This window comes from Spirosoma gilvum, assembly GCF_054776815.1.
Genome location: NZ_BAAHBH010000026.1, coordinates 1 through 40,581, shown reverse-complemented (window position 1 = coordinate 40,581; position 40,581 = coordinate 1). Strand labels below are relative to the sequence as shown.

Sequence of the window (40,581 nt, the reverse complement as noted above, 5' to 3'; positions counted from 1 at the left end):
TGAAGGTTTTAGCGAACAGAGTACCTTTGCTCAGGAGTTGACGCAGGTGATTCTGATGTTCATCGCTCAGCATTACGTGTTGCTTTTTCATACTCCTAAAATACTATAATACTTAGTTTACAGTGTATTTAGTATTGGAGAAGAAGAGGATTCTATCAAGACTGGAAATAATTTACACCTTTTCCTCATCTTTTATGAGAACGGTAGTGCTACGTTTCGAGCGAAAATAGGGAATAATGTAACTAAGGATAGTCCAATTAGTTGGCGGTTTGTAAAGGACTCACTGTATTTACAGACTGGCCAAATTTCAATAGTATCGAATGGGAGGACGCAAATAATTGATCGTGAGCCGATGAAGTACGCTATTGTGAACGTACCGGGTGGTTATTTTCTTAAAGGTAAAGACGATCAAATGCTTTTGGTTGAGCGGAAATAGTATAACTTGACTGACCTGTGAATAGTGTAGCCTGTTAGGCGAAAGCCGGTAATTTTTTGTCAAGCTAGGTAACTGGGGCGTTTCCTTTGTTGACCGATGCTCGCAAGCTCGTTTTGTTCTATTCGCTCAATATCCAGATTTTGCTGCCTATTTACATGAGCGGACCTAACTCGTAACCCGCCGGATATTGTCTAATAATACAGCCGTAGCGATACCAACATTTAAGGATTCGGCTTCTCCATAGCGGGGAATCGTAACCCGCTGAGTCACATACCGGGCAACGTCGGGCCGGATGCCGTTCGACTCATTTCCCATCACCAGATAACCAGAGTTTTTGAACGGAAGCGTATGGACATCGGTACCATCCAGAAAAGCACCGTAAACAGATACTGAGCCAGCCGATTGACTGAGTACGTGAACCACATCGCCATACCACCAGTTTACTCGGGTAAAGGAGCCTTTACTGGCCGAAATAACTTTCGGATTGTAGACGTCGGCGGTGGTTTCCGAGCAGAGGATTTTTCGAACCCCATACCAGTCGGCAATGCGCAGAATAGTGCCCAGATTGCCAGGGTCGCGGATGTCGTCTAAAATTAAGGCGATTTCACCGGGCTGAGCCAATAGCGGGCGGTTCTCTTTCGTTCTGACCACAGCCAGCGCGGCATTGTTGCTTTCGAGGGTACCGGCACGGGTTAAGTCAGTTTCTGACGCAATTTCAACCGTGGTTCGTTGGCGATCTGTGAGGTGAGCGTTTTCTTTGTAAAATGCTTCGGTCGCTACCACCAGTTCGGTCTGGAAGTTTGATTGCAGAACCTCCTGAACGCTCTTGGCTCCTTCGACCAGAAAAGCCCCGTGTTGTTGCCGGTATTTTTTCTGGTGCAGCGACTGAATGTATTTAAGCTGATTTTTGGAAAGCATGTTGTTAGGAATGAATAATGTAAAATGGATACTGGATAATGGTGTGAGGGCACATCGTACGTATCGTTATTCATTACTCATTATTCATTGTACATTAATTGTTTCGCTCTCTGGTTGCCTGAGTACCAAACGGTTGGGTATTAACCAATACATCCTGACGGCGCAAACGGTGAAAGGCAACCGGACCATTTCCCGCGAAGACCTTGAAAGCCTGATACCGCAAAAACCAAACCGTCGGGTGCTGGGCCTGCCCATTACACCACCGCTTTGGTTTTACCAACTGGGTGTACGCCGGTACAACCGCGAAGCTGCCATTCAGGAGCTACAGGCCAAAACTAATGAATTTGAACAGCAAAGCCAGCAACTGGCCGATCAACCTAAGGCGCTGAAAAAACTGAATAGACAGTATGGGCGGAAGTTGAAACACCTGCGCCAGAAGGCTGAAGAAGGCAACTGGCTGATGCGGAGCCTTGGCGAACCACCTTCCTATTTTGTGGAAGCCGATGCCAAAGCCAACGCGGTCAAGATGCAGAAATACCTATCGACCAAAGGGTTTCTCAATGCGCAGACCAGTTATACACTCGATACTATCCGGCGGTCGCAAATTCGGGTCAATTACCTGATTAAGGAGAACGAAGGGTTTTACCTGAGAAATATTTATTACGAGATTGCCGATACGCGTGTCGACTCCATCGTTCGGCAGTCGTTCGATCACTCGAAACTGAAAGTAGGTGAACGCTTCGATTTCGATAACATGTCGGGCGAACGGCTTCGGATTGAGTCGCTGCTGCGCGATCAGGGCTATTACACCTTTTCGCGCCAGTACATTCGGGCTACCGATGTCGATACCATCCGGCGGGGTAATGACCGGCGTTTTCTGGAAGGTGCCGAACCCGGCGATTCGACCCGTCGCACGATCGATGTCGCCATTCAGATTGTGAATCCACCCGGCAAATCGGCGCATCCGATTTATCAAATTGGGGATGTCGATGTTCAGATCAGTCCTAATGTCGATTTTGCCGCCAATGGTCAGCCAGCTACCATGATGAATCCGCTGGACACCGTCAAGCGGAATGGGATAACCTACATGTTGAGTGGTCAGGATATTTCGTTACGGCTGCTGGAATCAAAAATTCTGCTTCGCCCCAATCAATTGTATAGTCAGACAAACTACCGGGATACACAACGGCAGTTGTTTATGCTGAATCAGTTTAAGTACATCAATCTTAATTTCATCGACACTACCAATCGAAGGCTGCATGCACTCATTACGGCCAGCCCACTGGATAAATACGAAGCCACGGCCGAAGGGGGAGCCACTGGGTTACTGTATCAAGGGCAGGGATATCCTGGCGGCTTTGGCAGTTTAATCTTTCGGGTTCGGAATCTGTTTGGCGGGTTGGAGACCCTGGAAACATCGGTGCGCTATGGCATCGAAGCGCAAACGGGGTTTGTTCCCGATCCCAATAACCAAAACAAGGTTGTGTATGCGTCACAGGAGTTTGGTATTAGTAGTTCGCTGATTTTTCCACAGATCTTGTTTCCGGGTCGTGTGCGCTTTCGCTTTACGCCCTATGCTCCCCGCACACAGGTCAGTTTAAGCTACAATAACACGTTCCGGCCAGATTTCCGCCGTTCCTTACTGCGAGCGACAATGGCCTATAACTGGCAGACCACGCTCACCAAGCAGTTTAGCTTTCTGATTGCAGATATTAATCTGATTAATGCCGGAGATGGTACGAATAGAGTCATTAGCGATGCTTTTAGAGAACAGCTAAATATGCTAACCGCTCAGGGAAGTACGGTATATCTGAATTTCTTCCGTCGGTCGCTTAGTTCAAGCTTTAGTTTTGCGTATACCTATAATACCAATACGCCAGGGCAAAACCGTCGGGCAAATTTCTTTCGAACCGTTCTGGAATCGGGGGGAACTACGCTCAATTTTTTCTCAAACGAGAAGGTGGCTCAGTGGAGCGATTCGGCAACGGGGGTCGGGTTGCAGTTCTATAAATTTTTACGAGCCAGCGTCGATTACCGCCATTATATTCCAATTCGGTCCAGAACAACACTCGCGTTTCGGTTTAATACGGGTATAGCGTATGGCTATGGTCTCAAAGACAACCTTGTTCCTTATGAAAAATTGTTTTTTGCAGGAGGGAGCAATAGTGTTCGGGCCTGGTTGCCCAGACGGTTAGGGCCTGGAGCCGCTTATCCCTATCAGGCAGGTGATCCTAAAATTCCGGCAAGGACAGTAACGGGTCAATTCATTTATTTATTTGAGCAACCCGGCAACGTGCTTATTGAAGGCTCGGCTGAGCTACGTGGTCGTTTATTTCATCTGGGGGCTGACATTAATGGTGCTATTTTTATTGATGCTGGCAACGTCTGGACGCTTCGTGATAATCCCAATCGACCTGGATCGGCTTTCCATCTCAATTCATTCATCCCTCAGATTGCAGTGGGTACGGGTGTAGGCTTACGAATCGATTTTTCATTTTTCGTGATTCGTTTCGATGGCGGAATTAAAGTTTGGGACCCCGCCCGATTAAACTTGAGTGAAGCCGAAGGAGGAGGGGCTTTTATTCTGCCTAAGTTCTCGTTGGCTAAATTATCTAGCGGTCCTAATCCCCTGGTAATCAATTTCGGCGTTGGCTATCCCTTTTAACGTACGCGTCTGAACTTCGCCGTTTGCTGAATCGTTAACAGAAATTAACGACCAGTTTCTGCCAAAATGACAGCATTTTCGGGCCAATCTTCTTAATTTTGTAAAAAAGAGTCGTCAGATCGTGGTAAATGGCTGTCAGGGGTTGGCTGCGATGAACCGTCGACTACCGACTACCGACTAACAATGACACTGATTACCGAACTCAACATACTGCAACCGGCTGATAAGGAGCAGATTGATTCACCCCGCACCTCCGAAGACGAGCTGGCAGTGGGCAAGAAACGGCTGTACATCGAAAGCTATGGTTGCCAGATGAACTTCGCCGATAGTGAGATCGTAGCGGCCGTGATGCGGAACGCTGGTTTTGCGACTACCTCGTCGGCCGAAGATGCGGATCTGATCTTTCTGAATACCTGCGCCATTCGGGACAATGCCGAGCAAAAAGTTCGTAACCGACTCAAACACCTGACCGGCCTGAAACGTCAGAAGCCCGAACTGCTGGTGGGTATGCTGGGCTGCATGGCCGAACGGCTGAAGACCAAGCTGCTGGAAGAAGAAAAAGTGGTCGATATTGTGGCGGGACCCGATGCCTATCGCGATATTCCAAAGCTGGTAGAGGAGGCCGAATCGGGACAGAAAGCCGTGAATGTATTTCTGTCACGCGAAGAAACCTACGCCGATATTTCACCGATCCGTCTGAATTCCAACGGCGTAACCGCTTTTGTGTCCATCATGCGCGGCTGCGACAATATGTGCAGCTTCTGCGTCGTGCCGTTCACCCGTGGGCGCGAACGGAGCCGCGATCCGCACAGCATCGTCCGCGAAGCGCAGGATCTCTTTGATCAAGGCTACCGCGAAGTAACGCTGCTCGGACAGAATGTGGATAGTTATAAGTGGCAGGGAGCAGGGAGCCAGGAGCTAGGAGAGACCAACGCCATGCCCCACGCTCCAAGCACCGAGCCGCTTGTCACCTTTGCCATCCTCCTCGAAATGGTGGCGCAGATCCATCCCGATTTGCGGGTTCGGTTCTCAACGTCGCACCCCAAGGACATTACGGACGATGTGCTGTATACCATGGCGCGGTATGACAACATCTGCAAGTACATCCACCTGCCTGCCCAAAGTGGCAACAGCCGGGTGCTCAAACTGATGAATCGGACGTATGACCGTCCCTGGTACGTTGGCAAGATCGATCGGATTCGCGAGATTCTGGGCGAGGATTGCGGTATTTCGACGGATATGATTTCGGGCTTCTGTACCGAAACGGAGGAAGAGCACCAGGAGTCGTTGTCGCTCATGAACTATGTGCGCTACGATTACGCCTATATGTTTGCCTATTCGGAGCGCCCCGGTACACTGGCTGCTAAAAAATACGCTGATGATATTCCGGAAGACGTGAAAAAACGTCGGCTGAATGAGATCATTGCCCGTCAATTGGAGCATTCCGCCGAACGGAATCAACGGCATATTGGCCAGGTACAACGTGTATTGATCGAAGGACCATCCAAACGCTCCGACGAGTTTCTGTGTGGCCGGAATGACCAGAATAAAATGGTCGTTTTTCCAAAAGTAAGCCACAAGAAAGGTCAGTACGTTAATGTCCTGGTGACCGAATGTACCTCGGCAACGCTTCTGGGTGAAGTAGTGAATCAATAATTGTCATTCCATTGTCATGAACTTGTCTCTGCAAACAGTGACTATCTTTAGCTACTTGAACAATGTCAGAAGTACGGTTAGATAGGTCGGCATTTACTATATATAAACAGTCGGAAGAGCCGCCTGCATATATATATTGGATGACAAGAAGCCCTGCTGAGCGTATCTCGGCTGTTGAATACCTTCGTAAGCAATATGTTGGAACTCAGTTAAGACCGGCCGACGGTTCGGTTCAGAGAGTTTGTCGAATTATTAAACATACACGAAGTTGAATATTTAGTTGTCGGTGGCTACGCTGTTGCTTTTCACGGGCGGCCTAGATTCACAGGGGATATTGACTTCTGGATAGCGATTTCTGCCGAGAATACGCAGCGTGTTGTTCAGGTATTAAAAGACTTTGGCTTCGGTGCTGTGGGTGTTGGAGCTGCCGATTTACAGCAGGAAGATATTGTTGTTCAACTTGGTTATGAACCTAACAGGATTGATATTCTTACGTCTGTAACTGGTTTGACATTTAGTGAATGCTTTGCCCGAAGTGTAAAGGCTGATCTAGACGGCTTGCTTGTGAATTTTATACATCTCAACGATTTAAAAATTAACAAAGCAGCAACAGGCCGGGGAAAAGACATTGGTGATTTAGAAAACCTGCCCTAATACGAATGAACAATCAGGAAATACAGTCTGTTAAACAACGCTTCGGTATAATTGGTAACGCTCCTGCGCTCAACTACGCTATCAACGTAGCTATGCAGGTAGCGGCTACTGATCTGACCGTGCTCATTACGGGTGAGAGTGGGAGTGGGAAGGAGTCGTTTTCGAAAATCATCCACAGCCTGAGTGCTCGTAAACACGGCCAGTTTATTGCCATCAACTGTGGCGCTATTCCCGAGGGAACCATCGATTCGGAGCTGTTTGGTCACGAAAAAGGATCATTTACCGGCGCTGTCGACTCGCGAAAAGGCTATTTCGAGACGACCAATGGCGGTACCATTTTTCTGGACGAGATAGGCGAAATGCCGCTAGGCACGCAGGCCCGCTTGCTGCGCGTGCTGGAAAATGGCGAGTTCATTCGGGTGGGTTCATCCAAAACCCAGAAGACCGATGTACGCGTGGTAGCGGCCACCAACGTTAACCTGATGGACGCGGTCGAGAAGGGCAAATTCCGGGAAGATTTATATTATCGACTCAATACGGTGCCGATTTACGTGCCGCCCCTGCGCGAGCGGGGCACTGATATAGAGCTGCTATTTCGCAAATTTACAACCGATTTTGCCGAGCGGTACCGCATCAAACCCCTGCAACTGACCGAAGGCGCCAAACAAGTACTGATGTCGTTTCCATTTCCAGGGAATATCCGTCAGTTGAAAAATATCGCTGAGCAAGTGTCCATCCTTGAATCGGAACAGAACAAACCTATTGAAGCCGATACCCTGGCGAAATACCTGCCTAGCGCGCAACAGCCAAGCCGTACGCTGGCGTTATTTCCGCAGGCTCACGGGGGGAACGCCGAGAATTTCTCCGAACGGGAATTGCTGTATAAAGTCCTGTTCGACATGCGCCGGGATATGAACGATCTGAAAAAGCTGGTTCGGGATATGCTTGGTAATGAGCAGGATGGGCGGCAGATTTTGCATACGCACAAGGACCTGTTCGATTCGATTACGCCCGACGGTGATCCTCGTCCGACAGGTGATCTGGGAGTAACTCGCTTTCTGCCTGCTACCAACGGAACAATTAGGCCGGAAACACCACCATCAGAAACCTACGGCAGTCATCCACCCGTACAGCTTTTTGACGATGTGGATGGTGATATCAACGACCTGACTGAGGTGGAAGACGTTACCCACGAAACGGAAGAAGATGACTCCTTATCGCTGGAACGTCAGGAGAAAGAAATGATTCTGAAAGCGCTGCGACGCAATAATAATAAGCGGAAATACGCAGCCCAGGCACTCGGCATTTCCGAACGGACGTTATATCGGAAAATCAAACAGTATGAAATTGATGAAGAGTAAGTCAATAATGATGAATGATGAATTAAGAATGATGAATTCTAGGGCTATACGATTTATTTTATCATTCATCATTCTTAATTCATCATTCATCATTCAATCGTGTGGAGTTTACTCTTTCACGGGTACGACGCTTTCGTCCGATATTAAAACCGTAACGGTTAATAACTTCGTGTTGGCAACGGCGGGTGGTCCGGCTAATTTACCCCTTACGTTCAATGAGAAACTAAAAGAGTACTACCAGCGCTATACAAATCTGAAAGTAGTGCCCGCCAATGGGGATATTGTGCTCGAAGGAAATATTACAGGCTATGACCTGCTGGCTGTAGCGCCAACGGCCCAGGATCAGGCAGGGGTTAACCGGTTGCAAATCACCGTACTGGCCCGATTTTACAACAATAAGGACGAAAGCAAGAACTTTGAACAGTCGTTTTCGTTCTATCAGGACTTTCCGCAGGGACAAACGCTGAGCCAGAACGAAAGTCGTTTGGTACCGAAAATTCTGGATCAGATCGTTCTTGATATTTTCAACAAAACGGCCGCTGACTGGTAAAAAAATCCTGGATTACGCTTTACGAATTAGGCTTGATACCGTACTTTCGCAGATCGTAAGTTGTACCCATAAATAGTACCTTCCTTGCTTTCACTCGATAAAGAAACCTTTTCTTACTGGGTCACCCATCCCGACGATTTATCTGCTACTGACTTTGCTCAATTACAGGAGAGTCTGGCGGCATACCCATATTGCCAATCATTATATACGTTAACCGCTAAGGCAGCATCAGTTCATCAGCGGAGCCATGCCATCTCGTTTGTGCGTCAGGCAGCAGCCCATGCACTCAGCCGTAATGCCCTCCGTAAACTAATCGAGAATGAATTTCAGTGGTCAGAAAATCTGCTGTCGAAGCTGAATGAGTTATCGGCTAAGCATGTACCTATCCCTGATGACTATCAGCAGGAGAGTTACGCCATCTTTAAGTCGAAAGCAGGGTTGAGCAACGGCTTTCCTAAATTGACCTTACTGCGCTTATCGGCTCCGGGCGAAACGGATCAGCTTGATACGAAGCCCTTACCCGAAGACCCAACATTAGCTGAAACCAATCTGCAACACGAACTCGTACAAATAGCGGAACCGGTGGAGGATGAGCAGCCTGAACTGTCGGCCGCCGATCTGGAACGGCAGCGTCAATTTGACCTGATCGAAAGTTTTATTAAGAATGAGCCCAGTATTTCACGCATTTCAGCCCGAGGAAAAGTTGGAGAATCAACCGAACAGGAAGACCTCACAAAACGAAATAGGGTGGTAAGTGGAGGATTAGTGACCGAGAGTTTCGCCAAAATATTGGAAAAACAAGGAAAAATTGACAAAGCCCGTGAAATGTATAAGAAGCTGATGGTGAAAAATCCAGAAAAAAAGGCGTACTTTGCGGCAAAAATTACTGAATTGGAGAGTCGTCAGTAGGCAGCAGAGGTATGATTTTTGCTCTCTCCAATATCAAAACGCATTAACTAAACAGAGTAAGCATCTTTTTTCATGGTAACAGCACTTGTTGTTCTTATTTGTATTTTCACCGTACTGCTGATTCTTATTGTCCTGATTCAGAATTCGAAAGGTGGCGGTTTAACGGGTGAGTTTGGTGGTTTGGGGTCAAATCAGCTTATGGGCGTGAAAAAAACGACCGATTTGCTCGAACAGATCACCTGGGGGTTAGGTATTGGCGTCATGGTCCTGACGCTGGCATCGTACATCATGGTTGATCGGAATCAGACGACGACCATCAATAGTGCTAACGTCGATCGGGCACAGACCCAGACGTTACCGGGAGCGGCTGCACCGAGTGCTGCCAATGGCGCTGCCCCAAGTCAGGCTGTACCAGGCGCACAGTCGCCGGGCGCTTCTACCTCGGCATTAACCCCCCAGAAGTAGTCCTGTCAGTTGATATTTACGAAAAAGCACGTCGACCGACGTGCTTTTTCAGTTTATGCCACTGCCCGAGCCAGCAGTTGCCGCGCTATGGGAAGCAACGTCTCCTGGACGGGGTAGGTGTGCTTACTCTCCAGGATAAACGTTGCTGGATTGGGTAAATGTCGATGACGACGGATTAGGTCGAGTTTGATGTTTTCAAACGTGTTGGCGAGCGTCTTTTTTACTACATCAACCAGACGCAACTGCACCAGACGCCCCCCAGGCTCCTGCTCCGAATAGAGCGTCATGGCAAAATAATACACCTGTGTTTCAGCCTGATTGGTTGCGTGGAGTAGCAGATAGCCCTCCTCAGGCCGAAGCGGTAACAGGCCCACCGGAAGCAGGGTTAGTGATTGGGCAATATCATCCCAGCGCTGACGCCCCTCTGTTAGCATCGTCTGAAAACGGGGCAAGGCAAATTCCATAATGGCATCCAGTTCGGCCATAAATGTGGGGTCCGTTACCTCGGATTTGTATTCGATTCGTGGGGGTGGTCCACTTATTCTACTTACCCGTTTGGGGAACGCAGCATTTAGCGTACCTTTGCCCCTCGCAAAACGAAGACCTTCATGGTAGTGATCGCGTAGTTCAGGCAGATCAGGGCAAAGTTTATAATCGGCGAAGTTCTGTTTGACGCCCTGTAAGTATGCCATCACGACATATTTTTGGTATTCGGCATCAACCCAATTTTGTGTAAACCAGTCAGATTGCAACTTTTTCATAGGCCATAAACAGTCATTTGGCGGGAAAATGACTTTGTTAATTTAACTAATAGTTGCTTTACAACCAAATTCTGTTTGCTGGATAGACATTTTTTGCCGAAGAAAGTTTAGCGAATTAGGTAAATGGCAGTATGTCAGTTCTAAAACTGAAAATTTGACAGTCTGGCTAGTGTTGGCACAGTAATTGGCGAATGGCGAATCGGGGCCGCTCCTGCGGTAGTGTTAATTAATTAGTGCACAAACAGTTAAAAACCTTAATCAATTTATTATCATGGTAGCAGAAACGGAAAGCGTTAAAGTGAACGTGAAACCGCTGGCCGACCGTGTGCTGATCGAAGCAGCACCGGCTGAAGAAAAAACCTCGTTCGGGATCATCATTCCCGACACGGCAAAGGAAAAACCCCAGCGTGGTACGGTCGTTGCCGTTGGCGCAGGTAAGAAAGATGAGCCGCTGACGGTTCAGGTGGGCGATACGGTACTGTATGGCAAATACGCCGGCACAGAAATCACCGTCGATGGCAAAGAGTACCTTATCATGCGTGAATCCGACATTTTCGCAATCCTGTAATTTAATGATGAATGATAAATGATGAATGATGAATTGTTACTCTAATAGTACACTTCTCGTTCATCCCGTTCATTCATAATTAATCATTCATAATTCATCATTAACCAACAATGGCTAAGAAAATATTTTTCGATACCGAAGCCCGCGAACGCATTAAGAAGGGCGTCGACACTCTCGCCGATGCGGTGAAAGTAACTCTGGGTCCAAAAGGACGTAACGTTATCCTTGATAAAAAATTCGGCTCACCTGCCATCACCAAAGATGGTGTAACGGTAGCCAAAGAAATTGAACTGAAAGACGCCATGGAAAACATGGGCGCTCAGTTAGTAAAAGAAGTAGCGTCGAAAACCGCCGATTCGGCTGGTGATGGTACCACCACGGCTACCGTACTGGCTCAGGCCATCTACTCGATCGGTGCGAAAAACGTTGCCGCTGGAGCGAACCCAATGGACCTGAAACGCGGTATCGATAAAGCAGTTACGGCAGTGGTAGCTAATCTGGCTGAACAGTCGCAAACCATTGGTGACGACTTCGGTAAAATCGAGCAGGTAGCGACCATCTCGGCTAACCACGACGAAGAAATCGGTACGATGATCGCCGAAGCCATGAAGAAAGTGGGTAAAGAAGGTGTGATCACGGTTGAAGAAGCGCGTGGTACCGAAACGGAAGTAAAAACCGTAGAAGGTATGCAGTTCGACCGGGGCTACCTGTCGCCATACTTCGTCACGAACACCGAGAAAATGGAAGTTGAACTGGATCGTCCGTTCATCCTGATTTCGGAGAAGAAAGTTTCGTCGATGAAAGAACTGCTTCCAGTACTGGAGCAAGTTGCTCAAACCGGCCGCCCTTTGCTGATCATCGCTGAAGACGTTGATGGTGAGGCTCTGGCTACGCTGGTCGTTAACAAAATCCGTGGCGCTCTGAAAGTAGCTGCGGTAAAAGCACCTGGCTTCGGCGACCGTCGGAAAGCTATGCTGGAAGATATCGCTATCCTGACAGGTGGTCAGGTGATCAGTGAAGAGCGTGGTTTCAAACTGGAAAACGCTTCGATCGATTACCTGGGCCAGGCTGAGAAAATCCTGATCGACAAAGACAACACGACTGTTGTAAATGGCGTAGGTCATAAGGACGATATCACCGGCCGCGTGAACCAGATCAAAGCACAGATCGAAAACACGACTTCGGATTACGACCGTGAGAAACTACAGGAGCGTCTGGCTAAACTGTCGGGCGGTGTGGCTATTCTCTACATCGGTGCCGCTACTGAAGTTGAAATGAAAGAGAAGAAAGACCGCGTTGACGATGCGCTGCACGCAACTCGCGCTGCCGTTGAAGAAGGTATCGTAACGGGTGGTGGTATCGCACTGATCCGCGCTATCCCAGCTCTGGATAATGTGAAGGCTGCCAACGAAGACGAGAAAACCGGTATCGCCATCATCCGTCAGGCGCTGGAATCTCCACTTCGTACCATTGTTGCCAACGCTGGTGGTGAAGGTTCTGTCGTTGTGAACAAAGTGAAAGAAGGCGAAGGCGGCTTCGGCTACAACGCGAAAAATGATACTTTCGAAGACCTGTTCGCGGCTGGTATCATCGATCCGAAAAAAGTATCTCGTCTGGCCCTGGAAAACGCAGCCTCGATTGCTGGTCTGTTGCTGACCACCGAATGTGTTATCGCTGATGAGCCAGAAGAAGCTCCAGCCGGTGGCGCTGGTCACGGTCACCCAGGTGGCATGGGCGGCATGATGTAATAGCTGTCTGATCGGACCGCCGACGCGGCCAGGATTTATCTGATTAAACAGATTTTCTGGATTTTGCAAAAACGCCCTCGGTCGAAAGATCGGGGGCGTTTTTATTTTTTGCTTATGTTAGCCCATTCATTAACTGATTCTTATGAGAAAGTTTTTTTCAGCCGAAGGTATCTGGCAGGAGGGTGGACTAGCCCTCATCCGAATTGCAGTAGGTCTACAGTTAGTCTATCACGGATGGGAAGTCTTTGATCCAGTTCAGATAAAGGAGTATGCGACCTGGGAGGTTTTCAAGCCTATGTCTTCGCCCCTCATTATGGCTTATTTAGGCAAAGGCTCTGAACTGGTAGCCGGGATTTTGCTAACCGCCGGATTTCTGACCCGAATCGGTTGCCTGATTACGATTGGTACGATGCTGTATATTACCTTTTATATAGGCCACGGCAAATTCTGGTACGAAGATCAGCACCCTTTCTTATTTGTTCTGCTGGCTCTCGTCTTCTTTTTTACTGGGCCTGGCAAATGGAGCGTCGATGCGCTGCTGTCTGGTAACAATCGGAGCGTTTGAAAGAAGTAGGTAGGCAAATGTAGGCTAGAGAAGGCCGATGAATGAATCTACCAGGGGTCGGTATAGATAAACAAAAAAGCCAAGCGAGAGACTCTCTTGGCTTTCTGATTTACTCAACGTTATGAAAAACTTTTCTTTTCGATACAATTATAAAACAAAATTATTGAAAATAAATATACTTAGCCCAACTTTTTTTTTAAGGTTTATCTAGTCGCTTGACAATGAAGCCGATAAATAAATTTGTTGAGCATAAATAACTGAGTATTACTACGGGATTACTTAGTAAATACGAACTCTGTAGGGATTCGTCAAGTTGTTCAGATTATAAGCGAGTCCTTCTATTCGTATCGGAAATTAGCCCCTCTACGTTCCAATAGCCTACTGACGTATAATCTAGATCAGATCAGCACCATGCCATCCCGAATGGTCAATTTTCGGTCGGCAAGGTCTGCCAGGTGCTCATTATGCGTAACGATGACGAAGGTTTGCCCAAATTCGTCTCGCAGCCGAAAGAACAACTGGTGGAGTTCTTCAGCGTTGTGCGAATCGAGATTGCCGCTGGGTTCGTCAGCAAAAACAATGGCCGGTTGATTGATCAAAGCTCTTGCTACAGCTACCCGCTGCTGCTCTCCCCCTGAAAGTTGGGACGGAAAATGATCCTGACGGTTACGAAGACTTAACCGATCCAATAATTCGCTAGCCCGCTGCCGAACCTGTTTTTCGTCTTTTCCCGCAATAAATCCCGGCAAACAAACATTTTCGAGAGCTGTAAACTCGGGCAGTAGGTTGTTGAACTGAAAAACAAAGCCAATGCGCTCGTTCCGAAACTGAGCCAGTTGCCGATCGTTCAGCTTGAAAACGTTTTGTCCATCAAGCAACAGTTCGCCCGCATCGGGTCGATCCAGTGTGCCGAGAATCTGTAAAAGAGTGGTTTTACCAGCCCCCGATGCTCCCACAATCGATACGATTTCGCCCGGTTCGATGGTTATATTGATCCCTTTGAGGACGGCCAGATTTCCGTAATTCCGGCGAATATCCGTGGTTTGAAGAAGCGACATTTAAAAAATGATAAATGATGAATGATAAATGATCGTTGAGAAATGAAGAAGAGAAATCGATTTTAGTCGATAACGTTCATCGTTCATCATTCATCATTCATCATTTCCTGTTAACTTGCCGCGCAAAAATACGATTTCCAATCCTCCTTGTTGCAGTTGTCATGAATATACACGAGTATCAGGGTAAAGAAATTCTCAAAAAATACGGTGTCCGCATCCAGGAGGGCATTGTTGCTGAGTCGCCCGAAAAAGCGGTGGAAGCCGCTAAGCAGATTATGGCACAAACGAATTCCAAGTTTGTCGTCATAAAATCGCAGATCCACGCGGGTGGACGTGGTAAGGGCAAAATTGTCGGCAGCGAACAGCGTGGGGTAGCCTTAGCGAAATCGGTCGATGATGTGCGCGACATTGCCAAAAATCTGATCGGTAACGTGCTTGTTACGCACCAAACCGGACCTGAAGGGAAAAAAGTAAACAAGGTTCTGGTAGCACAGGATGTGTTTTATCCGGGAGCATCGGAGCCTAAAGAAATGTACATCAGTATCCTCCTCGACCGGAGCAAAGCCTGCAATGTGATCATGGCCAGCACCGAAGGCGGGATGGACATTGAAGAAGTTGCGGAGAAAACGCCTGAGAAAATTGTAAAAGAATGGATCGATCCGGCCGTAGGGCTGCAACCTTTCCAGGCGCGGAAAGTAGCGTTTGGTCTGGGTCTTTCGGGCGAGGCATTTAAAGAGATGGTCAAATTTGTGACTTCACTTTATAAGGCTTATGTGGATACCGATGCGTCGATGTTTGAGATCAACCCGGTTCTGAAAACATCGGACAATAAAATTCTGGCGGTTGATGCAAAAGTAAATCTGGACGATAATGCGTTGTACCGTCATCCTGATCTGGCGAACCTGCGCGACATTACCGAAGAAGATCCGCTCGAAGTAGAAGCATCGGCCAACGACCTGAACTATGTAAAACTCGACGGTAACGTAGGTTGCATGGTAAATGGCGCCGGGCTGGCTATGGCTACGATGGACATCATCAAATTGTCGGGTGGTGAGCCTGCCAACTTCCTGGACGTAGGTGGTGGGGCTAATGCCAAAACGGTTGAAGCTGGTTTCCGCATTATCCTGAAAGATCCGAACGTAAAAGCCATTCTGATCAACATCTTTGGTGGTATCGTTCGCTGCGACCGTGTAGCTACGGGCGTTGTGGAAGCCTATAAAGCGATTGGCGATATTCCAGTGCCAATTATTGTTCGCTTGCAGGGAACGAATGCCGCAGAAGGCGCCAAAATCATTGACGAGTCAGGACTGAAAGTTCAGTCGGCAGTAGAGCTGAAAGAAGCCGCTGAAAAAGTACGTCAGGTGGTATCTGCCTTGTAGGTGTACGATTTTTTGAAAGGTAAAAAAGCTTAGTGAGCTTTTTGTCATTCCGACGCAGGAGGAATCTCGAGTTTGACTCGTAGGGGACTTTAAGATTCCTCCTGCGTCGGAATGATAAAATTCTTCATTTTTGCTTTCCGATATGTTAGCTACTCTCATTAACTTTCAAAAAGTTTGGCCCAAACAAAAAGCCGGAGCACAAACTCCGGCTTTTTCATTTTAAATGCAGTTAATTAGCGACGGGCGCTGGCATAGTACTTCTGTGCGTCGGGCAATAGTTTTTGCAAATCGGCTATCCGACGAGCATCTGAAGGGTGGTCGGAGAAAAACTCAGCTGGCGCTTTGCCACCACTGGCTTTGGCCATCCGCTCCCAGAACGTAATGGCTTCGGCCGGATTGTAGCCCGCCATCGACATGAAAATTAGTCCTAGATGGTCGGCTTCTGACTCCTGATTACGACTATGGGGAAGGCCACGGCCAAACTGATAAGCTAGTGGGCCAACCACACCAAACGCTTGCTGGAATATCGCCTGTGTTTGCGGACTCCTGTTGGATGTCGCAATACCAGTAGCTACCTGACCTGCCTGTAGCAAACCGTTGGCTATAAGACTTTCGCTCATGCGTTCGTTACCGTGTTCGGCAATGGCGTGCGAGACTTCATGACCTAATACGGTTGCTAAACCCGCTTCGTTTTGCGTGTAAGGCAGAATGCCTGAATACACAACGATTTTACCACCCGGCATACACCAGGCATTGACCTGATTACTTTGTACCAGATGGTACTCCCATTGAAAACCTTCGAGTCGTTTTGAAAAGCCGTTGCTGTTCATGTAACTCTCGACAGCCTGACGAATACGGTTACCTACCCGCGTGACCATTTCGGCGTCGTTGTTCGATGTTGGAACAACCCGACTTGTATCCAAAAAGGCTTTATATTGGGTAAAGCTCATAGCGAGCATTTCGCTGGGCGGGACCAGAATCAGTTGCTTTCGCCCGGTTAGCGGCACCTTTTCGCAGGCCGTAACCGCGAAAGCCAGCGATAGCATAACAATCAATACTTTTTTCATTTGTGCGTGTTTAATGGTAGATGACATTCTGACGTATTAAGACCCATAAGGTACCGGAATTGTTCAAATTTTCTGTCAATCATGTGGTCTACCCCTCTTTAGTCGTTAGATTTGCGACATTCTTTCAGGTTTAAAACTAAATGCGGCTGAGTGGATAATTTCACTCTTTACCTGCATCTGTACGGACAAGAGGTCCGCGTTATAGCTATGAAAATTATCTGCGTTGGTCGTAATTACGCCGAACATATTAAGGAACTCAACAACGAGCGTCCTGAGGACCCGGTCATCTTTATGAAACCTGAAACGGCTATCCCGCTTAAAAACGAGCCGTTTTTCTATCCTGACTTTTCTGCCGATGTGCATCATGAAGTAGAGATTCTGGTAAAGATTAACCGGGTTGGTAAAAACATCGACGAAAAATTCGCTCATAAATATTACGACGAAATCGGTATTGGTATTGACTTTACAGCCCGTGATTTGCAAAGTAAACTAAAAGCAAAAGGGCTACCGTGGGAACTGGCCAAGGGCTTCAATGGCTCGGCACCCATTTCTGGATTTGTACCCAAGACCGACTACCCGGATCTACAGAACCTTAATTTCCACTTAGACATCAATGGTGAAACACGTCAGCAGGGGAACACCAGCCTGATGTTGTATAAAATCGACTACCTGATTTCGTTCGTATCCCGGTATTTCCTGTTACAACAGGGAGATATTCTGTTTACGGGTACACCACACGGTGTTGGGCCGGTACAAGTCGGCGATCGGCTAACGGCTTATATAGAAGATAAACCTATGCTAACGTTCGACGTTAAGTAGTTTAGTTTGGCGAATCGGTCCAGATTTCGGTTCGCTATTAACTTTCCACAATTTTGCTTTTGACACGATCACTTTTTTATCTGTCTGTACTGCTTCTGACTGGTTCAGAACTGGTTTTCGGACAATCAACCAAGCCCGTTTTATCGACTCAGTCAGGTCAGCCACAAACCGGATACATTCAACCGGGAACAGTGGCCAATGGGTATTTTATGTTTCCCATTCAGCCCGGAGCTGCCAATTCGTTGTCGGGCGGTATGGGTGATCTGCGGCCAAATCACTTCCATGCGGGCTTAGATATTCGGACGGGTGGTCGTGAAGGACTGGATGTTCATGCGGCTGCGGATGGCTACGTTTCCCGAATTGCTGTGTTTACGGGTGGCTATGGAAATGTGGTATTTATTAAGCATCCAAACGGTCTGACTACGGTGTATGGTCACCTGAAATCACTGAAAGATACGCTTGGCCGATACCTGCGTGAACAACAATATCAGGGTAAAACGTTTGAAATCGATCTGCGCCCGCAACCCGATCAGTTTCCGGTCAAAAAAGGGGACATCATTGCTGCATCGGGAAACACAGGCGGATCGGGAGGGCCACACCTGCATTTTGAAATTCGGGATGCCAAAGACAACCTGATCAATCCACTGCTGTATGGTTTTTCGGAAATTCAGGACGAGGTTCCGCCTTATTTTGAGCGGGTAGCCCTGAAAACCATGACGGCCACCTCCCGCATCAACGGCGAATACCAGCGGGTTAGTTACGTGCCCGTACGCCGGGCCGATGGGACGTATGCGATCACCCAACCCATTACGGCCTCGGGCCTGATTGGAATGGAAGTGCTGGCCTACGACAAAACCAGTGGATCACCATATCGTAATGGTATCAGTTGCCTGGAAATCCGGCTGGATGGAAAGGAAGTGTTTGCCTACAATATGAACAGCTTTCCGAATGAGCAGACGCGTTTCATGAATGTTCATGAGAACTACGAAGTCGAACAAACGAGTGGTCAACGGTATCACCGGGCGTATATCGCCGATGGAAACATTCTGAATTTGTATAAGTTACAGAGCAATGCGGCCTATCGGGGACGGCTGCCATTGCTGGACGGTCAGCCGCATGAAGTTACACTGACGCTGTATGATGCCTTCGACCATGCCACTCAACTGTCGTTTACCATTCAGCCCGAAGTGGCGTCAGGTACGTTGTCTTCAACGGATTCGACAGAGACGCAGGTAGCTACCAGTACGCCCGAAGAAATTCGGGGTGACCCTTCGGCTACCATTACGACAGATGAAAATGTGTTGAAGCTGAGCGTTAAAAATGTATCGTTAAGTAGCCCACCTATGGCTAAACTGATAACTGGGCGCACGGTTGTAGAGCAATCGGTTAGCTATGTGCGTAGCAATCAAGCCGTTTATCTTATAGATTTGCGCCAGTATTTACCAGATTCGGTTCAGTTTGGCCGTAGTGTTGTGCGTACTAATTTCAAAAAGCGCATTATTCCGGGCCGAAGTGAGTCATTTGCCGAGGGAAATACCCGGCTCGACTTTGGAGCTAAAACGCTTTTCGATACACTTCATCTTGCTGTACGGTCATTGCCAGGTGGCGGATTGGAAATTAACCAATCGACCATCCCCTTAAATGATTACCTGATGGTTCAGTATACACCCAATGCGCCGATGGCTATTGACACGGCCAGGACTAAAGCTTACTGGACGAGTGGTGGTAATCAGACGTATCTGGGTGGCAAATGGGATAAGGGTCGCATTGAGTTCAAAACCCGTTCGTTAGGGCGTTTCCAACTGATGACGGACATAAATCCGCCAACGGTTCAGATTCTGAGTGCGACGTCCGAGGGAATCACCGCCCGTATTCGCGACGATTTGTCAGGTATCGCACAGTTTCGGGCGTTGGTCAATGGTGAGTGGGTACTGATGCAGTACGACTATAAACGAGCTCTGCTGTGGTCGGACAAGCTAAATCCTGACGAACCGTTTGAAGCTGGAGCCGAAGTAATTGTACAGGCGAAAGACCAGTCGGGTAATATTGGCTCCGACAGTACTAGTATTAAAGAACCCAAGCGGGCTGTCCGCCATAAAGTCATTTCCAAAAAACATCGGAAGAGACGATAGTTTTTAATACTGTTTGCTGTTTAAACTTTTATTCGAGAGCGTTTTTTGTCATTCTGACCGGGACGCGTAGTCGAAGGAAGAATCTTAACGTATCCTTACTTTTCAGTCGAGAAACAGTAAGATTCTTCCTTCGACTACGCGTCCCGGTCAGAATGACAAAACATTCATTCGCAACATTTTTTCGAAAGTTTAATCAGCAAACTTGAAACAATAAGCTATATGGAATTGAAAATTGGTGATCCTGCTCCAGACTTCACAAGTACTGACCAAAATGGGCAGCCGATAAAACTGTCAGATTATCGGGGTAAAAAAGTGGTGCTGTATTTTTACCCCAAAGATGATACGCCGGGTTGTACAGCCGAAGCCTGTAGCCTGCGCGATAATGAAGATCGACTTCGGGCGGCTGGCTACGAAGTACTGGGCGTTAGCGTCGATGACCACAAGTCGCATCAGAAGTTTATTAAGAAATACAACTTACCGTTTCCGCTCGTTTCCGATACCGACAAGCAGATTGTAGAATCGTATGGTGTCTGGAAAGAGAAGTCGATGTATGGCCGCACGCACATGGGTATCGTCCGTACGACATTCCTGATCGATGAAGCAGGCATCATAACCGATATTATTACAAAAGTAGATACGCAAAATCACGCAGATCAAATTTTAAAGTAAGGCGGGTGGAAACCCGCTATTCCCAATTAATGATTGCGGGTCTCCACCCGCCTTACCTTATGGAACTCGAACAACTCGAACACATTGCTACCGCCGTTCGGCGTGATATTGTCCGCATGGTTGCGGCCGTCAACTCTGGTCACCCAGGTGGCTCATTAGGCTGCACCGATTTTATGGTGGCGCTCTATTTTGAGATTATGAACCGGAAAAAGGACGACAAGGGGAATCCGATTTTCGATATGGACGGACGCGATGAAGACATTTTCTTCCTGTCGAATGGCCACATTTCTCCTGTATTTTATTCCGTTCTGGCTCGGGCGGGGTATTTCCCGCTTTCTGAGTTGTCGACATTCCGTAAGCTGGATAGCCGGTTGCAGGGGCACCCCACCACTGCCGAGCATCTGCCGGGTGTACGGATCGCATCGGGGTCATTAGGGCAAGGTCTGTCGGTAGCGTCTGGAGCGGCTTATTCGAAGAAACTCAACGGCGACAAAAGCCATGTGTATGTGCTCATGGGCGATGGTGAGCAGCAGGAAGGTCAGATTTGGGAAGCTGCTCAGTTTGCGCCCAACAAAAAACTTGGCAACCTGACCGCTGTGATCGATTTCAACCACGCACAGATCGACGGTAAAACCGACAATGTAAACAACAACCGCGACCTTGGCGCGAAATATGCCGCTTTCGGCTGGCATGTCGACGAAATGCAGGGTAATGATATGGCCGATGTAATCAAAACGCTTCGTAAAGCGCAGGAAAACCCGGACGTACCTACGCTGATTCTGATGCACACCGAAATGGGCTTTGGTGTCGATTACATGGTTGGTAGCTACAAATGGCACGGTGTAGCCCCGAATGCTGAGCAACTTCAGCAAGCCCTGAATCAATTGCCCTTGACGGTAGGTATGTCGGATTATTAATTTGTTGTAAAGACCGGTCCGCCGATGCGGCCATCCCTCGCGTCTCCTGACCGGATGGCTCATCTGCCGGATGGTTTTGGCTGACGCATAGGAGACGCGAAGGCCGGGCCGCCGGAGCGGTCGCGTCTCTACAATTGACCCCATGCAAATCAAACGCTTAGTCATCGAAAATTTCAAGTCCATTGAACGGATCGAGCTTATTGAGCCGAATCCGTTTACGGTCTTTGTCGGCCCCAACGGGTCGGGCAAGTCGAATATTTTCGAGGCTTTGGAGTTTGTGAATATACAGAACCGTATGGGTGGTTCAACTAGTAGTCTTTTTGGTGGGCCAGAAAATTTTTTGAGAAGGCAAAATCACTCAGACAGGTTTGATGTCAAGTTTGATCATGATTCATTTACAGCTACTGGAGGATTTTATAGAAATGTAATCTCTAAAGTTTCTAATGAATCAGGCGGTTATGAAGAATTTGGATATGTTGGGCCACGGCTGCCTCAGTATATTGGGGCTCAAGAGACCAATTACGTTTACTATAACTTTACAAGACTTTTTATTGGGAAAAGCCAACAACAGAAGTTAAATCTCAGAGATGATATTCGTTTAACTTTTTCTGCTGATAACTTGGAGAAAGTGCTAAAGCGTATTTTAAAAGACGAGATTCTAAGAGATGAAGTCTTTGAATGGTTGGAGTTATTTGTTCCTGGATTTAAGGCAGTTGAAGTAGACGATCGGGATGAATTGCATTGGTTTGAAGAGTCTGTTCCAAACTATTTCACCAAAGATTTAATCTCTGACGGCACTTACAATATTCTGGCTCTTTTAACCGCTGTTTACCAAAGTGATGATAAGCCACAATTTCTTTGTATCGAAGAGCCGGAAAATGGATTACATCCACAAGTAGCGGGTGAGTTGGTCGATTTCTTCCGCACAATGTGTGAAGAACGGGGGCATTATATCTGGTTGAACACACACTCACAATCGATGGCTTCTCGGGTAAAACCGGAGGAATTCGTGGTTGTGGAGAAGAAGCAGGGAGCCACAACAGCCCGTCAGTTCAAAAAAGAAGATTTTCATGGAATGCGTGCTGACGAAGCCTGGCTCACAAACGCGCTGAATGGAGGATTAGCATGGTAACTGTCGGGTTTATTTGCGAAGGCGATACGGAAGTCAAGATTGTAAAATCGGATGCTTTTCAGCAGGTATTACGACAAGCAGGTCTACAATGTGTTTTTCCGGTAGAAGATGCTGATGGGAACGGTAATCTGCTGCCACATAAATTGCCCGAAAAGCGAAATACTCTTGAGAAGGCCGGAGCCGATGTGCTTATTATCTTAACCGATCTTGATCAGGAGTCCTGTGTAACGAAAACCCGACAACGAATTGGTGAAGTACCTGGTCAACAAATTGTCGTAGCTGTGCAGGAAGCAGAAGCCTGGTTTTTAGCCGATACGACTACGTTGAGCACATTGTTGGGCAAAACTGTTTATTTCGAATATCCTGAGCGAGAACCTGAACCGTTTGAAACAATTCGTCGGCTCTTTATTGAAGAAACCGGGCGAGGTGTTGGTACAAAGCCTATTCTGGCTCGTCGGATGTTAAAATATGGTTTCACGATAGAAAACGCGGCTCAACATCCTAATTGCCCGAGTGCCACTTATTTTCTAACTAAATTGCAAACCCTCGCTTCGGCGAATTAATAGAATATGAAAAAATACGAGTTCACCGAGAAAAAAGATACCCGCTCAGGTTTTGGTGCGGGCATTGCCGAACTGGGCAAAACACATCCCAATGTTGTAGCACTAACCGCCGACCTAGCCGGGTCGCTCAAACTCGAAGCCTTCATTAAAGACTTCCCTGACCGGTTTATCCAGTGTGGTATAGCCGAAGCCAATATGATTGGCGTGTCGGCCGGTTTGACCATCGGCGGACATATCCCCTTTGCAACCACCTTCGCCAATTTTGCAACAGGTCGGGTATATGATCAGATTCGGCAGTCGGTGGCGTATTCGAACAAAAACGTCAAAATCTGTGCATCGCACGCGGGTTTAACCCTGGGCGAGGATGGCGCTACACACCAGATTCTGGAAGATTTGGGTATGATGAAAATGCTGCCGAACATGACCGTCATCAACCCTTGCGATTACAACCAGACTAAGGCCGCTACCATCGCTATTGCCGACCACGAAGGGCCGGTTTATCTGCGTTTTGGCCGTCCCGTTATTCCTGTATTTACCCCTGCCGATCAGAAATTTGAAATCGGTAAAGCTTGGACCGTAAATGAAGGAAAAGACGTGTCGATCTTCTGCACGGGCCACCTGGTTTGGGAAGCCATTAAAGCCGGTGAAATTCTGTCTGAACAAGGAATTGAAGCCGACATTATCAATATTCACACGATTAAGCCGTTAGATGAAGAGGCTATTCTGGCATCGGTGAAGAAAACGGGCTGTGCGGTTTCGGCTGAAGAGCATATGTTGAACGGCGGTCTGGGCGATAGTGTAGCGCAGGTACTGGCGCGCAATTACCCGGCTCCGCTCGAATACGTTGGCGTACACGATACCTTTGGGGAAAGTGGTACACCCGATCAACTGATGCAAAAGTATGGCCTTACTGCCGATAAAATTGTTGAGCAAGTAAAGAAAGTAATGGCAAGAAAATAAGTAGTTAGGAGTTAGGAGCGAGGAGTGAGAATGGCTGAAGCGACAGCAATAAGACGCGTCAGCCATTCTCACTCCTCGCTCCTAACTCCTAACTACTAAAAGAATAATGACTGACGAAGAACTCCTCGCCAAATTTCGGGACCCGTCGAGCCGGAATTATGCCTTTAACCTGCTGGTGCGCAAGTATCAGCAGAAAATTTATTGGCATATTCGGAAGATGGTTATTGATCACGATGATGCCGACGATCTGGTGCAGGAAACATTCATAAAAGTCTGGAATAGTCTGGAACAGTTTCGGGGCGACAGTCAGTTATATACCTGGATTTATCGTATTGCGACCAACGAGTGTCTTAACTTCCTGAATAAGAAACGTCGACGATTCTTTCTGCCGATTGGAGACGTAGAAGGCGAACTGATGGAAAAGCTGGAAACCAATGCCGCGTATGTTACGTCGGGCAACGATCCCAGTGGCGAAGACGTACAGTTGAAGTTACAAAAGGCTTTGCTGAAATTACCTGACAAACAGCGTCTGGTTTTCAATATGAAGTATTTCGATGATATGAAATACGAAGATATTGCCGAAATTACGGGTACGTCCGTTGGGGCATTAAAAGCGTCTTACCATCTTGCTGTTAAGAAGATTGAAGATTTTTTTAATAACTCTGACACAGTCGATTAAACCTAATCCAATTGAAGCTGTCAAATCTTAAAATATTTTAAGATACCTGAATAGTGTGGAACACACACCAAAGCAATGAACGATCCTAAACATTTCCGGCTTGAAGAATTGCCACCTGAGCACCCACTCAGGCAGCTTCCATTTACTGCGCCAGATGGTTATTTTGATGACCTGCCTTCGCGGGTACAGGCTCGTGCTGTCCGAAAGCCCAAGCCCGCTTTTAGCATTAGCTGGTCGTGGCAACGTACGGCGGCTTCGCTGGCGGGAGCTAGCCTGATTGCCTTACTGGTTTGGCAAACGTTACCGCAACGGCAGGAGTCGCTGGGCAGCGAAGCCTTGGCTGGTGTAAGTGACGATGCCATAACGGCTTATCTTGAAGATCAGGGCGTTAGCGCATACGAATTGGCTGATGTTCAGCAAATTCATACTTCGTTGGGTAGCGATACCACAGCGATTCAGTTTCTGAATGTAGCACCGAACGATATTCAGGAGCTTATTCAGGAGCAAAACCCTGTAGACAACGCGAAAGTCGGTTCCTGATTTTACGAATGGTTAACTTTACCAAAATGAGACACGCATGGATTGGTTGGTTGCTTGGCCTGTTAGTAATGACTCAGGTAGCCAACGCGCAAAATGACCTAAACGGACGCCAGAAAATTGAATCCGCTAAAATTGGGATGATTACCAATCGGTTGAATCTAACGACCGATCAGGCTCCCCAGTTTTGGGCGATTTATAATGAGTACAATGCCAAGAAGCAGGAACTGAACCGACGAATTCGGCAACTGAATAATGAACCTAATCGGTTTAATCTGAATGATGACCAACTGAAAAATGGGCTTCGCGAAACCAATTCTACCAAACAAAAACTCGCCGATCTTGACGACGAGTATATGGAGCGGTTTCTGAAAGTAATCAGCCCAGCGCAGTTGCGAGAGCTTTATAAAACGGAGCAGATGTTTAATCAAATGCTGCTCAAACGACTGAATCAGGATAACTGATCGGAACCGCACCGGCGGCCCGGCGGGATTGAACGGATTGGAGGATTAAACAGATTTTGTTTTAGTTGCTTTGGGCAATTTACAAAATCTGTTTAATCCTCCAATCCGTTCAATCCCGGTTCAGGTTTAGTATCGCACTACTTTGAAGTGCGAGATGCCGCCATCGAACCGAATGGTCATCTTTTTGGTCGATGCGTCATAGCCAGGGCTGAGGTATTCGCCACCACCAACGTTCGTAAAGTCGTCTAGTTCCTCCAGGTTCAGGGCGCCATCTTTTTTGATCCGGCAACCTACTTCTTTTGGAACACGTACGGTGACCGAAGCCGCTCCTACATCGAGTTTAATATCGGCCTGATCAGCTTTAGCGCCTAATTTTAGGTCGAGATCGGCGGCACCAACTCCCAGTTTCAGACTTTTTACGGCATAGGCACTCAGGTCCAGATCGCCGGAGCCAGCCCCTAACGCAACATCCATCGACCAGACGGGCGTCGCGTTCAGGTGTATATCAACGCGGTTTTCATAATGCCCATCTTTCAGGTCGAAATGCTGATCCTCATCTTTTGGTTTCAGCTCAATGGTCGGAATGTGGGTTGTTTCATCCCGATCAACCGACATCGAATACATTCCAACGGTCTGTTTAGTATCCGCTTTGATGAGTTCGGAGCTTGGCTCGCCAATGGTGAACTTACCAGCACCGCCCGCGAGTTTTAAGACGGCTTCGCGAGTGTCGCCATCCATATTTTCGGCGAATGTGTTCGAATGCACTTCGTCGCTATCGGCATTCCGATGGTCGCGTTCTGCCCGATAATCGTCTTCGTTATCGTCATCATTATCGTGGTGATCATCGTCGTCATCGTCGTCATGATTCCAGCGCATATGGAATCCTTCATCGTCATGACGGTGATGCGAAAAGAATCCGAACAGCGTGGTCGGTACAGCCACCGCCAGCATAATCGTCGTGATAAAGGCGGCTGGATTGGCCCGGCGTTCCAGAATCAGATGAACACCTGCCAGGATGAGTAAGGCAGGCCATAGATTGACGAGTGAGTGCCAGTCGACATCGAGCCAGCCTGCTCGCCGGGCCAGAAACAATACGCCCAGCGTCAGCAGAAAAATTCCCCAGAATAATCCGTTTCTTCGTTGCATGTCTTTAGATATAGGGTGTATGATGTATGGTATAGGATGTAGTCTTACCTACTTCATATATCATACATCATACATTAGATGTTACAGCGTTCCGTTCGGGTCGTTGTTGGTGTTATCGTAAGGGGGTCTGATCCGGTCTTTGAAGATCAGCCACAAGCCGAGCGCTATCAGCATAAACGGCCACAGATCGCCGAAGTCAATATCAAAGAATCGGTCAAGAAGGAACAAAACACCCAGGATAATCAGTACGACCCCGCCAATGATGCTACGGTCGGGAGAGGCAGGTTTGTTTGGATTGTAGGGATTCATGGAAAAATAAGGATTAGAAAAAGCGGTTGAAGGAATCACTGCGCCATCCGAACGCCGTTCGGGTAGCACAATCCACAGGATGATGTAAATGATTATAGCCGGAAAATGCGGCAAAAAAATTCCGATTACAAAAAGTATGCGTACTAATGCACGGTCAATGCCAAAATAATCGGCCAAACCAGCGCATACACCCCCAATCTGGGCCTGGTCGGCAATACGTTCTAATCGTTTGTTCATGGCTTTTTGTGTTTAAAACCGATGTAAACCTAGTCGGTTGTCAAACGCCACGAAAGCAGAATTGGAAGAATGGACGCGGTTATGGATAGAAGTATGTTTTCAATGATAGTAGGTAATGCATAGTAGTGGTTTGAAGCGAGGAGTTAGGAGTTAGGAGTGAGAATGGCTGGCGCATCAAGATAGAGTATGCGCCAGCCATTCTCACTCCTAACTCCTAACTCCTTTAGAGATTACTCCTCTTCAATCGCTTCCAGAATATCCATCAGCTCGCCGAACTCCTTGTTGCCAGGCTGTTCTTCGTCGCCACCACTTAAGGCGATGCCCCGAACAGGAAGATCGGCTAGTAAATCGTGCACATTTTGCGCAGATATACCTGTCCCGAGTAAGGTGGGATAGCGGGAGGCTATTTGTTGGAGAATAGTTTTTAACTCGTCATCGAAGTGAAGAGGACCGTTGCTTTCGAGCAATAGATAATCGGCACCCGATGCACCCGTATGAAACAACGTATCGAGTTGGTCAAGTGTCATCTGCGATAGATTGACACGAAGAATCAGGCTCTTGCCGAAGGTACTTAGGTAGGGCAATAAAGCGGCTTCGTCGACCTGCAATATATCGGGCTGGTACGTGGCCAGTAGTTGTTCAATAGCCTCCGGATCCGTGGTGGATGTCTCACCTACGATCTGCACACCAGCCACCCAACCTCTAATTTCCTCAAACTTGCGCGGTTCGATGTAATCGGGGGAGTCGACGTCCATCGAGAAGCCGAGCATGTCGACACCCATACCTGCACAATAACGGGCGTCGCTGAGGTTGGTCACATTCGAGATTTTAACAAGGGTTTTGAGTGCCATGATTGGATTGAGTAGTAATCGGTAAGTAGCCGTCAAAGGTACGGACAACTTGCATTGTATTACTTACTTTCACCTCTGATTGTTCTCATCAAGCCCGGCCGACAAAATCGCCAAAGGCATCAATTGTAAAACCAGTTGGGATATGCGTTTCCTTGACCCAGAATTTCCAGCGGAGTGTATAGGGCAACCACCCCTTTGTAAATAACTCGACTACTTTGCCAACGCCGTTTGACTGGCCCGGCTCCAGTACCTTTATATCCAGATAGACAAAAGGCCACCATGTGGCCAGCGCATCGACATCCTCAAGCGTACGGTACACGACTTCAGGTGGAGATAGCACATGCTAGTGAGTAATGAAATGGTAGTCATTTGCATACAAAAACGAATTAGTTCGATAGCTTTTTGATGCGCGACGAAATGGCTCTTGGCAGATGGTCAGCATAATATACAAAAAATTGGCGCGATGACTACCTATGAAGCAATCCTGTAAAAGCAGGGATATAATATCCCCGAAAAGGGGAGAATGAAAAAAGCCAGCATTAGAAGGCTGGCTTTATAAGGAAGTTTGGCTGGTAACTTAGCGCTTAGCTCGTCCAGCGATTGCATCGCGGACGAGCCGCTTTTTCAGCGGATCAATTCGGAACCGTGCTGCTTTGCTGACTAACGGGCAGAATGATTTGAAAGGTCGCCCCTTCGCCTGGCCGACCAATAGCCCGTATGTAGCCGTGATGATTTTCAACGATCCGGCGGCAGATGGTCAACCCAATACCCGTTCCTTCGTAGGTTTCCCGCCGATGCAGACGTTGGAACATGCCAAAAATCTTTTCTACATACTGCATGTCGAAACCGATACCGTTGTCTGTTACACTAATCACGGCATACGGCTGATCCGATAGTCCAAACTCCGTACGCATTTGAACGGTAACGGGGCAACTCTCAATCGTGACCTTTGGTGGGCGATTACTTATGAACTTCAGTGCATTGCTGATCAGGTTTTGAAACAGTTGATGCAGTTGTCCAGGAACGCCATCAACTGTAGGCAAATTCCCAACGTCGATTAAAGCGCCTTTATCCTGAATGGTTATTTCCAGATCGTCCTGAATTCGGGCGATAATGCCATTCAGCTGTACGGGTTCAAATTGAGCATCCAGTTTCGAGAGTTTAGAGAGCCGCAACACATCATCGACCAGCGTTTGCATCCGGGCCGCTGCCCGAACAATCCGCTTGAAATGTTCCTGTTCAGTTGACTCCAGTTTGCTATCGAGTGAGGTCATCAGCAGCGTACTGAAAGCCTGAATTTTGCGAAGAGGCTCTTTTAGGTCGTGACTGGCAACCGAAGCAAATTGCATCAGATCGAAGTTGGAACGTTCGAGTTCCATGTTCAGATTTTTGAGTTCGCGAGTTCGATCGGCAACATGGCGTTCCAGTTCTTCGCTGGCTAATTTACTGTCGTGAATGTCGGTACACCCACCAATATACCCCATGAAAGTCCCGTCTGGGTCGAACCAGGGCTTACCTCGTTCTGCCACCCACCGATAATCGCCATCATGACGGCGGAGCCGGTATTCCAGGTAGAATTCCTGACGAGCATTGAATGAAGTTGTATAGATAGCCAGACTGCGTTGGCGATCATCAGGATGGATACCCTCGGTCCAGCCATTGCCTAGTTCCTGGTCCATCGTACGGCCGGTATAATCTAACCAGCCTTTGTTGAAAAAGGTATGGAGTTTGTCGACTCCTGCAATCCAGATAAGCACTGGAGCCGTATCGGCAATGGACCGGAATCGGTTTTCACTTTGACGGAGAATGGTTTCGGCCTGTTTCTGGTCATCAATATCTGTGGCCGAGCCAAACCATTTAACGATGGTCCCTTCAGAATCCCGAACTGGTACAGACCGGCCCAGAAACCAGCGGTATTGTCTTGGCTGCCGATTATCTGCAAAGCGGTATTCCATCTGAAAGGGTTCTCCCGTTCGTATGCTATGCTGCCATAGGTCCAGGGAGCGTTTCCGGTCGTCGGGGTGTATAACATCTATCCACCCCTCGTTGCCATGCCTACCGTTTTCTAAGCCGGTATAGGCATACCACTGTTGGTTGTAGTAATCGGAGGTGCCATCGGGTCTGGCTGTCCAGACAATTTGCGGAATCAGGTCGGCCAGTTGTTTAAACTGCCGTTGGCTTTCCTCAATCTGAAGCCGAGCCTTTACCGATTCGGTGACCTCGTACGCAACCATAATGATGCCCGTAATTTGCCCGGCCGAGTCGGTCAATGGCTGAAATGAGTAGCTATAATAGCCGGTCGACAGTTGCCCATGACGCGTTAGTTCAACCGCTTGCTCAGCTACCGCAAACGGTTCGCCCGACTGAAAAACATGGTCTAGTACTGTGCCAATCTTCTGGGCAACCAACTCTGGAAACACGTCGAGAAGGGGTTGGCCGATCAATTGACTTTCCTGACGGTCGGTTAAGGTACGGTACAGGTCATTGGCGAGGGTGAAAACATGTTGTGGGCCTTCGACAATGGCAATAGCAACGGGCGCCTGTTTAAATAAATGCCGAAGCTTCTGCTGATTTTCCTGTCGGGTCTGCGACAGCTTCAACTGCGCTTTCACCCGAACCAGTAGTTCATTGGCCGAAAACGGTTTGGTCAGGTAATCGTCGGCTCCGGCTGCGTACCCGTCGATGGCGGCTTCTTCCCCTGCTCGGGCCGATAGGAGCATGACCGGAATGTGGGCAGTTTGCGGGTTTTCTTTAAGAATCTTTAGTAGTTCCGCTCCATCCAGATTAGGCATCATGATGTCGGACAGGAGTAAATCAGGTTGCTGGCGCTGAATGGCAGCCAGTGCTTCCTGCCCATCGGCAACGGTATCGACTGTATAGTATGTGCTCAACAGTCGATGGATATAGGCTCGCATGTCGGCATTATCGTCAGCCAGCAGGATGCGTTTCATCGAGCGGTCGGGAGCGGCAGCAGGAGGTTCCGATACAGGTGGTTGCGTAGGCAGCAGAGATGATAACATCAGATCGGCATCGGCCACAAACAGGTCGGCGCTGCCGGTCGATACTTGTTCGGGTACTATTGACTGCTGCGAACGGTGAATGGGTATTTGTACACAAAATGTACTTCCCTGACCTAACTCACTGCTCACCCGGATGGTGCCACCGTGCAATTCGACCAGTTCATGCACCAACGCCAGTCCGATACCAGTTCCTTCAAACGACCGCCCCTGCGCCCCCTCGACTCGGTGAAAGCGTTCGAACAGCCGGGGCAGATCAGCCGTTGGAATACCTACCCCAGTGTCGTCGACAGTGAGTCGGAGCTGATTGTTTTTTAATTTGATTAGTCGGACGGTGATGGTTCCTTTTAATGTAAATTTAAATGCATTCGATAAGAGGTTAAGAACGATTTTTTCCCACATGTTCCGATCTACATCCACCAGTTCGGATAAGGCGTCAGTTTCAACGACTAACTGCATCCCCGCTTTCTCGATGACGGACCGGAAACTACTGGCCAGGTCTGTTGTCAACGTCGGAAGGTCTGTAGGCGTAAACGTTGCCTGAAGTCGTCCGCCCTCCAGGCGGCTAAAATCCAATAAGGCATTGACCAGCCGTAATAAGCGTTGGGCGTTGCGATGGGCAGCTTCCACCTGCGTTTGCTGGTGGGCAGGCAACGGATGGTTGCCGTCCTGAAGCAATTCCTCTAAAGGGCCCAGCATCAGCGTGAGCGGAGTCCGGAATTCGTGGCTTACGTTGCTGAAAAATAACGTTTTCGCCCGGTTTAATTCGGCTAGTTGTTCGATGCGGTGCCGTTCTTCTTCGGCTGCCTGACTGTGCTGGATGGCCGTAGCGACCTGATTGGCAACCAGTTCGTAAAAGGTCCGATAGCTAGCGTCGAGCGGACGGGTTGGGTTAACGCCCGCTACCAGTACACCGATGGATTTCTGCTGGCCAGGAGCGATCAGCGGTAAAACCATAGCCTGCGTAACGGGTTGTCCGGCTGGGCCAGGGGCTAATCTCTGACTTGTTGTCCAGGAACCTACCAGTGCTTTCCCCTGTTGAACAACGCTCATCAGGGGAAGGTCTAAAGGCCCCTGTATAGCACTATCTAAGCTCAAAACCGGCGGACTTAACCGGGCATCACCAGCCGGTAACCGGACTGTCTGTTCCAGATGAATCGATTTTCCATCGCCAGTGGTCAGGTAAAGCAGTGCGAAAGGAATATCATCTGGATTCTGGCTGATGGTTTGAGCGACCGAAACACAGGCGCTTCGAGTAGTGCGTTCCGTGAGAACATTGCTGGCTAGTGCCGATAGGGTAGCCAGTCGGCGTGTATTCAGATTTTGCGCTGTTACTTCGGTATTAGGACAGAATAAGCCGGCCACCTGCCCGCTCTCGTCACGGATAGGGCTATACGAGAACGAATAAAAGGTTTCTTCCAGAAAGCCTCCCCGGTTCATGAACAGGCGTACGTCATCAACGAACGATGATTCCCCCTGGTGGAAAACCTTATCGGCCAGGGGACCGCAAAAATCCCATATTTCTTCCCAGACGGTTGCCGCTGGTTTCCCCAATGCCCAGGGGTGCTTGGCCAGACTCAGTACCGGAATGTAGGCGTCATTATAAAGAAACGTAGCCGTAGGGCCCCAGCCAATCCATACCGGCTGGCGGGTGTTGAGCATTAGGTTGGTAGCGGTTTTAAGACTTTGTGGCCACTGATCAATAGGGCCTAGTGGGGTTTCCGACCAGTCGAGGGCACGAATAAGGGCGGCCGTTTCACCTCCTCCAGCCAGGAAATCGATTTCTGTTGTACTCGGAGGTGCTATCATTGAAAAGGAAGGTTTGTCAATTGAGTAAAGAATCACTTTGTAAAAATACATTATTTGATTTCACTTTCGCTATTAAAACCGCCTGTGCAGCAAATTACTCACAATCAGCTTTTTAGGTGGAAATCGCGTTTCTCGTCTGTACAGAATAGTTTGTAAAGCGGAATCGTTTCTGTACCTGTACAGGGCTGCATTTTCGGGAAAGGTATTATTTTGCTAATGGCTAAGCAGTTAGGTATGTCTCAAATCGTTCGTTTGCTTTTTTTGTTCACAGTTTTGGCTGCTTTTCTGCCCAAAGAACGTGGCGACATGCGCGACGAACCGATCGTATATCGTCAGTTTTTGGCCGATAAAGCCCGATTCCACGAGCAGGTTAAGCAATTGGCCAACTATGTACAAGCCAATGCCCCGGCCGACTCGCTACAATGGGCGTTTAAACGAAGTCGGTTGGATTATAAGCGGATCGAATGGTTGCTCGAATACTACCAGCCTGTGTTGGCCAGTCGTGTCAATGGACCGTCGGTGGTGGAAGTAGAAGACGACGACCCCGCTCAAACGCCCATTCGGCCGGTTGGTTTGCAGGTTATTGAACCCTATCTGTTTCCTGAATACGATCCGTCCCGGAAAGATAGCCTGCTCCATGAACTGAACCGCCTACTGACGTATTCGTCCCGGCTGGAACAAGGTATACCGGCCAGTCGAATAACGGACTCCGACGTACTTGACGCCATCCGCCAGCAACTGTTCCGAATCCTAACTTTGGGCATTACGGGCTACGATGCACCCGCAACCAGAACGGGACTAACTGAGGCCGCGATTTCGTTAGAGACGCTTTATACGGTGCTACAACCATACACCCAGAAACTTCCAAAACCATTAGCTTCTCAGCTAGATCAGCACTGGCAGACGGCTATTGGAACGCTTAAGGAATCATCGGATTTCGACCAGTTTGATCGGGCTTCTTTTATTCGAAACGAGCTGTATCCACTCTGCCGAGTAATACAGCAGGCTCGTCAGGCATTGGGAATTCGACCAGCTACCAGTGGGCGGTTTTTGTCGCCATTAGTGGCTACATTATCCGATTCAGGGGCTTTTCGGACCGATTATCTGATCAATTTTGGTGATTTTGCCAGCTCTCCTCAAAAAATTGCATTAGGGCGAGTTCTGTTTTTCGACCCGCTGCTGTCGGGCAATAACGCCCGGAGTTGTGCGTCCTGCCATCAGCCGGAACGCGCGTTTACGGATGGGCGCCGGAAAAGTCGGGCTTTTGGTAGTTTCATGAAAAGTGTGAAACGAAACGCTCCGACCTTACTAAACGCTGGGTTACAAAATGCTCAGTTCTATGATTCGCGGGTCACGTACCTCGAAGACCAGGCACACGATGTGCTAAAAAATTCGGACGAAATGCATAGCTCATCGGATGAGTCTGCCAGAAAGTTAATGGCCAGTCCAGACTATAAAAAATGGTTTGCTGCTGCTTTTCCGGGTGGACTAACAGGGCATACTGTTCGGAATGCGCTGGCGTGCTATGTCCGAAGCCTGACTAGCCTGAACGCCCGGCCAGACCGGTATCTGCGGGGAGAGCCTGTAGCGTTATCGACGGATGAACTGACGGGGTTCAATCTGTTTATGGGTAAAGGACGTTGTGCAACCTGCCATTTTTTCCCGATCTACAACGGCTTCATACCCCCACATTACGAAAAGACCGAAAGTGAAATTATTGGTGTGCCCCAAAAACCGAAAACGAGTGCTGCCCGGCTGGATGCCGATCAGGGGAAGTTTACAACCTATCAGAAAAACATCCATCGCTATGCCTTCAAAACCCCAACCGTTCGTAATACCGAACTGACAGCTCCCTACATGCACAATGGCGTTTACCAGACGTTGGATCAGGTGGTCGATTTCTACAATCGGGGAGGAGGGCGTGGAATCGGAATCGAGCTAGATGGCCAGACATTGGCGGAGGATTCGCTTCGGCTGAGCATCGGTGAGCAAAAAGCGCTGGTTGCGTTTATGAAAGCACTGACCGATACAACAGGACTCACGCAACGCCCGACTCATTTACCTACTGTTGACGGAAATAAAGCGTTGAATCGCCGACGAGTTGGCGGAAGGTATTAAGGCCCCGTTTGAGTATAAATACGGCAGTCTGTGCGTTTAAAGAGACTACCCTAATGCTGAGCATTATGTCTTCTGCCCTTTCTACCCGACGACGATTTCTGAAAGATACCGCACAGGCCAGCACCGCCCTGCTCCTAGGCCCTGAATTTATCCTGCCTAAGCCTTCAGCGGCAACGGGAAAACGGGTGGGCATCATTGGGCTCGATACATCGCACAGCCCGGCATTCGTCAAAGCGCTGAACGGCCCCGACGCGGGCGATCGATTTCTGGGCTATAAAGTGGTAGCCGCCTATCCACAGGGTAGTAAAGACATCGAAAGTAGCACCTCGCGCATTCCGGCCTATACCGAAGACGTGAAAAAGCTGAATGTCGAGATTGTAGATTCAATTGCCGATCTGCTCAGAAAAGTTGACGTTGTCCTGCTCGAAACCAACGACGGACGGCTCCACCGCGAACAGGCTCTACAGGTGCTGAAAGCCGGGAAACGAGTCTTTATCGACAAACCCATTGCGGCTTCGCTGTCCGATGCGATTGCCATTTTCGATGCGTCGAAGAAATACAATATCCCCATTTTTTCGGCTTCGTCGCTTCGGCATATTAAAGGCATTGAAAAAGTCGATAAAAGTCAGGTTGTCGGGGCTGATACGTTTAGTCCAGCCGTTCTGGAAAAGACGCACCCGGATTTTTTCTGGTATGGTATCCACGGCGTCGAAACGCTGTACACGGTCATGGGAACAGGCTGTAAGCAGGTGGTTCGGGTACATACCGATGGCACCGACATCATCATTGGCACCTGGGCTGATGGTCGCGTTGGTACGGTTCGGGGTACGCGTACGGGCAAGCATGATTACGGCGGAACGGTCTTTACCAAATCGGGTAACCTGATTTTAGGGCCGTATGGGGGTTATGAGCCGTTGCTGGACGATATTGTCCGCTATTTCGAAACGGGCCAGGTACCCGTAACGCCCGACGAAACCATCGAAATTTTTGCCTTCATGGAAGCTGCCGACGAAAGCAAACGGCGCGGAGGTGCCCCCGTCACGCTGGAAAGCGTTATGGCGAAAGCAAAGTCATAACCTCAACTCTTTACCCACATGGCACACAAGAATTACTCAAGACGTGAATTCATCCGGCGAAACTCGCTTACGGGTCTGGGCGCCGTGCTAACCCCTTCTTTGCTTACGGATAATACAAACGTTCAGCCAGCAACACCTTCCGTTAAACCCAGTCAGTTCACCTCGTTTTCGGTAGCCGAGCCACTGGCTTTGCTGGGTGGCAAACCCGTTCGAACGAAAAACTGGCCAACCTGGCCGCTCTGGAAGCCGGAACAGGACGAGAAACAATTGCTGGAAGTTATTCGGAGTGGTATCTGGTCACGAGATAAAGTCGTTAGTGAGTTTGAAGCCAAGTGGGCTGCAGCCGTCGGAGCCAAACGGTCGCTGGCGGTTGTGAATGGCACCAATGCCATCATGGCAGCGCTTGCTCAGTTCGACATCCGGGGTGGCGATGAGGTATTGGTGCCGCCTTATACATTCATTGGTACGGTAGCACCTGTCCTGGCCAATGGAGCCATGCCAGTGTTTGTTGATGTTGATCCCGAAACATTCCAGATTGACCCGGCTAAAATTGAAGCTAAAATCACTTCGCGCACCAAAGCCATTCTACCCGTTCATATTTTGGGTTTACCGGCTAATATGCCTCAGATTCTAGCCATTGCAAAAAAGCACAATCTGGTGGTTATTGAAGATGCCTGTCAGGCGCATCTGGCCGAAATCAATCACCAGAAAGTCGGAACGTTCGGGCATGCGGGCTGCTTCAGTTTCCAGAACTCAAAAAACCTGGCCATTGGCGAAGGTGGAGCTATTGTCAGCAACGACGACGCATTTATGGATCGCTGTTTCTCGTACCACAACTATGGCAATCCGTATGGCACCGTTAGTGGCGTTATAGGCATTGGTACGCTCATTCAGGGCAACAAGCTTCGCCTGACCGAATATCAGGCTGCCATTGGCCTTGCCCAACTGAAACGGCTCGATGCCGAAACCACGACCCGCAACACCAATGCTACGTATCTGAAAAACAAGATTAGGAGCATTCCGGGCATTGTTCCGTATAAACTGTACGACAACGTTACGCGTGGAGCCTTTCACCTGTTCCCGTTCCGTTACCAGAAAGAAGCGTTTAAGGGACTTTCGCGGGATATATTCCTAAAAGCATTGATCGCTGAAGGGATTCCCTGTTCGAAAGGGTACGCCACGCTCAACAACATGCCGTACCTGAACGATGCCTTCCAGTCGAAAAATTTCCAGAAGATGTACCCGAAGGAGATGCTTGATTTCAAGAGTTATGTTGCACGTAACCACTGTCCGCAAAACGACCGCCTGTGCAACGAAGAGGCCATCTGGTTCACCCAAAATATGCTGCTTGGCACCCAATCCGACATGGATGAGATTGCCAATGCCATCGAGAAAATTCATGCGAACGCGGATAAACTGCTGAGTCAGAAATGAAAAAATTAGGTTGGCTCATTTGCCTACTGATGCTGAGTTTGCCAGGATTATCGGTCTGGGCGAAAGGCTGGAAAGCGGGCGTTGCCAAAGTGGTCATCACCCCCAAAGAATCGCAATGGCAGGCCGGTTATGCCTCCCGCACTCATGCGGCCGATGGAAAACTGCACGACCTATGGGCCAAAGCGCTGGTGCTGGAAGATGAATCTGGCAAACGGGCGGTACTGGTGACGACCGATATGTTGGGTTTTCCAAAGGATATGTCCGATCCGATTCGGGAGCGGCTTAAAACGCAGTTTGGTCTCTCCAAAGCACAGATCATTCTGAACAGTTCGCATACGCATTCGGGGCCAGTGCTGGGTCATGCGTTGCTGGATATTTACCCACTGGATGCCGGTCAGCAAGCCATCATCGACCGCTACACCCGATGGCTGGAAGATCAAATTGTAGCCCTGGTTGGCAATGCCCTCAAGCAACTGGAACCGGTGGAACTGTCCGCCCAGAATGGCGTGACGCGTTTTCAGGTCAATCGGCGCAACAACAAAGAGGGCGCTTTGCTGGAACAAACCGAACTGAAAGGCCCTAACGACTATGCAGTACCGGTCATTAAAGTCACGACGACCGCCGGTAAGCTAAAAGCCGTTGTGTTTGGGTACGCTTGCCACCCAACGGTGCTAGACATCTATCAGTGGTCGGGTGATTACGCGGGATTTGCTCAAATCGAACTGGAAAAAGAACACCCTGGTGTTACAGCCCTGTTTTTTCAGGGAGCCGCGGGCGACCAGAACCCACTTCCCCGCCGGACCGTCCCGCTGGCCAAACAGTACGGTCGTGAACTCGCCGTTGCGGTAGATCGGGTATTGGAGGAACCGATGCGTCCCCTTGACCCGCAACTTAAAACGGCCTACTCGGAAATTGAACTACCACTCTCTGCACCACCTACCGAAGCGGAGCTACTCAAAACGGCTAACGAAACAACCCCTTATCTGAAACGCTGGGCTACCCGGATGCTCGCTCAGCAGAAACAGGGTAAATCGTTCATCCGAAGTTATCCGTACCCGTTGCAGATCTGGCAGTTGGGCAACCAGCCGATTCTGAGCTTTGGTGGTGAGCTGGTCATCGAATATGCGCTGGTCTGTAAAAAACGCTTCGGGCCGGATATTTTCGTGATGGGGTACTCCAACGATGTCATGGGATACATTCCCTCCGCTACCATTTTGCAGGAAGGCGGTTACGAAGGGGCTTCTTCTCAGATGGTCTACGGCCTGCCGAGTCCCTGGGCTCCGTCCGTTCCCAATCTGATTTACAACGAAATAAACCGACTCGCTGACGAGGTGGGAATACCACTAGCTAAATGACAAATAGAACGTAGATTGTTATGATTCTTATGATTTACACAGATCATAATAAATCATAAGAATCATAACAATCTGTCGGGGCCGCCCTTGCGGTTCTATTAAAAGCAATAACATGACTTCTCCAAGTATTGACGTGTTAACCGCCACTCCTTATTATTCGGGTTTTCCGCTGGCGCATGATACTTATAATGCCATTACGGCGGCCAGCGACGGGAAAATCTACTATGTGCTTTGTTCTGAATCGTATGATCAGGGTGGGCAACTTTACGTATATGATCCTGTTATTGATAAAACGCAATGGCTGGCTGATTTAACCGACATCTGTGGCGAAACCGAAGCGAATGCCATTCCGCAGGGGAAAAGCCACGTTCGGTTCTACGAAAACAAAGGCAAGCTTTACTTTGCCACGCATATTGGCGTCTATGAGATGATCGACGGGATGGAGCGGCTGCCGCAACAGGCTCCCAATGGTAAAAACCTATATCCTGGTGGACATTTTCTTTCGTACGATCTGGTAACGGGTGCCTTCGAAAACCTGGCTATTGCGCCCGATGGTGAGGGGATTTTGACCATGACCATCGACCAGGACCGGGAGCATCTGTACGGAATCACCTGGCCGATGGGCTATTTTATTGATTACGACATCAAGGCAGGTACGCTTAAAAATCTGGGGCCTGTTTCCATGAAAGGGGAAGCTGGAAACGTAGGGGATGATTATCGGGTATTGTGCCGGTCGATGTTCGTTGATCCACGTAACGGGACGGTTTACCTGTCCACGTCAGATGGGGATATTCTCGCTTATCAGTCAGGAAGCGAATCGCTCCATAAGCTGGACGGTGTTGATTTGCGGCTAGATTACTTCGGTCAATACGATTCCAGACATCCGGGGAGCATGGGCTACAACTGGCGAAAAATTTTCTGGTATGCGCCCGAACAGGTAGCTTACGGTATTCACGGTAATTCGGGTTATCTCTTCCGTTTTGACCCTGAGCAGGCCACGATCGAACTGGTGGAACGGCTTACTTCGGAGCCGTCGCGTAGAAGTGGCATGTTCGATCAATTCAGCTACGGGTATCTAGGATTTCAACTCGGCCCCGACCAGCAGACGATCTACTATCTCACTGGTGGTCCTATCTACATCGACGGAAAGCGGGTGAAAGGAGCCGACCAAATTGCCAAAGGAGCGGCTAAAGGACTGGAAAATCTGCATCTGGTGACGTTCCATATTCCCACCCAACGCTATACGGATCATGGACCAATTTTTTACGCCGACGGCAACCGCCCGACCTACGTCAATTCAATTGCCATTGGCGCTGATGGGTCGGTTTATACGCTGGCTCGCTTTGATCACGACGGACACGAAATTCAGGACCTGATCAAAATCCCGGTCCGTTGTCATTGATGGTCATTCGTAGGATTTCTCAATAATGAATACAAGCTTTTCAAAGCCAGCTTATCGCTGTTGCTGAGTACACTGTAAACTAAGTATTATAGTATTTTAGGAGTATGAAAAAGCAACACGTAATGCTGAGCGATGAACATCAGAATCACCTGCGTCAACTCCTGAGCAAAGGTACTCTGTTCGCTAAAACCTTCA

34 protein-coding genes and 1 pseudogene are annotated in these 40,581 nt (G+C 48.6%); 26 read left to right on the top strand and 9 right to left on the bottom strand.

Going from position 1 to position 40,581, the window contains the following annotated elements; translation table 11 throughout:
- Window positions 1-601 precede the first annotated feature (601 nt).
- Window positions 602-1,354 (bottom strand): TrmH family RNA methyltransferase, encoded by a 753-nt coding sequence (locus tag ACYVFD_RS35400; protein ID WP_461095349.1) that lies wholly within the window; start codon window positions 1,352-1,354, stop codon window positions 602-604.
- A 10-nt stretch (window positions 1,355-1,364) separates the two neighbouring features.
- Between ACYVFD_RS35400 and tamL the strand changes: the two genes are divergently transcribed.
- The 7 genes and pseudogenes from tamL to secG all read left to right on the top strand — a co-directional run bounded on the left by tamL (window position 1,365) and on the right by secG (window position 9,614).
- A complete protein-coding gene (tamL, locus tag ACYVFD_RS35395; protein WP_461095348.1) occupies window positions 1,365-4,019 on the top strand; it encodes a translocation and assembly module lipoprotein TamL in 2,655 nt (884 codons plus the stop codon).
- A 183-nt stretch (window positions 4,020-4,202) separates the two neighbouring features.
- Complete coding sequence (miaB, locus tag ACYVFD_RS35390; RefSeq protein ID WP_461095347.1) at window positions 4,203-5,675, top strand: tRNA (N6-isopentenyl adenosine(37)-C2)-methylthiotransferase MiaB; 1,473 nt, start codon at window positions 4,203-4,205, stop codon at window positions 5,673-5,675.
- A 246-nt stretch (window positions 5,676-5,921) separates the two neighbouring features.
- Window positions 5,922-6,329: pseudogene (locus ACYVFD_RS35385) on the top strand (nucleotidyltransferase); the annotation flags it as partial.
- A 5-nt stretch (window positions 6,330-6,334) separates the two neighbouring features.
- Window positions 6,335-7,690: a sigma-54 interaction domain-containing protein gene (locus ACYVFD_RS35380; protein ID WP_461095346.1), complete on the top strand. Its 1,356-nt coding sequence runs from the start codon at window positions 6,335-6,337 to the stop codon at window positions 7,688-7,690.
- A gap of 28 nt (window positions 7,691-7,718) precedes the next feature.
- Window positions 7,719-8,240, top strand: a complete 522-nt coding sequence (lptE, locus tag ACYVFD_RS35375; protein WP_461095345.1) for an LPS assembly lipoprotein LptE — start codon at window positions 7,719-7,721, stop codon at window positions 8,238-8,240.
- An 84-nt stretch (window positions 8,241-8,324) separates the two neighbouring features.
- Window positions 8,325-9,149: a hypothetical protein gene (locus tag ACYVFD_RS35370; RefSeq protein WP_461095344.1), complete on the top strand. Its 825-nt coding sequence runs from the start codon at window positions 8,325-8,327 to the stop codon at window positions 9,147-9,149.
- 72 nt (window positions 9,150-9,221) lie between these two features.
- Window positions 9,222-9,614 carry a preprotein translocase subunit SecG gene (gene secG / locus ACYVFD_RS35365; protein WP_461095343.1) on the top strand — a complete coding sequence of 131 codons (393 nt, stop codon included), beginning with the start codon at window positions 9,222-9,224 and terminating at the stop codon, window positions 9,612-9,614.
- Between the two features lie 53 nt (window positions 9,615-9,667).
- Here the strand turns inward: secG and ACYVFD_RS35360 are convergent, their stop codons facing one another.
- Window positions 9,668-10,375, bottom strand: coding sequence for a hypothetical protein (locus tag ACYVFD_RS35360; RefSeq protein ID WP_461095342.1), 708 nt, complete (start codon window positions 10,373-10,375; stop codon window positions 9,668-9,670).
- Between the two features lie 271 nt (window positions 10,376-10,646).
- Here ACYVFD_RS35360 and ACYVFD_RS35355 point away from each other — a divergent pair, with 271 nt between their 5' ends.
- From ACYVFD_RS35355 to ACYVFD_RS35345, 3 genes are all read left to right on the top strand, one after another.
- The gene (locus tag ACYVFD_RS35355; RefSeq protein ID WP_020600117.1) at window positions 10,647-10,943 is read left to right on the top strand and encodes a co-chaperone GroES; all 297 of its coding nucleotides are present in this window, start codon (window positions 10,647-10,649) and stop codon (window positions 10,941-10,943) included.
- Between the two features lie 110 nt (window positions 10,944-11,053).
- Window positions 11,054-12,691, top strand: coding sequence for a chaperonin GroEL (groL, locus tag ACYVFD_RS35350; protein WP_461095341.1), 1,638 nt, complete (start codon window positions 11,054-11,056; stop codon window positions 12,689-12,691).
- Window positions 12,692-12,833: 142 nt separating this feature from the next.
- A complete protein-coding gene (locus ACYVFD_RS35345; protein ID WP_461095340.1) occupies window positions 12,834-13,256 on the top strand; it encodes a DoxX family protein in 423 nt (140 codons plus the stop codon).
- A gap of 398 nt (window positions 13,257-13,654) precedes the next feature.
- Here the strand turns inward: ACYVFD_RS35345 and ACYVFD_RS35340 are convergent, their stop codons facing one another.
- Window positions 13,655-14,314: an ABC transporter ATP-binding protein gene (locus ACYVFD_RS35340; protein WP_461095339.1), complete on the bottom strand. Its 660-nt coding sequence runs from the start codon at window positions 14,312-14,314 to the stop codon at window positions 13,655-13,657.
- 161 nt (window positions 14,315-14,475) lie between these two features.
- Here ACYVFD_RS35340 and sucC point away from each other — a divergent pair, with 161 nt between their 5' ends.
- Window positions 14,476-15,693 (top strand): ADP-forming succinate--CoA ligase subunit beta, encoded by a 1,218-nt coding sequence (gene sucC / locus ACYVFD_RS35335; protein WP_461095338.1) that lies wholly within the window; start codon window positions 14,476-14,478, stop codon window positions 15,691-15,693.
- A 233-nt stretch (window positions 15,694-15,926) separates the two neighbouring features.
- Here the strand turns inward: sucC and ACYVFD_RS35330 are convergent, their stop codons facing one another.
- Entirely contained in the window at window positions 15,927-16,760 is an 834-nt protein-coding gene (locus ACYVFD_RS35330; RefSeq protein WP_461095337.1) for a M48 family metallopeptidase, read from the bottom strand.
- A gap of 207 nt (window positions 16,761-16,967) precedes the next feature.
- On the opposite strand from ACYVFD_RS35330, the gene ACYVFD_RS35325 reads away from it, so the two are divergent.
- From ACYVFD_RS35325 to ACYVFD_RS35280, 10 genes are all read left to right on the top strand, one after another.
- Entirely contained in the window at window positions 16,968-17,579 is a 612-nt protein-coding gene (locus tag ACYVFD_RS35325) for a fumarylacetoacetate hydrolase family protein (protein WP_461095336.1), read from the top strand.
- A 209-nt stretch (window positions 17,580-17,788) separates the two neighbouring features.
- The gene (locus tag ACYVFD_RS35320; RefSeq protein ID WP_461095350.1) at window positions 17,789-19,711 is read left to right on the top strand and encodes a M23 family metallopeptidase; all 1,923 of its coding nucleotides are present in this window, start codon (window positions 17,789-17,791) and stop codon (window positions 19,709-19,711) included.
- A gap of 219 nt (window positions 19,712-19,930) precedes the next feature.
- Window positions 19,931-20,380, top strand: a complete 450-nt coding sequence (gene bcp, locus ACYVFD_RS35315; RefSeq protein ID WP_461095335.1) for a thioredoxin-dependent thiol peroxidase — start codon at window positions 19,931-19,933, stop codon at window positions 20,378-20,380.
- A 59-nt stretch (window positions 20,381-20,439) separates the two neighbouring features.
- Complete coding sequence (locus ACYVFD_RS35310; protein ID WP_461095334.1) at window positions 20,440-21,297, top strand: transketolase; 858 nt, start codon at window positions 20,440-20,442, stop codon at window positions 21,295-21,297.
- Between the two features lie 142 nt (window positions 21,298-21,439).
- Complete coding sequence (locus tag ACYVFD_RS35305; RefSeq protein WP_461095333.1) at window positions 21,440-22,429, top strand: AAA family ATPase; 990 nt, start codon at window positions 21,440-21,442, stop codon at window positions 22,427-22,429.
- Entirely contained in the window at window positions 22,423-22,992 is a 570-nt protein-coding gene (locus ACYVFD_RS35300; protein ID WP_461095332.1) for a hypothetical protein, read from the top strand. The genes ACYVFD_RS35305 and ACYVFD_RS35300 overlap by 7 nt, the downstream gene beginning before the upstream one ends.
- Window positions 22,993-22,998: 6 nt before the next feature.
- Window positions 22,999-23,952 carry a transketolase family protein gene (locus ACYVFD_RS35295; RefSeq protein ID WP_461095331.1) on the top strand — a complete coding sequence of 318 codons (954 nt, stop codon included), beginning with the start codon at window positions 22,999-23,001 and terminating at the stop codon, window positions 23,950-23,952.
- 106 nt (window positions 23,953-24,058) lie between these two features.
- Complete coding sequence (locus ACYVFD_RS35290) at window positions 24,059-24,631, top strand: RNA polymerase sigma factor (RefSeq protein ID WP_461095330.1); 573 nt, start codon at window positions 24,059-24,061, stop codon at window positions 24,629-24,631.
- Window positions 24,632-24,706: 75 nt separating this feature from the next.
- On the top strand, window positions 24,707-25,171 hold the full coding sequence (locus ACYVFD_RS35285) for a hypothetical protein (RefSeq protein ID WP_461095329.1): 465 nt from the start codon (window positions 24,707-24,709) through the stop codon (window positions 25,169-25,171).
- 26 nt (window positions 25,172-25,197) lie between these two features.
- Window positions 25,198-25,632 (top strand): hypothetical protein, encoded by a 435-nt coding sequence (locus ACYVFD_RS35280; protein WP_461095328.1) that lies wholly within the window; start codon window positions 25,198-25,200, stop codon window positions 25,630-25,632.
- Window positions 25,633-25,758: 126 nt separating this feature from the next.
- Here ACYVFD_RS35280 and ACYVFD_RS35275 read toward each other — a convergent pair whose 3' ends face one another.
- The 5 genes from ACYVFD_RS35275 to ACYVFD_RS35255 all read right to left on the bottom strand — a co-directional run bounded on the left by ACYVFD_RS35275 (window position 25,759) and on the right by ACYVFD_RS35255 (window position 33,001).
- On the bottom strand, window positions 25,759-26,778 hold the full coding sequence (locus ACYVFD_RS35275; protein ID WP_461095327.1) for a LiaI-LiaF-like domain-containing protein: 1,020 nt from the start codon (window positions 26,776-26,778) through the stop codon (window positions 25,759-25,761).
- An 81-nt stretch (window positions 26,779-26,859) separates the two neighbouring features.
- Window positions 26,860-27,324 carry a PspC domain-containing protein gene (locus ACYVFD_RS35270; protein ID WP_461095326.1) on the bottom strand — a complete coding sequence of 155 codons (465 nt, stop codon included), beginning with the start codon at window positions 27,322-27,324 and terminating at the stop codon, window positions 26,860-26,862.
- A 230-nt stretch (window positions 27,325-27,554) separates the two neighbouring features.
- A complete protein-coding gene (gene trpF, locus ACYVFD_RS35265; protein WP_461095325.1) occupies window positions 27,555-28,175 on the bottom strand; it encodes a phosphoribosylanthranilate isomerase in 621 nt (206 codons plus the stop codon).
- 88 nt (window positions 28,176-28,263) lie between these two features.
- Window positions 28,264-28,494 carry an SRPBCC family protein gene (locus ACYVFD_RS35260; RefSeq protein ID WP_461095324.1) on the bottom strand — a complete coding sequence of 77 codons (231 nt, stop codon included), beginning with the start codon at window positions 28,492-28,494 and terminating at the stop codon, window positions 28,264-28,266.
- Window positions 28,495-28,807: 313 nt separating this feature from the next.
- Window positions 28,808-33,001, bottom strand: coding sequence for an ATP-binding protein (locus ACYVFD_RS35255; protein WP_461095323.1), 4,194 nt, complete (start codon window positions 32,999-33,001; stop codon window positions 28,808-28,810).
- A gap of 234 nt (window positions 33,002-33,235) precedes the next feature.
- Here ACYVFD_RS35255 and ACYVFD_RS35250 point away from each other — a divergent pair, with 234 nt between their 5' ends.
- The 5 genes from ACYVFD_RS35250 to ACYVFD_RS35230 all read left to right on the top strand — a co-directional run bounded on the left by ACYVFD_RS35250 (window position 33,236) and on the right by ACYVFD_RS35230 (window position 40,386).
- Complete coding sequence (locus ACYVFD_RS35250) at window positions 33,236-35,119, top strand: cytochrome-c peroxidase (RefSeq protein ID WP_461095322.1); 1,884 nt, start codon at window positions 33,236-33,238, stop codon at window positions 35,117-35,119.
- A 65-nt stretch (window positions 35,120-35,184) separates the two neighbouring features.
- Window positions 35,185-36,195, top strand: a complete 1,011-nt coding sequence (locus ACYVFD_RS35245) for a Gfo/Idh/MocA family protein (protein WP_461095321.1) — start codon at window positions 35,185-35,187, stop codon at window positions 36,193-36,195.
- Window positions 36,196-36,213: 18 nt separating this feature from the next.
- Window positions 36,214-37,629, top strand: a complete 1,416-nt coding sequence (locus ACYVFD_RS35240) for a DegT/DnrJ/EryC1/StrS family aminotransferase (protein WP_461095320.1) — start codon at window positions 36,214-36,216, stop codon at window positions 37,627-37,629.
- Complete coding sequence (locus ACYVFD_RS35235) at window positions 37,626-38,984, top strand: neutral/alkaline non-lysosomal ceramidase N-terminal domain-containing protein (protein ID WP_461095319.1); 1,359 nt, start codon at window positions 37,626-37,628, stop codon at window positions 38,982-38,984. The genes ACYVFD_RS35240 and ACYVFD_RS35235 overlap by 4 nt, the downstream gene beginning before the upstream one ends.
- Before the next feature lie 112 nt (window positions 38,985-39,096).
- A complete protein-coding gene (locus ACYVFD_RS35230) occupies window positions 39,097-40,386 on the top strand; it encodes a hypothetical protein (protein ID WP_461095318.1) in 1,290 nt (429 codons plus the stop codon).
- Window positions 40,387-40,581: the final 195 nt, after the last annotated feature.

Coding starts and splice junctions, on each gene's coding strand:
- ACYVFD_RS35320 (WP_461095350.1), top strand. CDS start 17,789: ATGTTTCCCATTCAGCCCGGAGCTGCCAATTCGTTGTCGGGCGGTATG.
- ACYVFD_RS35285 (WP_461095329.1), top strand. CDS start 24,707: ATGAACGATCCTAAACATTTCCGGCTTGAAGAATTGCCACCTGAGCAC.
- groL (WP_461095341.1), top strand. CDS start 11,054: ATGGCTAAGAAAATATTTTTCGATACCGAAGCCCGCGAACGCATTAAG.
- ACYVFD_RS35280 (WP_461095328.1), top strand. CDS start 25,198: ATGAGACACGCATGGATTGGTTGGTTGCTTGGCCTGTTAGTAATGACT.
- trpF (WP_461095325.1), bottom strand. CDS start 28,175: ATGGCACTCAAAACCCTTGTTAAAATCTCGAATGTGACCAACCTCAGC.
- bcp (WP_461095335.1), top strand. CDS start 19,931: ATGGAATTGAAAATTGGTGATCCTGCTCCAGACTTCACAAGTACTGAC.
- ACYVFD_RS35295 (WP_461095331.1), top strand. CDS start 22,999: ATGAAAAAATACGAGTTCACCGAGAAAAAAGATACCCGCTCAGGTTTT.
- miaB (WP_461095347.1), top strand. CDS start 4,203: ATGACACTGATTACCGAACTCAACATACTGCAACCGGCTGATAAGGAG.
- ACYVFD_RS35230 (WP_461095318.1), top strand. CDS start 39,097: ATGACTTCTCCAAGTATTGACGTGTTAACCGCCACTCCTTATTATTCG.
- ACYVFD_RS35240 (WP_461095320.1), top strand. CDS start 36,214: ATGGCACACAAGAATTACTCAAGACGTGAATTCATCCGGCGAAACTCG.
- ACYVFD_RS35325 (WP_461095336.1), top strand. CDS start 16,968: ATGAAAATTATCTGCGTTGGTCGTAATTACGCCGAACATATTAAGGAA.
- tamL (WP_461095348.1), top strand. CDS start 1,365: ATGAATAATGTAAAATGGATACTGGATAATGGTGTGAGGGCACATCGT.
- ACYVFD_RS35380 (WP_461095346.1), top strand. CDS start 6,335: ATGAACAATCAGGAAATACAGTCTGTTAAACAACGCTTCGGTATAATT.
- ACYVFD_RS35330 (WP_461095337.1), bottom strand. CDS start 16,760: ATGAAAAAAGTATTGATTGTTATGCTATCGCTGGCTTTCGCGGTTACG.
- ACYVFD_RS35355 (WP_020600117.1), top strand. CDS start 10,647: ATGGTAGCAGAAACGGAAAGCGTTAAAGTGAACGTGAAACCGCTGGCC.
- ACYVFD_RS35290 (WP_461095330.1), top strand. CDS start 24,059: ATGACTGACGAAGAACTCCTCGCCAAATTTCGGGACCCGTCGAGCCGG.
- lptE (WP_461095345.1), top strand. CDS start 7,719: ATGATGAATTCTAGGGCTATACGATTTATTTTATCATTCATCATTCTT.
- secG (WP_461095343.1), top strand. CDS start 9,222: ATGGTAACAGCACTTGTTGTTCTTATTTGTATTTTCACCGTACTGCTG.
- ACYVFD_RS35340 (WP_461095339.1), bottom strand. CDS start 14,314: ATGTCGCTTCTTCAAACCACGGATATTCGCCGGAATTACGGAAATCTG.
- ACYVFD_RS35300 (WP_461095332.1), top strand. CDS start 22,423: ATGGTAACTGTCGGGTTTATTTGCGAAGGCGATACGGAAGTCAAGATT.
- ACYVFD_RS35310 (WP_461095334.1), top strand. CDS start 20,440: ATGGAACTCGAACAACTCGAACACATTGCTACCGCCGTTCGGCGTGAT.
- ACYVFD_RS35250 (WP_461095322.1), top strand. CDS start 33,236: ATGTCTCAAATCGTTCGTTTGCTTTTTTTGTTCACAGTTTTGGCTGCT.
- ACYVFD_RS35305 (WP_461095333.1), top strand. CDS start 21,440: ATGCAAATCAAACGCTTAGTCATCGAAAATTTCAAGTCCATTGAACGG.
- ACYVFD_RS35275 (WP_461095327.1), bottom strand. CDS start 26,778: ATGCAACGAAGAAACGGATTATTCTGGGGAATTTTTCTGCTGACGCTG.
- ACYVFD_RS35245 (WP_461095321.1), top strand. CDS start 35,185: ATGTCTTCTGCCCTTTCTACCCGACGACGATTTCTGAAAGATACCGCA.
- ACYVFD_RS35345 (WP_461095340.1), top strand. CDS start 12,834: ATGAGAAAGTTTTTTTCAGCCGAAGGTATCTGGCAGGAGGGTGGACTA.
- ACYVFD_RS35400 (WP_461095349.1), bottom strand. CDS start 1,354: ATGCTTTCCAAAAATCAGCTTAAATACATTCAGTCGCTGCACCAGAAA.
- sucC (WP_461095338.1), top strand. CDS start 14,476: ATGAATATACACGAGTATCAGGGTAAAGAAATTCTCAAAAAATACGGT.
- ACYVFD_RS35270 (WP_461095326.1), bottom strand. CDS start 27,324: ATGAACAAACGATTAGAACGTATTGCCGACCAGGCCCAGATTGGGGGT.
- ACYVFD_RS35360 (WP_461095342.1), bottom strand. CDS start 10,375: ATGAAAAAGTTGCAATCTGACTGGTTTACACAAAATTGGGTTGATGCC.
- ACYVFD_RS35235 (WP_461095319.1), top strand. CDS start 37,626: ATGAAAAAATTAGGTTGGCTCATTTGCCTACTGATGCTGAGTTTGCCA.
- ACYVFD_RS35255 (WP_461095323.1), bottom strand. CDS start 33,001: ATGATAGCACCTCCGAGTACAACAGAAATCGATTTCCTGGCTGGAGGA.